This is a genomic window from Yinghuangia sp. YIM S09857 (assembly GCF_051388915.1).
Classification (GTDB): Bacteria; Actinomycetota; Actinomycetes; order Streptomycetales; family Streptomycetaceae; genus Yinghuangia.
This window is the reverse complement of record NZ_JBPKBH010000003.1, coordinates 189,411-238,244: the sequence shown is the minus strand read 5'-3', so window position 1 is coordinate 238,244 and position 48,834 is coordinate 189,411. Positions and strand designations below refer to the sequence as shown.

Annotated in this window: 36 protein-coding genes and 1 pseudogene; 20 read left to right on the top strand and 17 right to left on the bottom strand. The window is 71.4% G+C overall.

Going from position 1 to position 48,834, the window contains the following annotated elements; all coding sequences use genetic code 11:
• Positions 1-187 precede the first annotated feature (187 nt).
• On the bottom strand, positions 188-1,891 hold the full coding sequence (locus ACRX5S_RS07020) for an N-acyl-D-amino-acid deacylase family protein (RefSeq protein ID WP_436771898.1): 1,704 nt from the start codon (positions 1,889-1,891) through the stop codon (positions 188-190).
• A 120-nt stretch (positions 1,892-2,011) separates the two neighbouring features.
• Between ACRX5S_RS07020 and ACRX5S_RS07015 the strand changes: the two genes are divergently transcribed.
• Positions 2,012-2,647 (top strand): TetR/AcrR family transcriptional regulator, encoded by a 636-nt coding sequence (locus ACRX5S_RS07015; RefSeq protein ID WP_436771897.1) that lies wholly within the window; start codon positions 2,012-2,014, stop codon positions 2,645-2,647.
• A gap of 274 nt (positions 2,648-2,921) precedes the next feature.
• Here the strand turns inward: ACRX5S_RS07015 and eda are convergent, their stop codons facing one another.
• From eda to edd, 3 genes are read right to left on the bottom strand one after another with little or no spacing between them, the layout of a single operon-like run.
• Positions 2,922-3,581 carry a bifunctional 4-hydroxy-2-oxoglutarate aldolase/2-dehydro-3-deoxy-phosphogluconate aldolase gene (eda, locus tag ACRX5S_RS07010; protein ID WP_436771896.1) on the bottom strand — a complete coding sequence of 220 codons (660 nt, stop codon included), beginning with the start codon at positions 3,579-3,581 and terminating at the stop codon, positions 2,922-2,924.
• The gene (glk, locus tag ACRX5S_RS07005; RefSeq protein ID WP_436771895.1) at positions 3,578-4,600 is read right to left on the bottom strand and encodes a glucokinase; all 1,023 of its coding nucleotides are present in this window, start codon (positions 4,598-4,600) and stop codon (positions 3,578-3,580) included. The genes eda and glk overlap by 4 nt, the downstream gene beginning before the upstream one ends.
• Positions 4,597-6,501 carry a phosphogluconate dehydratase gene (edd, locus tag ACRX5S_RS07000; RefSeq protein WP_436771894.1) on the bottom strand — a complete coding sequence of 635 codons (1,905 nt, stop codon included), beginning with the start codon at positions 6,499-6,501 and terminating at the stop codon, positions 4,597-4,599. The genes glk and edd overlap by 4 nt, the downstream gene beginning before the upstream one ends.
• Before the next feature lie 144 nt (positions 6,502-6,645).
• Here edd and ACRX5S_RS06995 point away from each other — a divergent pair, with 144 nt between their 5' ends.
• From ACRX5S_RS06995 to ACRX5S_RS06975, 5 genes are all read left to right on the top strand, one after another.
• Positions 6,646-7,866: an ROK family protein gene (locus tag ACRX5S_RS06995; protein ID WP_436771893.1), complete on the top strand. Its 1,221-nt coding sequence runs from the start codon at positions 6,646-6,648 to the stop codon at positions 7,864-7,866.
• A 354-nt stretch (positions 7,867-8,220) separates the two neighbouring features.
• Complete coding sequence (locus tag ACRX5S_RS06990) at positions 8,221-9,177, top strand: pirin family protein (RefSeq protein WP_436771892.1); 957 nt, start codon at positions 8,221-8,223, stop codon at positions 9,175-9,177.
• Positions 9,178-9,621: 444 nt separating this feature from the next.
• Complete coding sequence (locus ACRX5S_RS06985; protein WP_436771891.1) at positions 9,622-9,903, top strand: hypothetical protein; 282 nt, start codon at positions 9,622-9,624, stop codon at positions 9,901-9,903.
• Complete coding sequence (locus ACRX5S_RS06980) at positions 9,900-10,565, top strand: hypothetical protein (protein ID WP_436771890.1); 666 nt, start codon at positions 9,900-9,902, stop codon at positions 10,563-10,565. Before ACRX5S_RS06985 ends, ACRX5S_RS06980 begins: the two co-directional genes overlap by 4 nt.
• Before the next feature lie 111 nt (positions 10,566-10,676).
• The gene (locus ACRX5S_RS06975) at positions 10,677-10,940 is read left to right on the top strand and encodes a hypothetical protein (protein WP_358347006.1); all 264 of its coding nucleotides are present in this window, start codon (positions 10,677-10,679) and stop codon (positions 10,938-10,940) included.
• A 20-nt stretch (positions 10,941-10,960) separates the two neighbouring features.
• On the opposite strand, the gene ACRX5S_RS06970 is transcribed toward ACRX5S_RS06975, so the two are convergent.
• Positions 10,961-11,410 (bottom strand): GNAT family N-acetyltransferase, encoded by a 450-nt coding sequence (locus ACRX5S_RS06970; RefSeq protein WP_436771889.1) that lies wholly within the window; start codon positions 11,408-11,410, stop codon positions 10,961-10,963.
• 91 nt (positions 11,411-11,501) lie between these two features.
• Between ACRX5S_RS06970 and ACRX5S_RS06965 the strand changes: the two genes are divergently transcribed.
• The gene (locus ACRX5S_RS06965; RefSeq protein ID WP_436771888.1) at positions 11,502-12,317 is read left to right on the top strand and encodes an endonuclease/exonuclease/phosphatase family protein; all 816 of its coding nucleotides are present in this window, start codon (positions 11,502-11,504) and stop codon (positions 12,315-12,317) included.
• Between the two features lie 112 nt (positions 12,318-12,429).
• Here the strand turns inward: ACRX5S_RS06965 and ACRX5S_RS06960 are convergent.
• Positions 12,430-12,771: pseudogene (locus tag ACRX5S_RS06960) on the bottom strand (hypothetical protein); the annotation flags it as partial.
• Between the two features lie 229 nt (positions 12,772-13,000).
• Between ACRX5S_RS06960 and ACRX5S_RS06955 the strand changes: the two are divergent.
• Complete coding sequence (locus ACRX5S_RS06955; protein WP_436771887.1) at positions 13,001-13,507, top strand: GtrA family protein; 507 nt, start codon at positions 13,001-13,003, stop codon at positions 13,505-13,507.
• Between the two features lie 20 nt (positions 13,508-13,527).
• Here ACRX5S_RS06955 and ACRX5S_RS06950 read toward each other — a convergent pair whose 3' ends face one another.
• A complete protein-coding gene (locus tag ACRX5S_RS06950; protein ID WP_436771886.1) occupies positions 13,528-15,438 on the bottom strand; it encodes a flavin-containing monooxygenase in 1,911 nt (636 codons plus the stop codon).
• 342 nt (positions 15,439-15,780) lie between these two features.
• Here ACRX5S_RS06950 and ACRX5S_RS06945 point away from each other — a divergent pair, with 342 nt between their 5' ends.
• Positions 15,781-15,981 carry a helix-turn-helix transcriptional regulator gene (locus ACRX5S_RS06945; protein ID WP_436771885.1) on the top strand — a complete coding sequence of 67 codons (201 nt, stop codon included), beginning with the start codon at positions 15,781-15,783 and terminating at the stop codon, positions 15,979-15,981.
• Positions 15,962-16,363 carry a hypothetical protein gene (locus ACRX5S_RS06940; RefSeq protein WP_436771884.1) on the top strand — a complete coding sequence of 134 codons (402 nt, stop codon included), beginning with the start codon at positions 15,962-15,964 and terminating at the stop codon, positions 16,361-16,363. Before ACRX5S_RS06945 ends, ACRX5S_RS06940 begins: the two co-directional genes overlap by 20 nt.
• Before the next feature lie 24 nt (positions 16,364-16,387).
• Here the strand turns inward: ACRX5S_RS06940 and ACRX5S_RS06935 are convergent, their stop codons facing one another.
• The 3 genes from ACRX5S_RS06935 to ACRX5S_RS06925 all read right to left on the bottom strand — a co-directional run bounded on the left by ACRX5S_RS06935 (position 16,388) and on the right by ACRX5S_RS06925 (position 19,909).
• Complete coding sequence (locus ACRX5S_RS06935; RefSeq protein WP_436771883.1) at positions 16,388-17,134, bottom strand: succinate dehydrogenase/fumarate reductase iron-sulfur subunit; 747 nt, start codon at positions 17,132-17,134, stop codon at positions 16,388-16,390.
• A complete protein-coding gene (locus tag ACRX5S_RS06930; RefSeq protein WP_436772229.1) occupies positions 17,131-19,062 on the bottom strand; it encodes a fumarate reductase/succinate dehydrogenase flavoprotein subunit in 1,932 nt (643 codons plus the stop codon). Before ACRX5S_RS06930 ends, ACRX5S_RS06935 begins: the two co-directional genes overlap by 4 nt.
• Positions 19,063-19,207: 145 nt before the next feature.
• Positions 19,208-19,909 carry a succinate dehydrogenase cytochrome b subunit gene (locus tag ACRX5S_RS06925; RefSeq protein WP_436771882.1) on the bottom strand — a complete coding sequence of 234 codons (702 nt, stop codon included), beginning with the start codon at positions 19,907-19,909 and terminating at the stop codon, positions 19,208-19,210.
• Positions 19,910-20,000: 91 nt separating this feature from the next.
• Between ACRX5S_RS06925 and ACRX5S_RS06920 the strand changes: the two genes are divergently transcribed.
• On the top strand, positions 20,001-20,924 hold the full coding sequence (locus tag ACRX5S_RS06920) for a LysR family transcriptional regulator (RefSeq protein ID WP_436771881.1): 924 nt from the start codon (positions 20,001-20,003) through the stop codon (positions 20,922-20,924).
• On the opposite strand, the gene dnaE is transcribed toward ACRX5S_RS06920, so the two are convergent.
• The gene (gene dnaE / locus ACRX5S_RS06915; RefSeq protein ID WP_436771880.1) at positions 20,887-24,510 is read right to left on the bottom strand and encodes a DNA polymerase III subunit alpha; all 3,624 of its coding nucleotides are present in this window, start codon (positions 24,508-24,510) and stop codon (positions 20,887-20,889) included. The two genes, ACRX5S_RS06920 and dnaE, sit on opposite strands and share 38 nt — an antisense overlap.
• Before the next feature lie 132 nt (positions 24,511-24,642).
• Between dnaE and ACRX5S_RS06910 the strand changes: the two genes are divergently transcribed.
• Complete coding sequence (locus tag ACRX5S_RS06910) at positions 24,643-25,587, top strand: LysR family transcriptional regulator (protein WP_436771879.1); 945 nt, start codon at positions 24,643-24,645, stop codon at positions 25,585-25,587.
• Between the two features lie 28 nt (positions 25,588-25,615).
• Here the strand turns inward: ACRX5S_RS06910 and ACRX5S_RS06905 are convergent, their stop codons facing one another.
• Positions 25,616-26,020 (bottom strand): SHOCT domain-containing protein, encoded by a 405-nt coding sequence (locus ACRX5S_RS06905; protein WP_436771878.1) that lies wholly within the window; start codon positions 26,018-26,020, stop codon positions 25,616-25,618.
• Between the two features lie 292 nt (positions 26,021-26,312).
• On the opposite strand from ACRX5S_RS06905, the gene ACRX5S_RS06900 reads away from it, so the two are divergent.
• The 3 genes from ACRX5S_RS06900 (at position 26,313) to ACRX5S_RS06890 (ending at position 35,170) form a co-directional block, all read left to right on the top strand.
• Positions 26,313-28,046: a SulP family inorganic anion transporter gene (locus ACRX5S_RS06900; protein ID WP_436771877.1), complete on the top strand. Its 1,734-nt coding sequence runs from the start codon at positions 26,313-26,315 to the stop codon at positions 28,044-28,046.
• 103 nt (positions 28,047-28,149) lie between these two features.
• The gene (locus tag ACRX5S_RS06895) at positions 28,150-33,228 is read left to right on the top strand and encodes a DUF5979 domain-containing protein (RefSeq protein WP_436771876.1); all 5,079 of its coding nucleotides are present in this window, start codon (positions 28,150-28,152) and stop codon (positions 33,226-33,228) included.
• A 49-nt stretch (positions 33,229-33,277) separates the two neighbouring features.
• Positions 33,278-35,170, top strand: a complete 1,893-nt coding sequence (locus ACRX5S_RS06890; RefSeq protein ID WP_436771875.1) for an alkyl/aryl-sulfatase — start codon at positions 33,278-33,280, stop codon at positions 35,168-35,170.
• 55 nt (positions 35,171-35,225) lie between these two features.
• Here the strand turns inward: ACRX5S_RS06890 and ACRX5S_RS06885 are convergent, their stop codons facing one another.
• From ACRX5S_RS06885 to car, 3 genes are all read right to left on the bottom strand, one after another.
• Positions 35,226-36,263 (bottom strand): Gfo/Idh/MocA family protein, encoded by a 1,038-nt coding sequence (locus tag ACRX5S_RS06885; RefSeq protein ID WP_436771874.1) that lies wholly within the window; start codon positions 36,261-36,263, stop codon positions 35,226-35,228.
• Positions 36,264-37,028: 765 nt separating this feature from the next.
• The gene (locus ACRX5S_RS06880) at positions 37,029-37,937 is read right to left on the bottom strand and encodes an aromatic prenyltransferase (RefSeq protein ID WP_436771873.1); all 909 of its coding nucleotides are present in this window, start codon (positions 37,935-37,937) and stop codon (positions 37,029-37,031) included.
• A gap of 314 nt (positions 37,938-38,251) precedes the next feature.
• Positions 38,252-41,812, bottom strand: coding sequence for a carboxylic acid reductase (gene car / locus ACRX5S_RS06875; RefSeq protein ID WP_436771872.1), 3,561 nt, complete (start codon positions 41,810-41,812; stop codon positions 38,252-38,254).
• 297 nt (positions 41,813-42,109) lie between these two features.
• Between car and ACRX5S_RS06870 the strand changes: the two genes are divergently transcribed.
• Together ACRX5S_RS06870 and ACRX5S_RS06865 are read left to right on the top strand one after the other, a co-directional pair.
• Complete coding sequence (locus tag ACRX5S_RS06870; RefSeq protein WP_436771871.1) at positions 42,110-42,889, top strand: TauD/TfdA dioxygenase family protein; 780 nt, start codon at positions 42,110-42,112, stop codon at positions 42,887-42,889.
• 70 nt (positions 42,890-42,959) lie between these two features.
• Complete coding sequence (locus ACRX5S_RS06865) at positions 42,960-43,631, top strand: TetR/AcrR family transcriptional regulator (RefSeq protein ID WP_436771870.1); 672 nt, start codon at positions 42,960-42,962, stop codon at positions 43,629-43,631.
• A gap of 63 nt (positions 43,632-43,694) precedes the next feature.
• On the opposite strand, the gene ACRX5S_RS06860 is transcribed toward ACRX5S_RS06865, so the two are convergent.
• Positions 43,695-44,570, bottom strand: a complete 876-nt coding sequence (locus tag ACRX5S_RS06860) for a LysR family transcriptional regulator (protein WP_436771869.1) — start codon at positions 44,568-44,570, stop codon at positions 43,695-43,697.
• A gap of 423 nt (positions 44,571-44,993) precedes the next feature.
• On the opposite strand from ACRX5S_RS06860, the gene ACRX5S_RS06855 reads away from it, so the two are divergent.
• Both ACRX5S_RS06855 and ACRX5S_RS06850 read left to right on the top strand, forming a co-directional pair.
• Complete coding sequence (locus tag ACRX5S_RS06855; protein ID WP_436772228.1) at positions 44,994-46,022, top strand: EamA family transporter; 1,029 nt, start codon at positions 44,994-44,996, stop codon at positions 46,020-46,022.
• 1 nt (position 46,023) lies between these two features.
• A complete protein-coding gene (locus ACRX5S_RS06850) occupies positions 46,024-47,235 on the top strand; it encodes an MFS transporter (RefSeq protein WP_436771868.1) in 1,212 nt (403 codons plus the stop codon).
• A gap of 15 nt (positions 47,236-47,250) precedes the next feature.
• On the opposite strand, the gene ACRX5S_RS06845 is transcribed toward ACRX5S_RS06850, so the two are convergent.
• On the bottom strand, positions 47,251-47,826 hold the full coding sequence (locus tag ACRX5S_RS06845; RefSeq protein ID WP_436771867.1) for a TetR/AcrR family transcriptional regulator: 576 nt from the start codon (positions 47,824-47,826) through the stop codon (positions 47,251-47,253).
• Between the two features lie 182 nt (positions 47,827-48,008).
• Here ACRX5S_RS06845 and ACRX5S_RS06840 point away from each other — a divergent pair, with 182 nt between their 5' ends.
• Entirely contained in the window at positions 48,009-48,803 is a 795-nt protein-coding gene (locus ACRX5S_RS06840; protein ID WP_436771866.1) for an SDR family NAD(P)-dependent oxidoreductase, read from the top strand.
• Positions 48,804-48,834 lie beyond the last annotated feature (31 nt).

Below are 48,834 nucleotides of genomic sequence, written 5' to 3'. Positions count from 1 at the left end.
CCCCCCCCCCCCCCCCCCCCCCCCCCCCCCCCCCCCCCCCCCCCCCCCCCCCCCCCCCCCCCCCCCCCCCCCCCCCCCCCCCCCCCCCCCCCCCCGCCGCGGTTGTGCGGAGACGCTTGTGCACAAAACGGCGGTGCGCAAACGGTTGGTATGTAAACGGCTGTGCGCAAACGGTGGTGACGCGGCGTCAGGCGCCGGTGCTCGCGCCGTGCCGGAGGAGGGCGCCGGAGTGCACGCCCAGTTCCTTGTCGTCCTCGACCGTCACCTGGCCGTTGACCAGGATGTAGCGGTAGCCGGTGGCGGAGATGACGGTGCGGAGTTGCTCGGCGGGCAGGTCGTGGCGGAACTCCGGGTCGCTGTACGCGAGGCGGTCGTAGTCGTACACGATGATGTCCGCCGCCGCGCCCTCGCGCAGGATGCCGCGGTCGGCGAACCCCGCGCAGTGCGCCGGGAGCGCGGAGAGGCGCCAGTGGGCGCGCTCCAGGCTGGTCCAGCCGTGCTTGCGGACGTACTCGACGATGTACTCGGTGCCGTACATGCCCGCGCTGAGCGTCTTCAGGTGCGCGCCGCCGTCGGACAGGCCGGGGATGAGGTACTCGTAGTCGACGAGTTCCTTGAGGCCTTCGAGCGACGCGTTGAACTGGCCCGTGTGCACCTCGGTGCGCAGGCCGTCCGCGACGGTGACGTCGCACAGGATGTCGATGGGGTCCTGCCCGGTGCGCTCGGCGATCTCCTTGAAGCGCAAGCCTTCGTACTGCTTGTACTCGTCGGTGAACGTCCTGTGCAGCCGCATGTCCGGGTACGCGTGGTACACGATCGGGTCGAACTCCTTGAGCTCCGCCCGAATCTGAGGGTCGTTCAGAAGCGCGATCTTCTCCTCGACGGTCTCGGCCTCGAACACGGTGGAGACCGGCGGGCGGACGCTGAGGCCGCCGTACAGCCAGCTGAACGGGACAGGCACGTCCGTCGTCATCGCCTGCCCGTAGATCGGCAGGCCCTTCTCCTGGCACTTCTTGAGCCACTCGATCTTGCGCCGGTAGAGGCCGCCGCTGCGCGTGTTGGCGATGAGGGCGTTCCAGATGAGCGGGCGGCCGCTGATCTCGACCAGGCTCTCGAACTCCTCCTCGGTTATGGAGGTGCCGGAGAGCTGCATGAAGCCGCGGCCGAGCCGGGCGAGGGCCTCGGCGACGGCTACGCGCGTCTCCGGCCACATCACGTCGGTGGGCATGGGCGTGCCGTCGAAGTCGCCTTGCATCAGCCGGTCTTCGGGGTGGCCGGGGCGCCCCAGACACTGCGCGGACCAGCCGCCGGCGCCGGCCTCCATGGCCTCGGTGAGGATGCGCGCGATCTCGGCGTTCTCCTCGGGCGTCGGCTTGTCGCCGGCCTTGGCGCGGTCCAGGCCGAGGACCCAGACGAGGAGGGGGTTGAGGGGCACGTAAGGCAGTACGTTCACGGCCTTGGGCGTGCGCTCCAGGCTGTCCAGGTACTCCGGGAACGAGACCCAGTCCCACGGCAGCCCCTGGCGCAGGGTCTCGGTGGGGATGTCCTCGACGGCGGTCATCGACAGCATCGCGCGCTCGCGCTCGTCGGGCCGCACGGGGGCGAAACCGAAGCCGCAGTTGCCGGTGACGACGGAGGTGACGCCGTGCCAGCCGGACGTCGTCACGTACGGGTCCCAGAAGACCTGCGCGTCGTAGTGGGTGTGCAGGTCGATGAATCCGGGGGCGACGATCAGGCCGGTCGCGTCGATGACGCGGGCGCCTTCCTCGGCGGGGATGCGGCCGATGCGGGCGATCCGGCCGCCGTTGACCGCGATGTCGCCGCGGAAGCGCGGGGCGCCGGAGCCGTCGACGACGATGCCGTTCTTGATCACGATCTCGTAGCTGGGCATGCCTGGGGACCTCCTCGTTTTAAAGAATGTGTTTAATACGAGGAGCCGACGAGGTCAAGGCACACGGCCGCACGACATCGCGGTGCCGGACGCCCGGAACCGCGTCGCTATCCTCCGGACATGCCACGCGATTCCGGACCGACGCGCCGGTTGCTGATCGACGCCGCCGAGCTGCTCTTCGTCGAGAAGGGGCTCGACGTGCCGCTGGGCGAGATCACCCGGGCCGCGGGGCAGCGCAACACCGGCGCCGTGCACTACCACTTCGGCGGGCGCGACGGCCTGCTGCGGGCGATCCTCGACCGCCACGTCCCGGTCATCGCGGCGCGCCGGGCCGAGCTGCTGGACGAGGCCGGACGTACCCCCCTCGACCCGTCCGGCTACGCGCGCGCCCTCGTGCTCCCCATCACCGAACTCCTGTACGGCGCCCCGGCGGACCGCGCCTACCTCCAGATCTCGGTACGCCTCGTCGGCGACCCCACCTCGGCGGTCGCCCCGTACCTCGGCGGCGACGACGTCCTCGCCGTCGTGGACACCGCGATCGCCGCCCTGCACCCGCCGTCACCCGACGCCTACCGCGAACGCGCCTTCCTGGCGGTGCAAATGGTCGGCCTCCTCTGCGCCCAACGCGCCGCCCGCGGCGAGGTCACCCCCCGCCCCGACGCCATCGTCCGCACCGGCGAACTCACCCGCGCCGAATTCGAATCCCACCTCACCACCATCATCACGGGCACCCTGGTCCCCCCTGAGCACCCCTGACCGACCAGGACCTGAGGCGCGGGGTTGTACCTCCAAAGCCTTCACCGAGGACACCGCAGACGCCGACGCGCACATGCCCCCCGTGCCGCCCAGCCCACAACTACCCCAAAAAACGGAGAGGCCCGCTCTCCTCGCCGAAGAGCGGGCCGATCGCGGTGTCGGTAGGCCGAACCCTCATACGGCCTACCAGGGGGAGTCGAACCCTCATACGACTCGTTCCGCGGTCCGTACCCCTGGCGCACCTCAGGGCAGAGCGCGCCAGGGGACGTTTTTGTCAGGCGGGGGTGCCTCCCGCCGTCTTGTCGCGCAGCCGGGAGGCTTCCCGGGCGAGCGCTTGCACTGTGGGCCAGTCGCGGGAGGCGACGGCGTCGGAGGGGAGCATCCAGGAGCCGCCCACGCATGCCACGTTCGGCAGGGCGAGGTAGGCCGGGGCGCTCGCGGGGGTGATGCCGCCGGTCGGGCAGAACCGTACGTCGGGCACCGGTGAGGCCAGTGACTTCAGGTACGGGGCGCCGCCCGAGGCTTCCGCCGGGAAGAACTTCATGTCGCGTACGCCCAGTTCGCGCAGGCGCAGGACCTCGGAGACCGTCGAGGTGCCCGGGAGGAAGTCGAGGCCGGTGTCGCGCAGCGCGGCGTACAGGGTCTCGGTGCAGCCCGGGGTGACGAGGAAGGTCGCGCCGGCGTCGGCCGCGGCCTTGGCCTGGTCCGGGGTGAGCACGGTGCCGGCGCCCACGCGCGCGCCCTCGACCTCGGCGGCGATGCGCTCGATGGCACCGAGGGCGGCGGGGGTGCGCAGCGTGACCTCGACGGCGGGGAGGCCGCCGGCGACGAGGGCGCGGGCCAGGGGGACCGCCGACTCGACGTCGTCGATGATGACGACGGGGATGACGGGGGCCAGGTCCAGCGGGCCGGGAGCCGAGCCGGGGGAGGTCATACGGTCACCGCCTCTCGGACGTCGCTGTGCGCTTCGAGCCAGGCGCGGGCGCCCAGGAGCGCCGGGTAGGGCGCGGTCACCAGCACCGTCGAGATGCGGTGCAGGTACGCCGCCATCGTCGGGTTGGTCTCGAAGCCCTCGCGGAACTCGCTCTTGACCAGCAGCTCGGCGATCCGCGGGAGCACTCCGCCGGCCAGGAAGACGCCGCCGCGCGCGCCGAGCGTGAGGGCGACGCCGCCCGCGAAGGTGCCGAGCAGGCGGCAGAAGGCCTCGATGGTCGACGTGCACAGGTGGTCCGTGCCCGCCAACGCGCGGCTGGAGATGTCGGCGGGGGACAGCGCCTCGGCGTGCTCGCCCTGCGAGCGGGCGACGTACCGGTACAGGCGCGTGAGGCCGGGGCCGGACAGCACGTGTTCGGCGGTGACCATGCCGAGGCCGCCGCGTTCGCCGCGCAGTACGTCGATGGCCTCGGCGTCCTCGCCGTGCCCCGGACGCAGCAATACGTGGCCGCCCTCGCCGGGCAGCGGCACCCAGCCGCCGCCGGGGATCGGGACCAGGCCGGCGACACCGAGCCCGGTGCCGGGGCCGAGCACCGCCATCGGCAGCGACGTGTCGGGGCGGCGGTCGCCGATCACCAGCACGTCGTCTTCGCGCAGGTGCGGCAGCGACAGCGCCAGTGCCTCGAAGTCGTTGATCAGGGCCAGTTCCTCGACCCCGATGCGCGCGCGGGTCTCGGAGACGGAGAGCGACCAGGTGCCGTTGGTGAAGCGGAAGCGGTCGCCGGTGACGGGCCCCGCGACGGCGGCGCACATCGCGCTCGGGCGGCCGGTGACGCCGACCGCGGAGAGGTACTGCGCGACGGCCGATTCGAGGTCCGGGTGCTCGGCGGCGCGCAGCACGAGGATGCGTTCGGCGCGTCCGCCGGGGCGGGTGATGAGGCCGAAGCGGGCGTTGGTGCCGCCGATGTCGGCGACGAGCCAGGGGCGTTCGGCGGAGGGGGCGGGGACGTCGTACGTCATCGCGCACCTCCCGCCACGGCCGCGGCCACGTGGTGCAGCGGGCTGCCGAGCGTCCCGGCGCCGGTCTCGGCCGCGCCGACGCCCGCGCGCAGGGCGGCGAACAGCTCGCGCCCGGTGCCGACCCACTCGGCGTCCGACGGCGCGCCGCCGGTCGCCTCGCGGGCCGCGAACTCGTCCTCGGGGACGGCGAGGGCGAGCGAACCGGTGACCGCGTCCACGGTCATGACGTCCCCGTCGCGCACGCGGGCGAGCGGACCGCCCGCGGCGGCCTCGGGCGTGCAGTGGATCGCGGCCGGGATCTTGCCGGACGCGCCGGACAGCCGCCCGTCCGTGACCAGCGCGACCGCGTGGCCGCGGTCCTGGAGGACGCCGAGGGCCGGGATGAGCTTGTGCAGTTCGGGCATGCCGTTCGCGCGCGGGCCCTGGTAGCGCAGCACCGCGACCATGTCGCGGTCGAGTTCCCCGGCCTCGAACGCCGCCGTGAACTCGGCCTGTCCGTCGAACACGCGCGCGGGGGCGGTGACGGTGTGGTGGTCGGACGAGACCGCCGAGACCTTGATCACCGCGCGGCCGAGGTTGCCGTCGAGCATGCGGAGGCCGCCGTCGGGGGCGAAGGGGTCGTCGTACGCCCGCAGCACCTCGGTGTCGAGGCTCTTCTCCGGGCCGTCGCGCCAGGCGAGGCGGCCGTCGTCGAGGAACGGCTCCTGCCGGTAGCGGTCCAGGCCCGGCCCCGCGACGGTCTTGACGTCGCGGTGCAGCAGGCCGCCGTCCAGCAGCGTGCGGATGAGGAACGCGGTGCCGCCCGCGGCGTGGAAGTGGTTGATGTCCGCCGGACCGTTCGGGTACATGCGGGCCAGCAGCGGGACCGCGGTCGACAGCTCGGCGAAGTCGTCCCACGTGAGCTCGATGCCCGCCGCCGCGGCGATCGCGACGAGGTGCAGCGTGAGGTTCGTCGAACCGCCGGTCGCGAGCAGCGCGACGACGGCGTTGACGAGCGCCTTCTCGTCGATGATCTCGGCGATCGGCGTGTGGTCGCGCACCAGGGTCGCGGGGTCGCCGAGCGCGGTGGTCGCCGCGACGCGCGCACCGGCGGCGTCGGTCAGCGCGGCGCGCAGCGGCTGGTCGGGGTGCACGAAGCTGGCCCCCGGCAGATGCAGGCCCAGCACCTCCATGAGGAGCTGGTTGGTGTTCGCGGTCCCGTAGAAGGTGCAGGTGCCGATGCCGTGGTACGCCTTGGCCTCGGCGTCGAGCAGCTCCTCGCGGGTGGCCTTGCCCTCGGCGAAGCGCTGGCGTACGCGCGCCTTCTCCTTGTTGGGCAGGCCCGACGACATCGGCCCGGCCGGGACGAACACCGTCGGCAGGTGGCCGAAGGACAGCGCGCCGATGACCAGGCCCGGCACGATCTTGTCGCAGACGCCGAGCATGAGCGCGCCGTCGAACATGTCGTGCGCGAGGGCGACCGCGGCCGACATGGCCACGACGTCGCGGGAGAACAGGGAGAGCTCCATGCCCGCGCGGCCCTGCGTGATGCCGTCGCACATGGCGGGCACGCCGCCCGCGAACTGGGCGACGCCGCCGGCCGCGGCGACCGCGGCCTTGAGCTGTTCGGGGTAGTCGCGCAGCGGCTGGTGCGCGGAGAGCATGTCGTTGTACGCCGAGACGATCGCCACGTTGGGGCGGACCGGGCCCTGCGGGCCGCTGCCGCGCAGCGTCAGCTTCTCGTCGGCGGAGCAGGCGGCGAATCCGTGCGCGAAGTTGGCGCAGCCGAGCTGGGTTCGGGCGGGGCGCCGGGACGCGGCGGCGGCCACCCTCTCCAGGTACGCCGACCGCGCGGCGGCACTGCGGCGGGCTATGCGCTCCGTCACCGCGGCCACCGTCGGGTGGGTCGTCTGCTCGTTCACGATCTCGCTGCCCCTCAAGGAAACTTTCGAGGATCAAACTAGGGGTACTTTTGCCGCTTGGCAAGCAAAAGAATGACGCCCGGGCGTAGAAGAGATGAACTTCGGTCTTTGACCGGGGTAAAAGGGTCCTGGTTCACTGTCTGTATGGCCCGACGCGCGAACCCCCTGCCGCACAGCAGTGCGGGGGAAGTCCTCCAGCTTGTGCGGGACGGTGATGCCGAGACGCGGGCCGATGTCGCCCGTCTGACCGGACTGTCCCGTTCCGCCGTCGCCGCGCGCGTCGACGACCTCGTCGCGGCCGGGCTCCTCGCGGAGCGGGCGGACCGCGTGTCCACCGGTGGTCGGCCGCCGATGCGCCTCGAACTCAACGCGGCGGGCGGCCTCGTCCTGGCCGCGTCGCTGGGCAGCAGCCGCGGGCAGCTCGCGGTGTGCGACCTGACCGGCACCGTGCTGGCGATCCGCGAGACGGCGATGGCGGCGGGCAGCGGGCCCGAGGCGGTGCTGTCACGGCTCCCGGCGTGGTTCGACGCGCTGCTGGAGGAGGAGGGGTACGACCCGGACACCGTGCGCGGCATCGGCGTCGCCGTCCCCGGCACCGTGGAACAGGCCACCGGCCGGGCGGTCGGCCCGCCGAGCCTTCCGGGCTGGGACGGGGTCGCCATCGCCCCTGCGCTGCAACGCCGTTGGCCGGTTCCGGTGTACGTGGACAACGACGTGAACGTCATGGCGCTGGGCGAGTACCGGACGCGCGGCGACGCGGGCGACCTGGTGTTCGTCAAGGTCTCCACCGGAATCGGTGCGGGCATCGTCTCGGACGGCCGGGTCTACCGCGGGGCGCTCGGCGCGGCCGGGGAGATCGGGCACATTCCGGTCGCGGGCGGCAACGGCGTGCGGTGCTGGTGCGGCAACGTCGACTGCCTCGAAGTGCTGGCGAGCGGACGCCACCTCGTCGAGACCCTGGCCGCGCACGGCGCCTCGGTGTCCGGCGTACGCGACGTCGTCGCGCTTGCGGGCTCGGGCCACCCCGAAGCCGTACGCCTCGTCCGCGAGTCGGGCCGCCTCCTGGGCGAGGTCCTGGCGAGCGTCGTCAACGTGCTGAATCCCGCCGTCGTCGTCCTGGGCGGCGACCTCGCGGATGCGGGCGACCCCCTGCTGGCGGGCGTACGCGAAGTCGTCTACCGCCGCTCCACCGCGGTCGCGACCCGCGAACTCAAGATCGTCGCCAGCCGCCTCGGCGAACAGGCCGGCCTCGCCGGCTGCGGCTTCATGGCCCTAGACCGCATCCTCGCCCCCGAGTCGGTGGACGCCACCCTCGCCCGCCACGCCGCCGCCCGCGGCGCGGTGGACGACGCCGTCGCCGTCTGACCGATCGCAAGGAGCCGGACCCCGCGAACGCCGGGTTGAACCGCTGCGGGCTGCCCGCATTCCTGGGCGCCCGCGCGCACACCGCCACCACCCTGTGACGCCGCCTCCTCGGAGTGAAGCCGCCAGGAGCGGGTGGCCGGGAGTGAACGCGCACGGGGCGGGGCCGGGCGAGCCGGCTATGTCGGGTGTGGCAGATGCAGCAGATGCGATGGATGCGACAGACGCGGCTCGTGCGGCTTGTGCGCGGCGGCTGGGAAGTTGAAGGATCAACTAGCGGAATGTTGAGGGTTCAACTACTGTTGGGGATGGCAGACCCGGGACGAGGCCGGGGAGATCTAGACCTAGGAGGTCGTCATGCCCGCCGTGACGGTGGAGAACCCGTTGACGCTGCCGCGCCTGCACAAGCCCGCCGCCGGGAGCCGTGCGCGCAAGGTCGTGCAGGTGGCGACCGCGCCGAGTGGGCTCGAAGGGGAGGGCTTCCCGGTCCGCCGCGCGTTCGCGGGGGTGGACCATGCGCGCCTCGACCCGTTCATCATGATGGACCAGATGGGCGAGGTGGAGTACGCGCCGGGTGAGCCCAAGGGCACGCCGTGGCACCCGCACCGCGGCTTCGAGACGGTTACGTACCTCATCGACGGAACCTTCCGCCACCAGGACTCCGCGGGCGGCGGCGGGCTGATCACCGACGGCGACACGCAGTGGATGACCGCCGGGTCGGGGCTGCTGCACATCGAGGCGCCGCCGGAGGAACTGGTGGTGAGCGGCGGTCTGTTCCACGGCATCCAGTTGTGGGTCAACCTGCCGTCCGGGAAGAAGATGAGCGACCCGCGTTATCAGGACATCCGCTCCGGCCAGGTGAAGCTGCTGACGACCGAGGACGGCGGCGCGCTGGTGCGCCTCATCGCCGGGTCGGTGGCGGGCTTCGGCGGGCCCGGCGTGACGCATACCCCGATCACCCTGATCCACGCGTCGGTGAACCCGGGCGCGCGCCTCGAACTCCCGTGGCAGCCGGACTACAACGCCCTCGTCTACAGCCTCGCCGGCAACGGCACCGCCGGTGCCGAGCAGCGGCCGCTGCGCCGCGGGCAGACGGCGGTGTTCGGGGACGGCGACAGCATCGAGCTGCGCGCCGACGAGAAGCAGGACGGGAACACGCCCAACCTGGAGGTCGTGATCCTCGGCGGCCTGCCGATCCGGGAGGAAATCGCCTGGTACGGACCGTTCGTCATGAACACCCATGCCGAACTCGCCCAGGCGTTCGACGATTTCAGGTCCGGAAGGATGGGAAGCATCCCGGCGGAGAGGGCCTGACCCGAAGGGGTCGGACCAACTCCGGGGGAGCCGCCGCCAAGGCAGCCGTACTCGACGGGGCCGCGGGCAACTCGCCCGCGGCCCCGTCCGCGTGTCCGGGTCCATGAGCCGAGGGGAAAGTGTCCGGAAGAAGGTGTGTGCCTTGTCGTTTGGTCGACACATGTATCTGACGATCCGTCAGGTGCCTTAGGCTGTCCGGGTGGTGCGCTGCGGCGCACGGGCAGGTCACGGAGTGCGCCGGTATGTGCACCCCTTGACGCTGCCTGGCGGGCTGGCCACACTGAGCAAGGTCAACTGGAACATACCGGTTTGTGTGCAATATGCGTCCCATTCCACGGGGGGATGGGAGCGAGTGCCGAACTACCTACCGCGACAACCACCCGGGGGCGGAAGATGTCTCAGGTGAGGGACGAGTCGCGACACCGGGCGGGAGGCGGTGGCTGAATGGCCGACTCGCCGTGGCGGAAGACGATCCGCGAGAGCACCGTCAAAAACCGTGTGAGCACGGTCAACTGGGCCGCGAAGAGCATCATCCACTCGGAGTTGCTCACCGCCCTGATCCTCGGCGCCGCGTGTGTCGCCGCCGTGGTCCTGCACCTGCGCGGCAACGCGTCGAAGGGCGAGTGGGTCGGCATCGCCATAGCGCTGCCGTGGGTGCTCGCCGCCGTACGGCACCGCCGGATCTGCCGGCCCTGTCCGCACGGTGTGAAGGGCAGCGGGTCATGAGTTCCCCGGGGTCCGGGTCCCCGAAGCGGTCCGGGCGCCTCGGCCGACTGGGCCGCGGCCGTCCCAAGCCCGCGCCGGCCCCCGCGCCACCGCGCACCGGCTGGAAGCCCAAAGGTGTTCCGCAGAGCGGCGGTTCGGGAGGTGTCGGCGGTTCCGGAGGTGGTCGTCCGGCCTCCGACCGGCGGACCCCGCCCTCCCGCGGCGGCGGCGCGCGCACCACCGCGCGGCGTACCGGCCAGGGGGCGAACGGCCGGGCCCAGGACGGGCCGGACGCCAAGCAGGGCGCGAAGTCCAGCGAACGCAGGCGGCTGCCCCGGCAGTTGCTGCCCGGCGGAGCGTCCCGCAACGATGGTGCGGACGACGGCCAGAACACCGGCGGCCCCAGGCCGGACGTGCCCGCCGTACGCGGCGGCGGGTGGAATCCGGCCGGCTACACGGCCGTCGACTACTTCATGCTGATCCCCGGCTTCGCGGTCGCCTACTACGGCGGCCGACTGGTGCAGGAGTGCGCCGTCGAGGCGAGCGGCAGAGCGGCGTTCTTCCTGTGGCTGATGATCGGGTTCTGGATCACTGTCGCGACCGCGAAGTGGCCGACGTTCCGCGTCCTGCGGTGGTCCTGGGTCCTGGCGGGCGTCCTCGGCGCGGTCTGGACTCCCGGGTGAGCCAAGGGATATCGCGGACGCAGAATTCACCGTCCCACCAAGTACGCCGCCCCATCTGCCGGGGTAGGTCACCGCACACAGGGATCCACAGCGCTGGACCGGAGGGGAACCATGTTCACGCCACTCGCCGCCGTCGTCGCCGCACCCGAGGACACCACGCCGGTGGGTCAAGGGGTGACGATCGGCGTACCGATCATCATCATTTTCATCCTCTTCTACCTGGTCACCCACAAGGGTTACAAGATGGGCGGGCTCATCCTGGCCTTCGTGGCCGGTGTGATGCTCTCCGGCACCGCGGCGGCGGGCTCGCTGTCGCAGCTTGTGGAGTCCGTGGTCAACGCCGGGGTCAACGCGGTCACCGACGTCTTCCGCTGAGCACGTGCGCGCACCGGTGATCAACTGACGGACGGGCGGCGGGCGGCCTGGCCTCCGGGCCGCTCCAGGTACGTGCTGTCCGGCGCGGCGAAGCCGAACCGGGCGTACAGTCCGTGCGCGTCGTCGGTGTGCAGCATCCAGCGGAAGTCGCGGCCGTCGCCCTCCTCGACCATCACGCGCACCAACTCCTGTCCGAGCCCGTGCCCGCGCGCCTCCGGCAGCACGTAGACGTCCGCGAGGTACGCGAACGACACGCCGTCGGAGACCGCGCGTGCGAACCCGACCATGGCCCGGTCCGCGGTCCGGTACGCCCCCACGACACGCCACGACGCGTCCAACTGCTTGTCGAGATGTGGGCGTTCACGCCACTTGCCCCAATAGGCACCGGTGGACAGGAAGGCCCAGACGGCGTCCCTGTCGATCCGTGCCGGTGTGTCGTCGACCTCGTACTCCCCGCGGATGATCGGCATCCCCGGACCCTATGCGAACGCGGCGCGTCCGGCGGGAGTGCGGCGGCGATCGGTGTGAGGATCGTCGTCGACCGCCGAGAGGACTCCCGCCATGCCGTTCATCGGTCCCGCCGCGCCGGGCGGCCTGCACATCATGTCGCTCAACCTGCGCGGCCCCGAGGACCTGCCGCCGCACCGCTGGGCCGACCGGCGCCCGGCCGTCGAGCAACTGCTGCGCGACGAACAGCCCACGGTGCTCGGGACCCAGGAGGGCAGGTGGCACCACATCCGGGACCTCGGCGAGACGCTGCGGCCGACGTACGACTGGATCGGCCTCGGCCGCTCGGGCGGCAGCAAGTCCGAGTACACCGCGATCTTCTACGACTTCAAGCGTCTCGATGTGATCGAGTACGACCATCTCTGGCTGTCCACTGTTCCAAAACTGATCGGTTCCCGAACGTGGGGCAACATCCAGCATCCGCGCATGCTCACCTGGGCGGCGTTCCGCGACCGTACGTCCGACCGTGAATTCGCCGTCGTCAACACGCACTTCGACCACTTCTCGCCGCTCGCCCGGCTGCGCAGCGCGCACTTCGTGCGCAGGCTCACCACGCGCAGGCTGCACCGCGCCGGCAGGCCCGTGCTGGTGACCGGAGACTTCAACGCCGCCGCCCCCGGGGCACGGCCCTATCGGGTGCTCACCGGCGACGGGCTGTTCCGGGACGCCTGGACGACGGCCGGGGAGCGGCTGAGCGACGACGTGCGCACCTGGAACGGCTACACGGACCCGGTGCCGGGCCGCCGCATCGACTGGATCCTCGCGGACCGGCACTGGGACGTCGCCCGCGTCGGCGTGAACACCTTCCGGCACGACGGCCTGCACCCGTCCGACCACTGGCCGGTCCAGGCGGTCGTCAGTCTGCGGTGACGCCGGAAGCGGGGCCGGTGCCGTCCGCGCCGGTGCTGTCCGCGCCCGCGCTGTCCGTACCCGGGCTGTCCGCGCGGTTCGTGCCGACCGCGCGGTGCGTGCCGTCGCCGTGGAACTCGTGCACCACCTCGATGACCCCCACGATGTGGGTGTTGAACTCCGCCAACTCCTCAGCGGGCACCCACAGCTCAAGGATCGTCCGGCCGCCGGCCTGCCGGACCGGGTAGCGGCCGAGGAACGCCGAGTCGACCCGGAAGCGCGTGACGTAGCCCGATCCGCTCGCCGGGACGTTCCAGTCGCGGGCGATGCGGATCGCGTAGTCCTCGTTCAGCACCGGGTAGAAGATCGGCTGGTCCGGCAGCCTGGGCGGCCACGCACGCCAGTCGGACTCCGCGACGAGGGCCAGTTCGGCTGGGCCGGTCGGACGCCACAGGGTGGTCGTGGGGCGGGTCATCGCGTACTCCGGTCGTCGACGGACGAGGGGTGTCGGCCGCGGCGGCCGGGGACCTCCGGGAACACCCGTTGTTCTCATGATGAGAAGAAAGTGTCGCGCGCCCGACCTCCCCGCCGCGAACGGTTTTCGGCGGCTGCTGTCAGCACGCTGTCAGGGCCCCCGGGGTGCTGACAGAGGGGTGTCAGCGCACGGTACGCGCCCCGTCAGCGCCGTCCGAGAACGTCTTCCCATGACGAACGCATCCGCCGCCGCCAAGGCCGCCGCCACCGCCCGCGGCCCCGTCGCCGCCTTCATCCGCTTCGTCGTCTGCGGCGGGGGAGTCACCCTCGCCGCCAGTGGCCTCCTGGTCCTGATGACCGGCCTCATGCCGTTCTTCGCGGCCAATGCGGTGGTGACGGTCGTGTCCACCGTCGTCACCACCGAGCTCCACGCCCGCGTCACGTTCCGCAGCGCCGAGCGCGGCTGGGGCGTCCACCTCAAGTCGGCCGGGACGGTGGCGGTCGGTTTCCTGGTCACGACGGCCGCGATGGCGGTCCTGCACATGCTGGCCGCCACGCCGGGGATCCTGGTCGAGCAGGCGGTGTACCTGTCCGCCTGCGGCCTCGCCGGGATCGGGCGCTTCGTGGTGCTGCGCGTCGTGGTGTTCGCCGGGCGGAACGCCGTCGGGCCGACGCCGCGCGAAGCGGCGGTCATCGCCGCCGACCTGCCGCGCGCCTCGGTCGTGGTGGCCGCCTGACCGGTGTTGCCGTGCGTGGGTCAGGGCAGCAGCAGATGGGCGTCAGGGTCGGGCGTACGCAGCATGTGCCAGTAGTCGACGAGCCGCCACGGGCACGTCACCACCACACGCCCGCTGCTGTTGCGGTAGTAGCCGCGCACCGTCGGGTGGCTCCACACCAGCCCCTCCATCGCCGCGTCGACGGATCGGCTGTAAGCCTCGTGTGCCTCCGGGGTCGGCTCGATCGCCCGTGCGCCGCGCTCGCGCACCAGGTCGAGGCAGGCCAGGACATGGTGCAGTTGCACCTCGGAGATGAAGTTGTTGCCGGCACCGTGTCCAGGGCTGGAATTGGGGCCGGACATCACGAAGAAGTTGGGGAAGCCCGGCACGGTGACGCCGAGGTGCGCGCGCGGGTCCTCGTCCCCCCACACGTCCGCGAGGACGACGCCGTCGCGGCCGGTCACCGCGACGGAACGCAGCATCGGCAGCAGGTGGAACCCGGTGGCCAGCACCAGGACGTCCGCTTCGACGACGCTGCCGTCGGCGGTACGCACGCCTTCCGGCACGATCCGCTCGATCGGGTCCGTGCACAGCTCCACGTTGTCCCGCAGCAGCATGCGGTACCAGTCGACGTCCCGCAGGATGCGCTTGCCGAAGGGCGGGTACGCGGGCACCACCTTCGCGAACAGGTCCGGCCGGTCCGCCAGTTCCTCGCGGGCGTAGGCGATCATCACCTGCCGTAGGCGTTCGTTCGCCGCCGACACCGACACCTCGGGCGAGCCCCACTCCGGGTCGACCGCGACGTTGGCATAGTTGCCGTCCGACGCCATCCAGTACGTCATCGCGCGGAACCACTCGGTGTACGCCGGCACATGCCGCATCGCCCACAGCGCGCCGTCCGGCACCGCGAGGTCGGCGGCCCGGCGCGGCTGGATCCACGACGGCTGGCGCTGGAACACGGTCAGTTCGGCCACGTCACCGGCGATCGTGGGCGCCGTCTGCATCGCGCTGGCCCCGGTCCCGATGAGCGCGACGCGGCGCCCGGCGAGGTCCAGTTCCGGGTCCCACGCGGCCGTGTGCACCATGGTCCCGGCGAAGTCGCCGAGCCCGGGGATCTCCGGGTACATCGGATCCTGGAAGAAGCCGATCGCGCCGATCACCGCGTCGGCGGTCTCGACGGCGACCGTGCCGTCCGCGTGGCGTGTCGTCACCGTCCACTTGCGGGCGTCCTCGTCCCACGCGCACGCGAGCACCCGCGTCTCGAACGCGATGTGCTCGCGCACCCCGTACGCGTCGGCGCACTTGCGCAGGTAGTCGAGCACGATCGGGCCGGACGAGTAGAACGCGGGCCAGTCGGGGTTGACGGCGAACGAGTACGAGTAGAAGTGGCTGGGCGTGTCCACGCCGACGCCGGGATAGCGGTTGACCAGCCAGACCCCGCCCACGTCGGCGTGCCGCTCGTAGACGCGGTACGAGTGGCCCGCCTCGGCCAGCCGTACCGCCGCAGCGATCCCGGTCAGGCCGGCGCCGATCACCAGCACGTGCAGCCCGGTCGGCGTGGGCGGCTCCTCGCCCGGCGCGGCCTCCAGCGCGTCGAAGCCGCACTGGTCGCGCAGCACGGGCAGGAACTCCGGGCCGACGTCCTCGCGGGCGAACGCGGACACCATGGCGTGGAAGAGGTCGTCCGGCAGCGGCTTGCCGACCACGGCCGCGCCCCCGGTCAGGACGTCCGCGAGCCGTGCCGTCAGCGCCTCGACCAGATCGGGTACGTCGGCTCCGGGCTCGCACACCGCCGCGAACTCGCGCAGCGCCTCGGCGTCGTGCGTCGCGTGCACCAGCGACATGAGCAGCGCGCGCGGGTCCGCCCCGGCGAGCCGCGCCCGCACGGCCGCCGCGTCGAGTCCGGGCAGCGGCAGGTCGGCCGCGACGGTGCGGGGGTAGACGGTCGTCACAGGCGGCCTCCAGGAGGTGCGGACCCGAGAACATCTCGGAGAACTTCCCAATGGGAACATCCGGATCCTGGGGCCTGTGCCGTGCGAAGTAAAGAGGCACCGGCGAGGTCGCGAAATCGCCGCCACCTCGGCATGAGCCGGAACCCCGGCCGCAAGGCACGAGGAAGTGCCCGAACCTGCCGACTGATCGCCGCGGTGTGCCCGCATCTGATCAGGGCCCGCATCGACGGCGAGCACGCCGAGGACGACACCGCCCTCCCGGCCGCCCGCCTTCCCCGGGCGGCGGTTGGGTGGTGTAAAGCGTCCTTGACATGTCGAGGATGTAAAGCGTACTTTCCATGTGTGCGGAATGACGTCCGGCGGCTGCGGACCGCCCAGGAGCTCTCCCAACAGGCGCTCGGCGCCGCGCTGGGGGTCTCCCGGCAGACGGTGAACGCGATCGAGCAAGGCCGCTACGACCCCTCGCTGCCGCTGGCGATTCGTATCGCCCGGCACTTCGGGACAACGGTGGAGGAGGTCTTTCATGTCGACGACGACACGTAGTCCGGTGCACAGCCGGTGGTCCGTCCTGGCCACGGCCTGCCTCATCGGCGGCGCGATGTCGGTGGTCGCGGCGGTGAACGGCAGGGCGTTCCTGGCCGTCGCGATGCCGCTCATCGTGATCGGCTACGCCCTGGCCGTCACCGTCCTGGGGCGGCGCAGCGACATCGCCGCCCAGCTCGGCGGGCGCGAGGACGACGAGCGCCGCCGACTGATCAACCTCAAGGCGACCGCGGCCTCGGGAGGCGTGATGGTCATTGCGACCCTGGTCGGCTGCCTCGTCCAACTCGCCCGCGGCGACGTCGGCGGCCCGTTCACCTGGCTCGCAGCCGCGGGCGGTGTGTCCTACATGGCCGCCGCCGCGTATTACACGCGGCGCGGCTGACCCCGGAGACCTGCGGGCGGCGGCCTACCTCTTGACCTTGCGCGTGGCCCGCAGCCACTCCCTGTTCATCGCGGTGATCGACGGCAGCGGGATGCCCTTCGGGCAAGCCGTCGCGCATTCGCCCGTCAGGGTGCAGCCGCCGAAACCCTCGGCGTCCATCTGCGCCACCATGTCGAGGACGCGCGTCTCCCGCTCCGGCGCACCCTGCGGCAGGACGTTGAGGTGGTTGACCTTCGCCGAGGTGAACAGCGAAGCCGAGCCGTTCGGACAGGCCGCCACGCACGCCCCGCAGCCGATGCACTCCGCGTGCTCGAAGGCGAGGTCGGCGTCCGCCTTCGGCACCGGGGTCGCGTGCGCCTCGGGGGCCGAGCCGGTCGGGGCGGTGACGTAGCCGCCCGCCTGGATGATGCGGTCGAACGCCGAGCGGTCCACCACCAGGTCCCGGACCACCGTGAACGCCGCGGCCCGCCACGGCTCGACGTCGATCGTGTCGCCGTCCCGGAACGACCGCATGTGCAACTGGCAGGTGGTGGTGCGCTCCGGGCCGTGTGCGTCGCCGTTGATGACGAGGCTGCACGCGCCGCAGATGCCCTCGCGGCAGTCGTGGTCGAAGGCCACCGGGTCGTCGCCGCGCAGGATCAGGTCCTCGTTGAGGTCGTCGAGCATTTCGAGGAACGACATGTCCGGGGAGACGCCGTCGACCTGGTAGGTCTGCATCGCGCCGGGGGCGTCGGCGTTCTTCTGCCGCCAGACGCGCAGGGTGAGCTTCATGCGTAGCTCCGCTGGGTGGGGTGGACGTACTCGAAGACGAGGTCTTCCTTGTGCAGGGTCGGCGCGCGCCCGGTCCCGGCGAACTCCCAGGCAGCGGCGTACGCGAACTCCTCGTCCCCGCGGGCGGCCTCCCCGTCGGGGGTCTGCGACTCCTCGCGGAAGTGGCCGCCGCAGGACTCCGCGCGGTGCAGCGCGTCCAGGCACATCAGCTCGGCGAGTTCGAGGTAGTCGACGACGCGGTTCGCCTTCTCCAGGGACTGGTTGAACTCGGCGCCGGTGCCGGGCACCTTGATGCGGCGCCAGAACTCCTCGCGGATCCGCGGGATGCGGCCGAGCGCCTTGCGCAGCCCGGCCTCGTTGCGCGCCATGCCGCAGTGCTCCCACATCAGTTCGCCGATCTCGCGGTGGAAGGAGTCGGGGGTGCGGTCGCCGTCGACGGCGAGGAGGCGGTCCAGCCGGTCCGTCGTCTCGCGCAGCGCGGCGACGGCGGCCGGGTGGTTCTCGTCGGTGCGCCCCGCGTCCGCGGAGTGCCGGGCGTCGTGCGGGGTGCGCGCGAGGTAGTCGTTGACCGAGGCCGGCAGCACGAAGTAGCCGTCGGCGAGCCCCTGCATGAGCGCGGACGCGCCGAGCCGGTTGGCGCCGTGGTCGGAGAAGTTGGCCTCGCCGATCGCGAACAGGCCCGGCACGGTGGTCTGGAGGTCGTAGTCGACCCACAGGCCGCCCATCGTGTAGTGCACCGCGGGGTAGATGCGCATGGGCACCTGGTAGGGGTCCTCGGCGGTGATCCGCTCGTACATCTCGAAGAGGTTCCCGTACTGCTCGGCCACCTTGTCGCGGCCGAGGCGGGCGATCGCGTCGGCGAAGTCGAGGTAGACGCCCTGCCCGCCGGGCCCGACCCCGCGGCCCTCGTCGCACACGTTCTTCGCGGCGCGCGAGGCGATGTCGCGCGGCACGAGGTTCCCGAAGGAGGGGTACATGCGTTCGAGGTAGTAGTCGCGCTCCGCCTCCGGGATCTCCGCCGGCGGACGCCGGTCCCCGTGCGCCTTGGGCACCCAGATGCGGCCGTCGTTGCGCAGCGACTCGCTCATCAGCGTCAGCTTCGACTGGTGGTCGCCGGTGCGCGGGATGCAGGTCGGGTGGATCTGGGTGAAGCACGGGTTGGCGAAGTGCGCGCCGCGCCGGTGGGCCCGCCACACCGCCGTGGCGTTGGAGTTCATGGCGTTGGTCGACAGGTAGAAGACGTTGCCGTAGCCGCCGGACGCGAGGACCACGGCGTCCGCGAGGTGGGTCGTGGTCGCGCCGGTGACCAGGTCCCGCGCGACGATGCCGCGGGCCCGCCCGTCGATGACGACCAGGTCGAGCATCTCGGTGCGCGGGTGCATCTCGACGGTGCCCGCGGCGATCTGCCGGGACAGCGCCTGGTACGCGCCGAGCAGCAGTTGCTGGCCGGTCTGGCCGCGCGCGTAGAAGGTCCGGGAGACCTGGACGCCGCCGAACGACCGCGTGTCGAGCAGGCCGCCGTACTCGCGGGCGAACGGCACGCCCTGGGCGACGCACTGGTCGATGATCTCGACGGAGATCTCCGCGAGGCGGTGGACGTTCGACTCGCGCGCGCGGAAGTCGCCGCCCTTGACGGTGTCGTAGAACAGCCGGTGCACCGAGTCGCCGTCGTTGCGGTAGTTCTTCGCCGCGTTGATGCCGCCCTGCGCGGCGATCGAGTGCGCCCGCCGCGGCGAGTCCTGGTAGCAGAACTGGAGGACGCGGTAGCCCTGTTCGGCGAGCGTGGCGCCGGCCGACGCACCGGCGAGGCCGGTGCCGACGACGATGACGGCGTGCTTGCGCCGGTTGGCGGGGTTGACCAGTTTGGCCTCGAAGCGGCGGCGGCTCCAGCGTTCGGCGACCGGGCCGCCGGGGGCCTTGTCGTCCATGATCTGCGCGCCCACCACGTAGTCGGCGTAGTCGGTGTGGCCGGTCCGGTCGGCGGCGGTGCGGTCGGCGTCGGCGGTGCGGTCGTCGGCGGTCCGGTCGGCGTCGGCGGTGCGGTCGTGGGCGCGAGAGTCGATGGTGCTCATGTCAGTCCACCAGTCCGGTCATGACGGCGACGGGTACGGAGATGAAGCCGATGGTCAGCGTGGCCGCGAGGAGGTTGGCGGTCGTCTTCAGCACGCGGTCGCGGGTGGCGCTGCCGACCCCGAGCGTTTGTGCGGCACTCCAGAATCCGTGCCGGATGTGCAGGCCGACGGCGAGCACCGCCACGATGTAGATGGTGTTGCCGTACCAGGTGGAGAAGGTCGCCACGACGTTCTCGTACGGCCGCCCCGCCTCGGCGTTCTCGTTCACGGTCAGGGTGGTCAGGTCGAGGATGTGCCACACGACGAACAGCGCCACGATGACGCCGCCCCAGCGCATGGTCCGGGTGGCGTAGCTCGCGCGCGGGCGCGGGTGGGCGTACCGCACCGGGCGCGCCTTGAGGTCGCGGCGGCTGAGCTGGTACGCGCACACGGCGTGCAGGACCACCGAGGCGAGCAGCCCGACGCGGACGATCCACAGGCCCCAGTGGCTGTGCAGCACCGGCTCGCCCATGTGCCGCAGCCAGTGCGCATAGCCGTTGAAGTCGCCGGGACCGAAGAAGATCTTGAGGTTGCCCGCCATGTGGGCCACCAGGTACCCGAGCATGACCAGGCCGGTGGCTGCCATGACCGTCTTCTTGCCGACGGTGGAGTCCCACAGCGTGCGTGCGGTGGGAGGCCGCCGGTCCCTGGTTGCGAGAGCCATGAGCCGAAGGTAGGCCGGTATTCATCAGAGGTCCAAGACATGATTCCGCTTGTCTTGATAGCCCTTGTCTATGGACGAGTACGCTGGAGTCATGCAGTTCCAGCAACTGGCGTACTTCGTCGCCGTCGCCGAGACCCGGCATTTCACCCGGGCCGCGGAGCGTGTGCACGTGTCGCAGCCCTCGCTCTCCCAGCAGATCCGGGCGCTGGAGACCGAGCTCGGCGCCGAGCTGTTCAGCCGGGCGCGCGGCAACATCGCGCTCACCGAGGCCGGTGAAGCCCTGCTGCCGCTCGCGCAGCGCATCCTCGCGGACGCCGACACCGCCCGCCTGGAGGTGCAGGAGCTCGCCCGGCTCCGCCGCGGGCGGGTGCGCCTCGGGGCCACCCCGAGCCTGTGCACCGGGCTGCTGCCGGACATCCTGCGCACCTTCCACGACATGCACCCGGGCATCCAGCTGCTCATCGAGGAGAGCGGTTCGCACGGCCTGGTCCGCGAACTGGCCCGCGGCGCGCTGGACCTCGCCCTCGTGGTCCTGCCGCTGCCGCGCCCCTCGCCGGTGCTCAGCACGGTGGAACTGCTGCGCGAGGACCTGGTGGTGGTCTCGTCGGCCGCCGGTCCCGCCCCCGGCCACGGCGGCACGGTCGCCGTCGCAGACCTGCGCGACGAGCCGCTGGTGATGTTCCGGCACGGCTACGACCTGCGCGAACTCACCGTCGCCGCATGCCGTGCCGTCGGATTCGAGCCGTCCTTCGCGGTCGAGGGCGGCGAGATGGACGCGGTGCTCGGCTTCGTCCGGGCGGGTCTCGGCGTCGCCGTCGTCCCGAGCATGGTCGCCTCGCGCGCCGGACGGGACCTGCGGGTCACGCCCTTCGCGCCGCGGAGCCGCATGCAGCGCACCGTCGCGCTGGCCCACCGCGCCGACGTCGCCCCGTCCCGGGCGGCCCGGGAGTTCCAGAAGGTGCTGCTCGCCTCCGACCTCAGACCTGCCATGCCTCCGCCCCCAACAGCGCCTTGATCTCCGAGGCGAACGCCGTGGTGTTGGCGACCGCCGGGGCCAGCCGCATCAGTGTGGTGCCGCCGCCGCGGTTCGTCAGGCGCAGGCGCACCTCGGTGTCGCCGGGGTGGCCCAGCAGGACCGCCTTGAGGCGGGCCACCAGGTCGGGTGTGACGCGGCGTTCGTGCAGCGCGAGCACGACCGGCGGGTGGCCGCCGCGCGCCGCTGCGGAGATGTCGAGCGGGGTGAGGGTTTCGCCGAAGACCGAGACGGTACCGTCGCGTTCGTTGACGCGGCCGCGGACCGCGACGGCGTTGTCCTCGACGAACTCCGGCGCGTACAACGCGTAGCTCTTCGGGAAGAAGAGCACCTCGACCGATGCGTCGTGGTCGGCGAGCGTGAGGATCGCCCACGGGTTCCCGGCCTTGTTGACACGGCGGTCGACGGACGTGACCAGGCCGGCGAGTTGGACGAATCCCTCGGAGCGGCCGGAGGCGAGCAGGTCCGCGACCGCCATGTCGCTGTTGCGGGCGAGGATGTGCTCGGCGCCGTCGAGCGGGTGGCCGGAGACGTACATGCCGAGCATCTCCCGTTCCGTGGCGAGGAGTTGCGCACGCGGCCACTCGTCATCGCCGAGGTCCGCGCCGAGGCCGAGACCGACAACGTGCCGCTCGCCGTCGTCACCGCCGGGCGCACCGCCGCTTTCGGGTGTGCCGCCGAAGAGGTCGAACTGCCCGTGTTCCTCCCGCCGTTTGACCCCGATGACGGCGTCGACGGCGGCCTCGTGCACGGCGTTCAGCGCCTTGCGGGTGTGGCCGAGCGAGTCGAACGCCCCGGCCTTGACGAGCGAGTCGACGGCCCGCTTGTTGCAGACGACCACCTCGGCCTTGCCGAGGAAGTCGGCGAAGGACGTGTACTTGCCCCGCTTCCGGCGGCCCCTGATGACCGCCTCGGCGACCGGCACGCCCACGTTGCGCACCGCGGTCAGACCGAACCGCACGTCGTCGCCGACCGCGGTGAACTCGACGTCGGACTCGTTGACATCGGGCGACAGGACCCTGACCCCCATGCGCCTGGCGTCGGCCAGGTAGACGCCCATCTTGTCCTTGTCGTCGCCGACCGAGGTGAGCAGCGCGGCCATGTACTCGGCCGGGTAGTTCGCCTTCAGGTAGGCCGTCCAGTACGACACGAGGCCGTAGCCCGCGGTGTGCGACTTGTTGAACGCGTACCCGGAGAACGGCAGCATGACGTCCCACAGCGCCCGGACCGCCGCTTCGGAGAAGCCGTTCGCCCGCATGCCGCCGCTGAACTTCTCCCATTCCGCGGCCAGCACCTCCGGCTTCTTCTTGCCCATCGCGCGGCGCAGCATGTCCGCCCCACCGAGCGTGTACCCGGCCAACTGCCGGGCGATCGCTATGATCTGCTCCTGGTAGACCAGCAAGTGGTGGGTGGATCCCAGGATCGGTTCGAGCGCGTCGCGCAACTCCGGGTGGATGGGCGCCGGTTCCTGCTTGCCGTTCTGCCGCAGCGCGTAGTTGGTGTGCGCGTTGGCGGCCATCGGGCCGGGCCGGTAGAGGGCGTTCGCGGCGGCGATGTCCTCGAACCGGGTGGGTTCCATCAGCTTGAGCAGGGCGCGCATGCCGCCGCTGTCTAGCTGGAACACGCCGAGGGTCCTGCCGTCGGCGAGCAGGCGGTACGTCCGGGCGTCGTCCAGGGGGATCACGCGCGTGCCGGGGTCGGGCACCGGCGGCGCCACGGTGGCCAGGCGCACGCCGCGGTTCTCCCGGATGTTGCCGATGGCCTGGTCGATGACGCCGAGGTTGCGCAGCCCCAGGAAGTCCATCTTGACCAGCCCCATCGCCTCGCACGAGGGGTAGTCGAAGCCGGTGATCCGCGCCCCGTCCGAGGCGCGCATGTGCAGTGGGATGCGGTCGGTGAGCCGGGTCTTGGACAGCACGACGGCGGCGGCGTGCACCCCGGTCCCGCGGGTCAGCCCCTCCACACCGCGGGCGGTGTCGACCACCCTGCGCACGTCGGGGTCGGCGTCGTACAGCCGCCGGATCTCCGCGGCCTCCGCGTGGCGCGGGTGGGCGGGGTCGAAGACGGCGTCCAGCGGGGCGGACTTGCCGTTCTGGTCGGGCGGCAGCGCCTTGGTGATGCGCTCGCCGTGCGCGTACGGGTAGCCCAGCACGCGAGCCGAGTCCTTGATCGCGTTCTTGGCCTTGATCCGGCCGAACGTGTTGACCAGCGCGGTGTATTCGTCGCCGTACTTCTCGGTGACGTAGCGGACCATGCGGTCGCGCTTGCGGTCGTCGAAGTCGAGGTCGACGTCCGGCGGGTTGATGCGCTCCGGGTTCAGGAAGCGCTCGAACAGCAGGCCGTGCTCCAGCGGGCACAGCTCGGTGATGCGCGTGGCGTAGGCGACGATCGAGCCGGTGGCCGAGCCGCGGCCGGGGCCGACCGGGATGCCGTTCTCCCGGGCGTGCCGGCAGATGTCCGCGACGACCAGGAAGTACGCGCTGAAGCCCATCGGGCCGATGACCGCCATCTCGGTCTCGAAGCGGTCCAGGACGTGCCGGGGCAGCGGGTCGCCGTAACGCATCAGGAGGCCCCGGATCGCCTCGGCGCGCAGCCACGACTCCTGCGTCTCGCCCGCGGGGACGTCGGGGAACAGCGGCATCTCGTCGACGTGGTCGAAGACTTCGTCGTACGGCCCGACGCGCTCGGCGATCAGCAGCGTGTTGTCGCACGCCTGTGGCAGGTCGGCGAACAGCTCACGCATCTGCGGCGCGGTCTTGAGGTAGTAGCCGGACCCGTCGAAGCGGAAGCGTTTCGGATCGTCCTTGTTCTTGCCCACGCCGATGCACAGCAGGTTGTCGTGGGCGTCGGCCTGGTCCTCGGTGACGTAATGCGCGTCGTTGGTGGCCAGCAGGGGCAGGTCCAGGTCCCGGGCGAGGCGGAGCAGGCCGTCCCGGACGGCGCGCTCGATCTCCAGGCCGTGGTCCATGAGTTCGAGGAAGTAGTTGTCCGGGCCGAAGATGTCGCGGTACGCCGCCGCGGCCGCCCTCGCCTCGTCGTACTGGCCCAGCCGCAGCCGGGTCTGCACCTCGCCGGACGGGCAGCCCGTGGTGGCGATGACGCCTTCCGGGCACTCGGCGATCAGCTCGCGGTCCATGCGCGGCTTCCCGGCCGGGAACTGCCCTTCGTAGCTGGCCCGGGTGGCGAGCCGGAAGAGGTTCCGCAGGCCGCGCGCGTCGTGTGCCCACATGGTCATGTGGGTGAAGCGGCCGCCGCCGGAGACGTCCTTGGACCCCTCGCCGTCGTCGCCCACCGCGCGGCGCCCGCCGGGCCCCCAGAACTCCCGGGTGCGGGAGAGACGGGAGGACGGGGCCACGTACGCCTCGATCCCGATGACCGGCTTGACGTCGGGGAAGTCCCGGGCGACGCGGAAGAACTCGTACGCGCCGAACATGTTGCCGTGGTCGCTCATCGCGATGGCCGGCATGCCCTGCCGGGCCACCTCGGCGAACATCGGCGCGAGGCGCTGGGCGCCGTCCAGCATCGAGTACTCGGTGTGGTTGTGCAGATGGACGAACGAATCGGGCACGGCGTCATCTCCGGAAGGCGACCGCTCAACCAAGCGTTGACTCGTGCCATCAAAACCGGCCGCAAATCCCGGAATCAAACAACCGAAAGACCGCCATCTGACAACCTTTGGTTGTGCCTCTACGCTGTCGGCGTGGATCTCTCAGCCGTGCGCACCTTCGTCGCCGCCGCGGACGCGGGGCAGTTCCAGGAGGCCGCCGCCGTCCTCGCGGTCACCCAGCAGGCCGTCTCCAAGCGCATCGCCGCCCTTGAGGACGACCTCGGGGTCCGGCTGTTCACCCGCACGCCGCGCGGCGCCCGGCTCACCGTCGACGGGCAGGCCTTCCTGCCGCACGCCCGCGCCCTGCTGCTGGCCGAGGAGCGCGCCGCGGCGTCGGTACGCCCGGGCAGTCGCCCGCTGCGCGTCGACGTGATCGGCCGCCGGACCGCGGTCGCCGGGCTGCTGCGCGAGTTCCACCGCACCCACCCCGCGGTCGCACTCGACGTCGTGACGCTCTTCCACGTCGACGAGGCGGTCGAGGCGCTGCGCTCCGGCGCCATCGACGCGACCTTCCGGGCGGTCGCCGCCCCCGGGTGCCGCCTGCCCGACGACGTCGCGGCCATGCCCGTCCTCGACGAGCCGCTGCAACTGATCACCGGTCCCGCGCACGAGTTCGCGGGTGCCCGCGTCGTGGCACCCGCGCAGCTCGCCGGGCACCGCATCTGGATCCCGGGTGCGGTGCCGGGCACCGAGTGGACCGCCTACTACGACGAACTCGCCGCCACCTTCGGGCTGTCCATCGACGCCATCGGCCCCGACTTCGGGGTGGAGAGCCTGCTCGACACGGTCGCGGACTCCCCGGTGGTGGCCACCCTGCTCAGCGACCGGACGCCGCTGGTGTGGCCCGCCGGGTACGACCTGCGGCGCATCCCGCTGCGCGACCCGAGCCCGGTGTACCCGCACTTCCTGCTGTGGCACACCGCCAACCGCCACCCCGGCCTGGCCGCACTGCGGGCGCATCTGGAGGCCACCCGGCCGCACCTCGTCGAGGGCGAGGCGTGGAAGCCGACCTGGGCGAGGGCGGCGGAGCGGCGGTAGGCGTACGCCCTCGCCGCCCCGCGCGCGGTCAGGCCAGCAGCTTGGTCTTCGCCGCCTGGAACTCCTCCTCGGACAGCGTGCCGTTGGCGCGCAGTTCGGCGAGCTTGGACAGTTCGTCGGCGGACCAGGTGACGGTCGGCCGGCTGTCGCTCCCGGCCGCCTGGCGGATGTACTCCTGCATCGCGGCATCGGCCCGCTTCGCCTGGGCCGCGTCGCGTTCGCCCATGCCCCGGCCGCGGACGATGACGTACGCCAGGACGCCCGCGAAAGGCAGCACGATCACGCCGATGATCCAGGCGGCCTTGCCCCAGCCGCCCAGGTCGTCGCTGCGGAAGATGTCCGAGACGATCCGGAAGAGCAGGAAGAACCACATGATCCAGAGGAAGAAGATCAGCATGGTCCAGAACAGGTTGAGCAGCGGGTAGTCGTCCACGGGCATTCCTTCGCGCCGCCCTCCCGGTGTGGGAGGGAATGAAGCGGAGCAAAAACAGACAATTACTAGAATTGTCCTATTTATTCGTCAGTCAAACGCCCGCACCGGATCGCGGCATGCCGCCCGAAGGGCGAGATCCCCACGGCCCGCCTGCGCGGCGGCCGTGCGCGGCGTCGCGGTTGTTTGGACCGCCCCGTTTCGGGGTTGATTCCCAGGCGGTGTCACGGAGACGTCCGATGGGAGCGCCGTCGGCGGCCCGTCGCCCCGAACGGTCTGCCGAAGGGAAGTGCGGATGGCGGAGGGCGGGTCCGCCCCGGCCGTGCGGCGGTCGTGGCCGGTCGCGGACTGGCTGCGGACGTACCGCCGGGACCGGTTCGGCCCCGACGCGGTCGGCGCGCTGACCGCGTGGGCGCTGATCGTGCCCGAGTGCGTGGCGTACGCGCAGATCGCCGGGGTGCCGCCGCAGAACGCGTTCTACGGGGCGCCGGTCGCGCTGCTGGCGTACGTGCTGTTCGGGACGTCGCGCTTCCTCGTCGTCGGGGCGACCTCGGCCGCGGCGGTGCTGTCCGCGGCCACGGTCGCGGACGTCTCCGGGGACCCGCGGCTCGCCGTGGCGCTGTCCGCGGCGCTGGCGATGCTGGCCGGTGCGGTGCTGGTGGTAGCGGGCCTGGCCAAGCTCGGGTTCCTGGCGAACTTCCTGTCCGAACCGGCGCTCCTGGGCTTCCTGTTCGGCATGGCGCTGACCATCATCGTCCGGCAGTGCGGCAAGATCCTCGGCGTCTCCGGCGGGGAGGGCGACTTCTTCGAGCGCGCCTGGACGCTGCTCCGCCACGCCGGGGACTGGCACGGGCCGACGATCGCGGTCGGTGCCGCGGCGCTGGCCGCCCTGCTCCTGCTGGAGCGGTGGCTGCCCAAGCTGCCGGCGTCCCTGGTCGTGCTCGCCGCCGGGATCGCGGTGTCGGCCGCCGTCGACCTGGACGACCACGGCGTCGACATCGTCGGCAAGATCCCGCGCGCGGTCCCGGTGCCGGCGTGGCCGGACATCTCGGCCGCGGACTGGCTCGCCCTGCTGGCCGGGGCGTTCGGCCTGGCGCTCGTGGTGTTCGCGGAGAGCTATTCGATCGCCGGACGGTTCGCGCGCGAGCACGGCGACGAGGTGGACGCCGACCGCGAGATGGCGGCCATGGGTGCGGCCAACATCGCCGCCGGGCTGTTCAAGGGCTTCGCGGTCTCCGGCAGCGCGTCCCGCTCGGCGGCCGCGGAGGCCTCCGGCGGCTCCAGCCCGATGGTGTCCGCGGTCGCGGCCGTCCTCGTCCTGGTCACCGGCGCGTTCCTGACCCCGGTGTTCACCGATCTGCCCGAACCGGTCCTCGGCGCCATCGTCGTCGTCGCGGTGCGCGGCTTCCTGCGGGTCGCCGAGATGCGCCGCTACTGGCGCCGCGACAAGCCGAACTTCGCAGTCGCGGCCACGGCCCTGCTCGGCGTCCTGGTCTTCGACCTGCTGCCCGGCCTGCTGATCGCGGTCGGCCTGTCGCTGGTCCTGTTCATCGCGCACGCCTCCCGCCCCCGCACCGCCGTGCTCGGCCGCATCCCCGGCACCGACCGGTTCGGCGACGTGGCCGACCAGCCGGGGGCCACGACCGTGCCGGGCCTTCTGCTGGTACGCCCGGACGGGCCGCTCTACTTCGGCAACGTCGCCCGCCTCAAACTCGCCGTCCACGACCTCGTCGCGGCGGCCGACCCGGCACCCGAGCGCGTCGTGCTCAACCTGGTGTCCGACTTCCGCCTCGGCATCCCGGTCCTGGACACGCTGGACGAACTGCGGCTCGAACTGGCCCGCAAGCACTGCGCGTTGCACCTCGCGCACGTGCACCCGGAGGTCCGGCCCGCGCTCGACGACAGCGCCGTCGGCCGGGCACTCGGACCCGCGGGCGTGCACGATTCGGTCGGCGACGCAGTGCGCGCCTACCAGCGGGACAGCACGGCAGGTGACGGCACCGGCCCTTCGGGCCGCGCGGACGGGTGAAGCCCGGCAGCCGACGGCCCGCACGGCGTGGCGCGTCCTCTGTGAACATATTTGCGCCTTAGCTTTTGATCCGATTTGTCATTCAATGATGAGGATCAGGCTCATGCGCTTGCCGGGATACCGAGGCTCACGGTCACGCAGGGGAATCGCGGCCGCGCTCATCCTGGTCCTGGGACTGCTGGCGGCGCCGCTCGCCCCGGCGTCGGCCGCCGAGGACCCGCGCAGCAGCGTCGGCCTCACCAAGACGAACGACACCGGCGGCCAACCGCTCAAGCCCGGCGACGCGTTCATCTACACCCTCAGCGGGCAGTGCTCCGGGCTGACGGTGGACTGCGTGGACCTCACGGTCACCGACACGCTGCCCGAGGGGCTGGAGGTGACGAGCCTCCCGAAGAGCACCTCGATCCGGGACGTCACTTACGACGAGGCGACGCGCAAGCTCACCATCGTCTACAAGGAACCGCTCCAGAACCCCGCCGGGAAGACCGGCGTGCGGGCGGGCCAGGCGGCGAGCGTCGAGATCGGCATGCGGGTGCCCGCCGACACGCAGCTCGCCGACGGCACGGTCCTGACCAACTCGGCGACGGTGAGCGCGGACAACGCGGACCCGGTGACCGACTCCACCGACGTGACCGTGACCATCCCGCGCGTCGTGAAGCCGGTGGCGACCAAGACCTGGCAGGACGGCTCGGCGGTCGCGGGCTCGGGGGAGGAGAGCACGCTGACCCTGGGCGTACGCAACAACTCCTCCTCGTCGGCGCAGGTCGGCGAACTGACCATCGGCGAGACGAACCAACAGACCTTCGAGTACTTCGACTTCGTCTCGGCGAACGTCACCGCCTTCCCGGCCGGCGCCGACCGGGCGCGCCTGGTGGTCACCACCGCGGACGGCACCACGCGCACCGGCGTGCCGATCTCCTCGCCCGGTCCGCTGCCGCTGCCCGCCCCGGTCGAACCCGGCCAGGTCGTCGGCTTCCAGATCGTCTTCACCAACAGCAACGGCGACCCGCTCCCGTACGACCCGAACGGCGGCTCGGTCGACGTCGAGCTGAAGCTGCGCGACACCACGCGGTCGGACGACCGGCCGCTGCGGCCCACCGACAAGATCACCGTGAGCAACTGCGCCACGCCGTCGGCCAAGGACCCCGTCGCCGGCGCGGTGAACGGCACCGCGGCGTGCGCGCCGTACGACATCCTGCCCGACACGCTGGTGCTCACCACCGACAAGAAGTTCTTCCCGGACACCAACGGCGACTTCACACAGCAGAGCGGCGAACATGCGGTCGTGGGGGAGAACTCGCCGGTCAGCGGCCTGGTCGACGTCACCAACAACTCGCCGTTCCCGGTCAGGAACATCACCGTCACCGAGCCCGCCCCCGGCGAGCCCAACGACCTGGACAAGGTCGACGTCGAGAAGGTGCGGCTGCGCTTCCCCGCGGGCGCCACCGGGGCGAAGCTGACCGTCACGTACGCGGACGGCACCAGCACCACGACGGACTACACCTCCGACACCACCGTCGACGTCGCCAAGGCCGGGACCACCGTCACCAAGGTCGAGGTCGTGTACACCGGCGTCGACGACAGCGGCAACCCGACGATCCAGCCGGGCGCCGACGCGGGCCTCGACATCCACGGCACCCTGGTCGACGGCGTGACTGCGGGCGCCCTCACCAACTGCGCGCGCTTCACCGGCGACGCGGGCCGCACCGACGGCAGCGGCACCGCGACCGGGCACGTCTGCAAGGACCTGGTGGTCGAGAACCCCAACACCTCGGGCGGCGGCGACAAGTCCACCGACCAGACCGACATCCCGGTCGGCCAGCCGATCCCGATGCACCTGGTGATCACCAACAACGGCAACACCCCGCTGGTGAACCCGGTGCTGACCGACCCGCCCGCAAAGCCGGACGGCACGCCGGACTTCGCACAGGGCACGCCGTTCGCGTACCTGAAGATCGACTCGATCACGCTGGACCCGTCGTCCACCCCGGCCACGATCCAGGTCTGGGACCCGACCGCGGGCGGCGGAAGCGGCGCGTGGGTGGCCTACGACGCCGCCGACACCGCGCTGCTCGACCGGGCGACCGCCATCCGCGTCGCCTACCAGGGCGAACTGCCGCCCGAGGGACGGTTCACCGTCAACGTCGTCGCCGAGCGGCGGCCCGGCACGCCGGACGGCGTGACCTTCTCCAACTGCTTCGCCATCACCGCCGACGGCGGTTACACCGGCACGCCGAACTGCTCGGCGTCGATGTCCACCGGTCCGGCCGCGGACTCCGCCTCGCTCAACAAGTCCATCAGCCCCGGCCAACTCCCGCGGTACGTACCGGGCCTGCCCCGGCAGCACGCCGACGTCGGCCTCACGATCCTCAACACCGGCAACATGTCCGCGAAGTTCCTGGAGATGACCGACCGGGACGAGGACTTCTTCGACGCGGTCGACCTGGTCTCGATCAAGTCCAACCAGATGCCGGCGGGCGCCGACCGCGTGCGCATCGACGCGTACGTCAACGGCGCCTGGGTGGACGGCACCCCGTCCGCCTCGGCGGCGCTGCCCGCGGGGGTGAACGCCGCCGACGTCACCGGCATCCGCGCGACGTACTCCTCGACCAGCACGTTCAACGACGGCTACACCATCACGCCCTGCGCCGGGAACAGTTGCGCCGGCATCCTGCACCTCGACGTCAGCCCGCGCCCCGCGCTGCGCGGCACCGGCGGGCCGGTGCCCGCGCACTTGGAGGACACCGTCGGCGGACGGTTCCTCACCAAGCTGGAGGACCCGAGCCGTCCGGCGGTCATCGCGCCGGTCACCGCAACGCTCGACCTGGTGAAGGGCTCACCCGGGCTGGCCGTGTCGAAGACCCCGGACACCGTGCTCGCCCCCGGCGAGGACGCGCCGTTCTACCTCAAGGTGGCCAACACCGGCACCGCCGACATCCCGAACCTGGTGGTCAAGGACGCGCTGCCGCCCGGCATCGCCTTCCTCGCCTCCTTCCAGGGCGACAACGGCATGCCGTACCGGATCGTCGACGCCCAGGTGCCGGACGGCACCCCGCCGGTGCCCGCCCCGGTCTTCACCACGACCAACGACGGCAGTCGGATCAGCGGGCTCACCTGGGACTTCTCCAAGGACGCCGGGGGCGACGCGTGGGTGCTCGCGCCCGGAGCCACCTTCACCATCGAAATCCACGTCACGCTTGAAGCGGGCATCAACGCCGGTGACGTCGTCACCAACACCATGGGGGCCACGTCCACCGACCCGGACTTCGCGTGCGACGGCGCCGCGCAGGACGACGGGCCGTTCGGGCCCGGCCGCTACTGCGTGGACGACGCCACGCTGACCGCGAAGGCGGGCGCCGCGTTCACCGCCCGCAAATGGGTGTCCGGCAACGACAGCCTGGGCTGGTACAACGTGCTGACCGGCAAGACCGTCGCGGTCGGCGACACCGCGTGCCTCTCGGCCGCCGACGGCACCGGGCGCCGCTACACGACGGCCCCGTGCGTCGCCCTGGTCAACCCGGGCGACCGCTACCACTACCTGATGCGCATTCAGAATGCCGGAACCGAGGCCGGCACCGCGATGCGCATCGTGGACCGGCTGCCCGTGCAGGGCGACAAGGGCGTGCTCCTCGACCAGAACCGCGGCACCGCGTGGGACAAGCGCCCGACGCTGGCCACGCCGCCGGTGCTCACCGGTCCGGGCACGATGAGCACGGCGTACGAGAACACCGAGCCGCTGTGCACCGACGACCTGAACATGGGCGGCGCGGGCTCGAACGCCCCGCAGTGCCCGGCCTCCACCTGGAACGACGCCTTCGGCCCGGATGCGGCCGGGCTGCGGCTGATGCTGAGCTTCAGCCCGAGCCTGGCTCCCGGTGGCACCGTGGACGTCACGTACGCGATGGACACGCCGCTCGACGTCGCGCACAACGGCGACCCGACGATCGCGTGGAACTCCTTCGCGCACAACGAGACCACCGACCGCGCCGGGACGCCGCGCGTGCTCCAGCCGAACGAGCCGATCCAGGTCGGTGTGGCGCTGGCGTACGGCAGCCTCAAGCTGGTCAAGGCGTTCGGGTCGGTGCCCGACGTGCTCGCGGACGGGCTGCGGAACGTGCCCTTCCCGTTCCACGTGACCTGCACGATCCGGCCGCAGGGTAACCCCGAGCGGACCGTCCTCGACGCGGACTACCGGGTCACCGCGAACAAGCCGGTCACGATCGACGGCCTGCCCGCGGGTGCGGTCTGCAAGGTCTGGGAGACCGCCGCACACGGCGGCAGCGCCGACCACACCGCGGCCGATCCGGCCGTGGTGACGATCAAGGCGGGGCTCGGCGCGGTCGCGGTCGAGACGGCGACGGTGACCAACAACTTCGAGTTCGGTGCGCTGGAGCTGGTCAAGAAGCTCGACGGCGAGGGCGCGGCGTTCGCCGCCGACCGGGCGTTCCGGGTCAGGGTGTCCTGCGCCCTGCCGGACGCCGCGGGCAAGCCGACGCACCACGTGCTGAACCGGACGTACGAGGTCACCGCCGCGGAACCGGTGGTGATCCGGCCGCTGCCGGTGAACGCGCGGTGCTGGGCCGAGGAGGTCGACACCGGCAGCGCGGCCGAGGCGGTCGTCGACCACGGGTCGGCGGACGACCCCGTGGTGATCACCGCGGGCGACACCGGGACCATCACCGTCACCAACACGTTCCCGGCGGCCGAACTCGTGATCACCAAGCACGTGGTGAACGGCGGGGCCGGGCCGTACGGCTTCACGCTGGTCTGCACGACCGCCTACGGCGCGGTGCCGCTCCCGGCCGCCGACCGCGCGTTCGCGCTGAAGGACGGCGAGTCGCGCACCGTCGCGGTGCCGGAGGGCGCGGTGTGCACGGTGACCGAGCAGGACGTCCCCGACGGTGACACCGTCACCTACCGCGCGTCGACCGGGAACACGGACGGCGCGGTCACCGTGCGCGGCAAGGCGTCGGTCGACGTGACCAACACCTTTGTGGTCCCGCCGAGTCCGCGGCCGGACGTGAAGCCGGACGTGAAGCCGGACGGCACCGAGCCGGGTGGCGGCCTCCCGATCACCGGCGCGGGCGGCTGGTACCTGCTCCTCTCCGTGGTCGGCGGGCTCGCCCTGGTCGGCGGAACTGCGGCGCTGCTGATCGTGCGCCGACGGCCGGACGAGGTGTAACCGGGATGGCCGTCAGGAAAAATACGACAAAAGGTGCGAATCTCTCATCATGACTTCGACGCCCAAGCAAGCGCAGCCGTCCGTCGCCCGGCAACAGGCGGGCGTACGCGACCGCCTGCCGTTCTCCGACACGCAGGACTTCGAGGACGCCAGGCGCGGCCTGATCGCCCGCCGCGAGCCGAGTGCCGTCACCGGCCAGGACGGTACCGTCGTGTGGGACAACGACACGTACGCGTTCCTCGCGGGGGACGCCCCGGCCACCGTCAATCCGAGCCTGTGGCGCCAGTCCCAACTGGTCGCGGAACAGGGCCTGTTCGAGGTGGTCGAGGGCATCTACCAGGTGCGCGGCTTCGACCTGTCGAACGTCACGTTCGTCGAGGGCGACACCGGCGTGGTCGTCATCGACCCGCTGCTGTGCCAGGAGACCGCCGAGGCCGCCATCGCCCTCTACCGGCAGCACCGCGGCGAGCGGCCGGTCACCGGCGTCGTCTACACCCACTCGCACGTCGACCACTTCGGCGGCGTCAAGGGCGTCACCACGCTGGAGGACGTCGAGGCCGGGCGCGTGCCGGTGCTCGCGCCTGTCGGCTTCCTCGAACACGCGGTGTCCGAGAACGTGTACGCGGGGACCGCGATGGGCCGGCGCGCCGCGTACATGTACGGCGCGGCCCTCGCACGCGGGCCGGAGGGCCAGGTCGGCGCCGGCCTGGGCCAGACCACCTCCACCGGCACCATCACCCTCATCACCCCCACGCTGGACGTCACCACGACCGGCCAGGAGGAGGTGGTCGACGGCGTCCGCATGGTCTTCCAGATGGCCCCGGACACCGAGGCGCCCGCGGAAATGCTCATCCATTTCCCGGACTTCCGCGCCCTGTGCACCGCCGAGGACGCCACGCACACGCTGCACAACCTGCTCACGCTGCGCGGCGCGGTGGTCCGCGACCCGCACGGCTGGGCCAAGTACCTCACCGAGGCGATCGACCTGTTCGGCGACAAGACCGACGTCGCGTTCGCCTCGCACCACTGGCCCACCTGGGGCCGCGAACGCGTCGTGCACTTCCTCGGCATCCAGCGCGACCTGTACGCATACCTGCACGACCAGACCCTGCGCCTGATCAACAAGGGCTGGACGGGCCGCGAGATCGCCGAGGACCTGCAACTTCCGCCCGCGCTGGAGAACGCCTGGAGCACGCACGGCTACTACGGCTCGGTCAGCCACAACCTGAAGGCGATCTACCAGCGCTACATGGGCTGGTTCGACGGCAATCCGGCGAACCTGTGGCAGCACACGCCGGTCGAATCCGGCAGGCGCTACGTCGAGTTCATGGGCGGGGCGGACACGGTCGTGGCGAAGGCACGCGGCTCGTTCGAGGCGGGTGACTTCCGCTGGGTAGCCGAGGTGCTGGGGCACGTCGTGTTCGCGCAGCCCGACCACGCGGAGGCCCGCGCGCTGCTGGCGGACACGTACGAACAGCTCGGCTACGGCGCGGAGAACGGCACCTGGCGCAACTTCTACCTGTCCGGCGCCACCGAACTGCGAGACGGGCCTTTCGGCACGCCGACTGTGACGGCGTCGGCGGACATCGTCGGCCACCTCAGCCCGACGATGCTCTTCGACGCGATCGCCGTGCAGATCGACGGGCCGAAGGCGTGGAACGAATCGCTCAGCATCGACGTCGTGCTCTCCGACACCGGCGACCGCTACCGGCTGCGGCTCTCCAACGGCGCGCTCACCTACAGTGCGGCGCCGCAGAAGGGCGAGGCCGACGTCAGGCTGACGGCCACCGTGAAGTCGCTGCCCGCGCTCGCGCTCGGGAAGCTCACACCGGACGGGCTCGCGGGCGTGGGCATCCAGGTCGAGGGGGACGCCTCCGTCCTCGAAGTCCTCGGGTCCGTGCTCGACCCGGGGGACCAGGACTTCGCCATCGTCACCCCGTAGCAGGGGACTCCGGCCGGGCGGCCCGTTGCCGTCGTGCGGGTCGCCCGACCGGAGTTCAGGTGAAGTCCACCGCGCCCAGGGACTTCCGGGCGTCCTCCAGCAGGCGCAGCACCGCGAGCGTGTCGTCGAGCGGCACGACGGGGGATTCGGTACGCCCCGCGCGGACGAGGTCCCGTACTTCGCGCAGCTCGGCGGCGAGGGCTTCCCGGGGGCCTTCGGCGGTGAACTCCTCGGTCTGCGTGTCGGCTTCGGCCTCGGTGTTCGTGTCGGTGCCCGTGCCGACGTGCACCGACAGCCGACTCGTGGCATGGAACGGCGGGTCGAAGTCGACGCGGCCGAGCGTCCCGGTGATCTGCCCGGCCATCGGCTGGAGGTTGAGCAGCGAGGTCTCCAGCGTCGCCCGTACCCCGCCCGGCCACGACATCGACAGCTCGGCCTCCGCGTCGACGCCCGAGGACGCCAGGGAGCCGGTGACCTCCACCCGCTCGGGCGTGCCGAGGAACAGGTGCGCCAGCGCCACCGGGTAGATGCCGAGGTCGAGCAGCGCGCCGCCGCCCTGCGCCGGATCCCACAGCCGGTGCGCGGGGTCGAAGGGCGCCGGGAAGCCGAAGGAGGCGGTGATCGAGCGGACGTCGCCGATGGTGCCGGAAGCGACGATCTCCCGGGCGCGCCGGATCACCGGGTTGAAGCGCATCCACATGGCCTCCATGAGGAACAACCCGGCCGCGCGAGCTTGTTCGACGATGGCCTCGGCGTCCGCGCAGGTCGCCGCGAGCGGCTTCTCGCACAGCACGGCCTTGCCGGCCGCGAACGCGAGTTCCGCCACGTGGCGGTGCTGCGCGTGGGGCGTCGCGATGTACACGGCGTCCACGGCGGGGTCGTCGACGAGTTCGGCGTAGGAGCCGTACGCCTGCACGGCGCCGGTCCCCGCGCCCGACTCCGTTTCCGCGGCGAACGCGCGGGCGCGTTCCGGATCGCGTGACCCGACCGCCGCGACGCGCATCCCGGGCTCCGCCACGATGACGTCGGCAAGGGTGCGGGCCATCGACCCGGTGGCGGCTATGCCCCACCCGAACTCGCGGTCGTCGTTCATGTGGTCACCTTTCGAGGCGCGGGATCGGGCGGCGCCGGTTCGGACGTCGAGCCGGGTGCCGGGGGCTCGCTCGGTTCGGCCCCGGGCCCTCCGGTTCGGGACGGTCGGTCGACCGGCCGCTCCGAAGTCCCGGTGCACGATGTGCGAGCCGTTGTTCGAGTAGTTGCAGCCACGCAATGTACGCGCTGTCGGTGGGGTAGCCGTGCTCGCGTCGGGTCCGAGCGCCTTCTGCTGATCCGCGGGGATCGAATTCAGCATCCGTGCCGGCCGAACGCCTTCGTCACCAACAGCCACCGTGGCGGTCGTCCGCATGCACGCGTACGGTCCGGGCACCACCTCGCGCACCAGTGCACACCGCACCCGCCCTCACGCGTCTCCGCCGCCTCGCGGCCCGACCACGGGACACCGCAGCCGCAACGCCGTGCCCTCCGGGCCCGCAACTGCGCTGGTTCGCCGCCGTAGCCGCCTTCGCCGCCGACGTCGCCGGAGCGGTCACCCATGAACTCCTGCTCAGCGCCGATCCGGTCAGCCTCGGCGCGGCGGTGTTCCCCCTCAGCCCGCGGACTCGGCGGCCCCGCTCCGGACGCGCATACCCGCGTCAGTAGCGGCGGGGGCTCGACGGCGGATCTGCGGCATCTCCAATCGTGACGACGACGAATGCGGTGCCGCACGGTCCGGGGGGACACGCCGCCGGACGGCACTCGCAGGCCGTTTTCCTTCACATGATTGGCCGTTTTCGTCGTGCAGCCCGCTTGAAATCGCTGATCACATGTTTTGCGGTGCCGTCATGGGGCTGGCGCAGTCGCGCATCAGGGCGACTAGGCGGCCGCAGTAGCTGCGCTCCGCCCTCAGGTAGTGGCCGGTGCCGGAGCCGAACGACCAGGCGACGGCGTTCATCTCCTCCTCGTCATGGGAGGGGGCTTGGTCGAAGAAGGCGGCCAAGCGGTCGCCGATACGGGGGAACTGTCCGGCGGGGAGGCGGAGGGCGTAGAAGCCGACGCGTTCGATATTGCCGGTGTCGATGCGCAGCGTGACCGAGAACGTGAAGCCGTCGGGGGGCATGAAGGCGGCCATGTCCTGGTACGTCGCCTCGTCCGGCACGGCGCTCTCGGACAGGGTCAGCAGCCCCTCGGCCGCTTTCGGGCTGATGCCCTCGTGGGTGTGGAAGTACAGGTTCGCGGTGCCGTGCTGGTAGTCGACCGCCACGTTGCGCACGAGATCCAGGCCCAGTTCGTGGAAGTCGGCCTCGCGGCGGCGGATCGCGTCCGGGACCTCGGGCGGGGACAGGACCTCCGCCAGCGGCCGCTTGCCCTCCAGGTACACCCACGTCTTCACCAGGCCCGTCGCCGAGTCGAAGTCGCAGAGTTCGCGGGAGCCGTCGTACAGCGCGCTCCACGCGGAGATCAGGCGGGCGGCCGGGCTGGGGAGGGCGAGGAACCCGGCCCGTTCGGCGATGCGCATGGTGTCGACGGGAACGCGTTCGTAGAAGCGGTAGTTCAGCGCGCCGCCGGGCTTGTCCGTGGTGCGCCAGAGGACCGCGCCCCGGTGGAAGCTCTCCTCGAACGCATGCAGGACGCGGTGTGCCATGGGTTGCGAGTACGGGGCGCCCAGCAGGCCCGCGGTGTATTCGAGGTCGCGAAGGAACCGGGAGGAGGAGAATTCGACGGCGGACATGAGCGGGACGCACCCCTGTTCGTTTGCGCGAGACTTCGGAACGGCGGAACGGCGGAACGGCCATTCAGTCGCAAAACGGTCAAGCTGTGCAAGGTGCAATCGCGGGCATACCTCATGTTCAGGGCGCCTCGCGCGCAAAGTCGCCCGGATGGCGGGGTGGCGATCGGGAGGTTATCGGGGGAGCGGATATTGGGATGGTCCGCTTAGGTGATCCGGATTTCGGGACGGCTTCGCGGGCGTGGTCGTGCTCACTGGTGCTTGTCGTGCTTGTCGTGCGTGCTTCTCGTGCTCGGTGTGCTCGGCGATCGCGGGCGTCAGAGGAGGCCGAGGCGGGTCAGGTCGGCGGTGTACTTGGCGATGAGGTCTGCGGTCAGGTGGGGGATCTCACCGGTGTCTCCGGCGACGCGGATGGCCTGTGCGAACTCCCGGGCCGGAATCCGCGAGCCGTCCACGGGCTCGCCCGGCTGTCGGAAAGCGTCCAGCAGGGGCAACACCGAGTGCCCGCGCAGTGGTTCGGGCAGTTTCCGCAGCGCGGTCTCGAAGCGGGTGAGCCACGCGCCGTAAGGGGCGACGCGTTCGATGCGGTGCCCGGCGGCGGCGAGCCAGTCGACGAAGGTGTCCAGCGAGACGCCGTCGTCGTGCGGGTTGACCGCGTTGTACGTCCGGAAGCCGCCGCCGGCGCGGGCCCCGAGGCCGTTGACCGCCCGGGCGACGAAGTCGACTGGTAGGCCGTCGTAGTGGGCACGTCGGCGCGTACCGTCAACATCCGTTCGGTAGAAGGACGTTGGTGCGATGCCGGTGGCGACCAGGCTCAGCATCAGCCGGGTGAACTGGTCGGTGACGTTGAGCTGACCGGCGTGGCAGGGGTGCGCCAGGATCATGTCCGAGCGCAGGACGGTCACGGGAAGTCCGCACAGGTCGTGGGCCTCGCGCAGGATGACCTCCCCGGCCCACTTGGTGGCCGCGTAGCCGTTGGCGTAGGCGTCCGACAGCTCACGTTCGGGGCTCACCTCGCGGATGTCGGCGTGCTCGTCGAGGCGCGACGGGTCGAGGCCCGTGGCGACGCCGATGCTGGAGAGGTAGGTGACGGGCTTGGGCTTTGCGGTGAGCGCCAGCCTGACCACCTCGGCAGTGCCGACCACGTTGGGGCCGAAGAGCTGGCCGTACGGCAGGACGTGGTTGACCTGGGCGGCCGGGTGGACGACCAGGTCGGCGTCTTCGGCCAGTCGTCGCCAGCTGCCCTCGTCGAGTCCGAGCCGCGTCCGGCTGATGTCGCCGGCCACGACGGTGAGGTGCCGGGAGGCCAAGTCCCGGTAGCTGTTGGTAAGTTCCGCGTCGCAGTGGCCGAAGGCGGCGTCCAGGCGGAGCCGGGCGTCGGCGTCGTCCCGGCCTCGGACGATGCAGACGAGGCGGCCCCCGGCGGCGCCGGCGTCCAGGCGCTCCAGCCAGTCGAGGCACAGGAAGCGGCCCAGGTAGCCGTTGGCGCCGGTGAGCAGGATCGTTCCGGGCGTCGGTGGCGGGGTGGTCGGTGTCGTCGGTGTTGTCGGGGGACCGGCCGCCTTGAGGGTGTCCGCGTCGATGAACCGGTCGAGGGTGAGTTCGACGGCTCGCGCGACGCGGGCGCGGGGGCCGTGCACGGTGGCCGCCGAGAGCCGGGCCTCGCCGAAGTCACGTGCCTTCTCGATGTGTTCGGCGACCGCACGGAGCGAGTTCCCGGGGCTGGTGAGTACGTCGACCGGGACCTCGACCCCGAAGACGTCCCGGAGCAGGTTCGAAAGCGACAGTGCGGCCAGCGAGTCGGCGCCCAGATCCGTGAAGCGGGTCGCGGGCGACAGGTCGGCGGCCGGGCGGCCCAGCACGGCGGCCGCGGCGCGGCTGACGGCCGTGAGCAGAGGCTGCCGTGCCCCCGCCTCTCGCAGCGCTCGAAGCTCGTCCTGCCGACCGTCCGCCATCTGGTCGTAGAGGCGTTCGAGGTGCTCTCCGTAGCGCTCCTTCAACCGGGGGTGCAGGTTCTTGCGCAGCTCGGACAGCAGTCCGTTCTCCGTCGTGAACGGCTCGTCCTCGATCAGGAAGTCCCGGGGGATCTCGTACGGTTCAAGCCCCGCGTGCCGGGCGGCCTCGTGCAGCGCCTCGCCGAGTGCCCGCTTCAGCACGCTGCTCGGGAACCGTTCCGCCGCGTGCGCCGAGGGCACGACGACGGCCAGGAGAAAGGCGCGTTCGCTGCTGCCGTAGACGTAGATCTGCCGGACGAGCGGACTGGTCGAGAAGACGCTCTCCAGCCGCGAGAGCGCGACGAACTCCCCCTGGGCGAGCTTCAGGACGTTGTTACGGCGGTCCACGTAAGCGAGTTGGTCGGGGCCGGTCCGGGCCATGATGTCGCCGGTCCGGTAGAAGCCGTTCTCGTCGAGGAGTTGGGCGGTCGCCTCGGGTCGGTTGTGGTAGCCGGGCGTGACGAACTCCGACTTGATCAGCAACTCGCCGCGCGGATACGGGAGATCAGTGCTGAAGTAGCCCAACTCCGGAACATCGGCGAGCTTGTACTCGGTCACCGGAGGCATCTGCACGCGCGAGTCGACCATGACGTTTCCGGCCTCGGTCGACCCGTAGCTGTCGTGCAGGGGCAGGCGCAGGCAGGACTCCACGAACCGCTTCAACTCCGGTGACAAGGGCGCGCTCCCGCACAGCGCCCCGAGCACCCGGCCGCCGAGACGCCGTTCACGCAGGTCTGCGGTGACCACGTCGCGCAGCCCCTGAACCGACTCGAACTCTCCTGCCCGTGTGTCTAGTTCGTTCTGATACTCGTGGAAGAGCATGTCGCAGACGCGCGGCACCAGCATCAGCATGGTCGGGCGGACGAGTTCGGTGTCCGCGAAGAGCGTCGACACGTCGCTCTTCGCGGTGAAGTACGCGGTGCCGCCGCGACCGAGCGTGTGGTAGAGCGCGGTACGTCCCGCCACATGGCTCTGCGGCATGTACTGGACGGTGATCCACGGCAGTCCGCCGTCCGCCTCGACGCTCCCGGTCCACAGCCGTTTGAGCATCTTCTCCGTGTAGATCGCACCCTTCGGCGTGCCGGTGCTGCCGGACGTGTGGACCAGCAGCCTCGGCGTGCTCTCGTGGCCTTCCGCGTCGGTGCGCTGGTGCGGCGGGACGGGCGGGAGCGTACGGCCTCTCGCGATGACCGCGGTGAGGGTGTCGATCGCGGTGAGTCCGGCGGCGGCGAGGCGTGCCCGGGCGGCCTCGAATCGCTCGCGTTCGCCGTCGGCTTCCGGACGGAGGTCGAACACCACGAGCCTTGGATTCGACGCACTCGACAGCACCAATTCGACTGCCTGGTCGATGACTTCGGCGGAGGCTGCGAGGATGCGCGGCGCGGTGTCGTCGACGACGGGCAGCAGCCGCGCGGCGGGCGCGCCCGACGGCAGCGGTACGGACACCGCCCCCGACCGCAGGCATGCCAGGTCGAGCACCGTGTAGTCGGCGCTGGTGAAGCCGTACATCGCGACGAAGTCCCCGTCGCCGACCGGGTGTCCGGGGTCCCGCGCCCATTCGGCGGAGACCGCCCCCGCCTGCTCCCACATTTCGGCGTACGTGATCGTCTCGAAGCGCGGCAGCAACTCCAGCGTCGTACGCCCCGACGCCGGATCGGCGACCGCGCGCGTCGCGCGACGACCGAGGGCAGGGCGTTCGGCGTAGGCCTGCATCAGGAGTTGGACGCTCGCCGCCAGGCTGCCCGCCGAATCCCGGAAGGCGGCGGTGGCCGACTCCAGGGGCACCGCGTTCCGCAGTTGGGCGTCCTCGGACACGACCTCGGACGGCTTCCGGAACGCGGTCGCGTCGGACTGCGCAGAGCGCGAGGGCGAGGACAAGTCCACCGACCTTCCGAGAGACGAGGCGCCGGGCGCGGTGACCGGGCAGGCCGACAAGACCGGGTCGGTGTGCGATCCGGTCCGCGAGGGTTCAGCCGGAAGCCTGCCACCGACCGGTCGGTCGGCGCATCGCCGTGCGCCCAAGACCACCCGACCTGGCGAATCGGCGCCCGCGGTGGTCGGGGTCGCGCCTGCCTGGAAGGACGCCCGCCGGTGGTCCCGCCCGCGGCTCGGGGCTCTTGACTCGGTCAGGGGATTCGACAACCATCAACCTAAGGAAATTCCTTACGAGAGCAGGCTTCCGTGACCCTCAGCATCCGTCCCCTGCCCCAGGCCCTCGGCGCGGTCGTCACCGGCCTGCCCGAGAAGTTCGACGGCGTCCTCGCCGAGCAACTGCACGAGGCGTGGATGGAGCACCTCGTGCTCTTCTTTCCGCAGGCCGGGCTCGACGACGAACGCCTTGTCGAACTCGGCTCGCTGTTCGGCGACTTGGCGGCCACCACGCCGGGCAAGGCCAACGACGCACGCGACATGACCACCATGGGCGCGGGTGGCGAGATCCTGGAGTTGGACTCCGATGTCGACCGCGGTGCGAACGTCTGGCACACCGATCTGACCTTCGCCGAGACCCCCTCGATCGGTGCGCTGCTGTCGATGCGGGTCTGTCCCGAACGCGGCGGCGACACGATGTGGCTCAATCAGTACCGCGCGTACGAGACCCTCGCCGAACCGGTGCGCGCCCTGGTCGACACGTTGCAGGCCACGCACGGCCGCGCGCCCTATACGGGGACCACCGTCCACCCGGCGGTCATCACCCACCCGGTCACCGGACGCCGCACGCTGTTCGTCAACCGCGGCTGGACGGCCGGGTTCCAGGGGCTGTCGTCCATCGAGAGCAACGCCATCCTTCGCATGCTGTGCGAGCACGCCGAACGCCCGGAGAACACCGTCCGCTGGAACTGGCAGGCCGGTGACGCGGCCCTGTGGGACAACCGCTGCACCCAGCACTACGCGATCAACGACTACGGCGACGCCAAGCGCGTGCTGCACCGCGTCGCCATCTATCCGCCCGCCGCGGCCTGACCACGCCATCCGACACCGCGTCCCCGCCCCGGCACGTTTGGCGGCGGCTTCGGTCGGATTAACTGTCTCCATGCCCCGCACCCCACGCCCCGAGCAGGCCTCCGGTCCGCGCGCCGACACGGCGGTCACCCGCGAGGCCCTGCTTCGCGCGGGCGCCCGGCTCATCTCCCGGCACGGCCTCGGCGTCCCGGTGTCGCGCATCCAGCAGGAGGCAGACCAGCGCAACAAGTCGGCCGTGCAATACCACTTCGGCTCGGTGCCCGGGCTCGCCGCCGCCGTCCTGCGCTCCCATCGGACGGACGTCGACGGCCGCCGCGCGCAGGCCCTGGACGCCCTCGGGCCAGCTCCGGCGGACGCCGACCTCCGCACCCTGGTCGGCCTGCTGCTGCGTCCGGCAGCCGAGGAGTTGCGTACCGCGTCCGGGCGCGACTACCTGCGCCTGCTGCCGCAGGTCGCCCACCTCGCCCAGATCCGCTCCGGTCACCCGGACGCCCCGCCCGCACAGGTCCGCGCGCTCACCCTTCTCCGCAACCACCTCGAAGGCGCGGGGGTACGGGACGCGGACGAGCGCCTTGCCCTCGTCGTCCAGATGCAGACCGCCGCCCTCGCCGACCGGGCCCGCCGCATCGACGAAGACGAACCGGACGACGGTCGTGAGATCGAGCCGGGCCACGAGCGGTTCGTGGACCTCGTGACGGACATGCTGACCGCGGCCCTCACGGCGTCTTTCGACGGGAACTGATCTCCGCACCCCGGGCAGGCCCCCTCCGACGCGCCGCGCCCGCAGTCGGGTGGGACGCCGGCGTCACTCTTCGCCGATGCCCAGTAGTTTCAGGAACGCGGTGGCGGCCGGGGAGCGGCTCTCGCGGCTCCAGATCAGGTACTCGGCTCGCGCCGGGGCGTCCGTCACCTCGATTGCGGTCATGCCGGTGAGGCCTGCGACGTACGCGGGCGGAAGCAGCGCCACGCCCATGCCGGCGACGACCAGGCGGACGAGGTAGTCCGCGTTCGTCACCTCGAAGGCCACCTCGCGCGTGAGCCCCGCGGCGGCGAAGGCCAGGTCCGACTGGGCGCGCCCGGCGGTCTTTGCGGGGAGGTCCACGAAGACCTCCGTGGACAACCGGCGCAGGTCGACGGAACTCTCCCGGGCCAGGGGGTGGTTCGGGGACACGACGGCGACCAGTCGTTCCCGGCTCAGTTCGTGCGCCGTCACGCCGCGAGGACGGGCCGTCACGGGGATGCCGAGGAAGGCCACCTCGGTCTCGCCGGCCCTGACCTGCTCGACGAGTTCGTCGCTCGCGCCCACGGTCAGGCTGATCCGGGCGTGCGGGTGGCGCTCGTGGAACTCCTTGAGGAGCGCGGGCACATCGACGGCGGCGACGGTGGGGATCAGCCCGACCGCGAGGCGCCCGCGTACCTCGCCGACGGCCGCGGCGACCTCGGCGGCCGCGCGCTCCGCCGCGTGGAGGCACTGGCGGGCCGCGGGGAGGAACGCCGCGCCTGCCGCGGTCAACCGGACGCGGCGACTGGTGCGTTCGAACAGCTTCGCTCCCAATTCCTTCTCCAACCGGGCGATTTGGTGGCTCAGTGCGGACTGCACGACCAGGCATCGCTGGGCGGCCCGGGTGAAGCTGTTCGTCTCGGCCACGGCGATCACGTACCGCATCTGCTGGAGCTCCATCGATCAATCGTGATACGCGATCAATCAGATGACAAGCATGTGTTGGACTCATTGATGGCCACGGACCGAGACTGGTCGTGAGCACAAGCGGCGGGAACGTCGTCCGGAACGGTGTCCGGGACGAACTCTCCTGGCAGGGCCCACGATCGGGGCCTTGTCGGATGCAGCCGCGCTGTCGTCGCCTTCCTTCGACCCCGACCACGTCGCCTGGGCGTGCCGCGCCGTGGCATGCCGGCGTGCGCCCCTCCACACACCCATCACCCCCCAGCCCGTGTGCCCGACAGGACGGGTCCGACAGGAGACGGCCCGACAGGACGGGCCCGACAGGAGACGGCCCGACAGGACGGGCCCGACAGGAGACGGCCCGACAGGACGGGCCCGACAGGCCAGGACAGGAGAGGACGAGTGACCGACATGACCACGATGCCTCCGCGTACCTCGACGACCGCCGCCGACGCGACCGCGGTGCAGGGCGGCGGGAACGTCCTGACGGCCGCCCTGACCGGCCTGGCTCCGGCGGTCTGGGGCAGCACGTACCTGGTCGCGACCGAACTGCTGCCGCCGGATCGGCCGCTGCTGGCGACGACCGTTCGGGCGCTGCCCGGCGGCCTGTTCCTGCTGGTGCTCGGTCGGCGGCTGCCGGCCGGGGTCTGGTGGTGGCGCGCGCTGGTGCTGGGCGTCCTGAACATCGGCGCCTTCAACTTCCTGCTGTTCGTCGCCGCGTACCGGCTCCCGGGCGGCATAGCCGCGGTGATCATGTCGGCGCAGCCCATGTTCGTCCTGGTGCTCGCCGCGCTCTTCCTCGGCGAACGGGTCAGAGCCGTCCACGTGTTGGCCTGCGCGATGGGCACCGGGGGCGTGGTCCTGCTCGTGGTCAAGGGCACGGTGTCCGCCGATCCCGTCGGCGTCCTGGCCGCGGCGGGCGGGGCCGTGTGCATGGCCTCCGGCATCACCCTCACCAAGCGGTGGGGACGTCCCGACGGCGTCGGCGTGCTCACCTTCACCGGGTGGCAACTCAGCGCCGGCGGACTGGTTTTGCTGCCGTTCTGGCTGACGCTTGAGGACCTTCCCGACGGGATCGGCGGAGCCGACGCGGCCGGGTTCGCGTACCTGGTCGTCTTCGGCGCGGTCCTGAGTTACGTCGTCTGGTTCCGCGGCATCGAGCGCCTGCCGGCCGTGGGGGTGTCCTTCCTTGCGCTGGGCAGCCCGGTCGTCGCGACGCTGCTGGGCTACCTCGTGAAGGACCAGACGCTGTCGGTCCTCCAACTCGTCGGCATGGCAGTGATCTTCGGCGCGGTCCTTCTGGGCCGGCCGCTTCCGCCCAAGAAGCCGGTGACAGACGCCGGTGCGTCTCCGCCTCGCACCGCGGCGCCGCATCTCCCGCACACCACGTACGACTTGCCGACCCCTGGCTCCCCATACGTCCCCGACCGGTCGAACCCGGAGAACTGACATGACTGTTCAGGAAGAGACCCACGCACCCGTCGAACCCGAATCGCAACTGACGCCCACCAGAGGATGGTTGGGCGTGGCCGCGATCACCGCCAGCCTGTTCGTCTTCCTCACCACCGAGCTGATGCCGATCGGCCTGCTCACCCCGCTCAGCGACAGCCTCGGCGTCTCGGTGGGCACGGCAGGGCTCATGGTCACCGCGCAGGGCGTCGCGGCCGGGCTCGGGGTGCCGTTCATCGTCGCCTGGACCCGCCGCGTCAACCGGCGGCGACTGCTGACCACCCTGCTGGCCGTCCTGGCGGTGGGCAACCTGGTGACCTCGATAGCCCCGAACTACCCGCTGATCCTCGGCACTCGGCTGCTGATGGGCTTCGTGAGCGGCGTCTTCTGGGCGATCGGCGTCAGCATGGCAATACGCATCGTCCCGGAGCGGCACGCCAACCGGGCCGCGGCCGTGGTGATGTCCGGCATCTCGATCGCCACCGTCGTCGGCATCCCGCTGGGCACGCTGCTCGAAGGGGCCACGGACTGGCGTACGACCTTCCTGATCTGGGCCGGGCTCAGTGCCCTCGCGCTCCTCGCCGTCGCCCTCACGATCCCGTCGCTGCCGTCCTCGAACGCGGTCTCCGTGCGCGAGGTCTTCGGACTGCCCGCCACCAACGTGCCGTTGCGCGTGGTCCTGGTGATGGTGGTGTTCTTCGTCCTCGGCCACTTCGGTGCGTACACCTTCGTACGCCCCTACCTGGAGGACACCGCGGACGCAGGCGTCGGCTTCGTCACCGTGGCACTCATCGTCTTCGGGGTCGGCGGCGCGATCGGTAACTTCGTCGGCGGCCAAACTGTCGGCCGGAGTCTGCGCGGCAGCTTCGTCCTCGGCGGTCTGCTCCTGGTGGCGGCACTGGTGATGCTGTTGGCACTGGGCACGAGCGACGTCGGCGTCATCGTGGCGATGGCCTTGTGGGGCATCGCCTTTGGCGTCGTCCAGCTCAGCCAGATCAACATGACGCTCGCGGCCGCGCCGCAGACGTTCGAGGCCGCGATGTCCCTCAACACCATGGCGTACAACACCTGCATCGCCTTGGGCGCGCTCGCCGGCGGCCTGTTCGCCGACCATGTGGGTGTCACCAGCGTCGTGTGGTTCGGCATCGTGCTGGTCGCCGCGTCCGTACTCCTGCGCGCCGCCACCGGACGCCGCACGGTGTCGGCGGGCTGACCGATCCTCCCGGGGTCAGCGCCGGGGGCCCGCGCCGTGCAGCAGAGTGTCGATGATGCGCGCGGCGAGGGTGTCCGGGTCGTCGTTGTCCGGGTTGCTGCGCAGGGATTCGCCGAGCAGCGCGTAGTAGACGCGGCGCACCCATTCGAGGTCGGCGCCCTCGTCGATGAGCTTGTCGTCCTGGGCCCGCTTCAGCAGGACGATGCAGCGCCGGGCGATGTCCTCGTGGAGCCGGGCGGCGTCGCTCCCGGCGTCGCCCGGCAGTTCCAGCGCGAACGTCCAAGCACCTTTGACCTGAAGGACGTTCGCGGTGATGCGGTGCATCGCGACCAGCGGGGGCGCGGTGTCCGGCCTGCCGTCGTCCACCGCGTCGGCGAGTTGGCGGGCCGCCGAGAGTGCCAGCGCTTCGATGAGTGCCTGCCGATTGGCGAACCGCCGGTGGATCGTGGTGCGGGCGACCCCGGCGGCGGCGGCGATCTGCTCCATGGACGCGCCGGGGTCGACGGCGAGGACGCGTTCGGCGGCCTCCAGGATCGTGCGGACGCTGCGCTCCGCGTCCGCCCGCAACGACCGTGCCGCGGTCTCACTCACTACGCCTCCCAGGCCGACCGTCTGTTCGGGATAAGCGTACACCTGCGATGCTGTCGTCATAATAACTGCGACATATCTGTTGCGGTTCGTGAAATTACTGCTACCTTCTCATCTCAGTTGATCGGTAACCCGCACCACGGGAAGCACCGGCAGCATCCGCATGACCGACAGAGGAGGCCCCCATGCCCAGCACCGCCCTCATCACCGGAGCGTCGTCCGGACTCGGCGCGGAGTTCGCCGCCCAACTCGCCGCCCAAGGGCACGACGTGGTCCTGGTCGCGCGCTCCGCCGACCGGCTCGCCGCGCTCGCCGAGCACCTGACCGCCGAGCACGGCGTCCGGGCGCATGTGCTGGTCCACGACCTCGCCGAGCCGGATGCGGGGCGCCGCATCGCCGAGGAGCTGGCGGACCGCGGGCTGAGCGTCGACGTCCTGGTCAACAACGCGGGATTCGGGACCTGCGGGCGCTTCGAGGAGATACCGGGGAAGCGCGACCACGAGCTGCTGATGGTCAACGTCGTCGCGCTCGTCGACCTCACCCACGAACTGCTGCCCGGCATGCTGGAACGGGGGCGCGGCTCAGTGGTCAACGTCGCGTCCAACGCCGGGTTCCAGCCCTCCCCGTATTTCGCGGTCTACGGCGCGGCCAAGGCGTTCGTCCTCAACTTCGGGCTTGCGCTGCGCCAGGAGTGCCGTGGTCGCGGCATCCGGGTGCTCACCGTGTGCCCGGGGCCGGTCGAGACCGCGTTCTTCGACACCATCGGCACGCGCAAGGCGGCCGTCACCGGCTCCTTCACCACCCCTGAGCCGGTCGTACGCGCGACGCTGCGCGCCCTCGAACGCGACCGCGGCTATGTCGTCCCCGGTTTCGGCAACGCCCTGGGAGCACACCTGACCCCCCGTCGCCCGCGAACTCTCGTGGCAGCCATGGCGGAACGCGTCACCCGCAAGGTCCTGACGCCGGAGCGCGCCGCGTGACGTCATCGGCTTTCGGCTGCGACCGGTAGAG

Bases quoted from the DNA above. Each gene is read 5' to 3' on its own strand.
- ACRX5S_RS07020 (WP_436771898.1), bottom strand. From the start codon at position 1,891: ATGCCCAGCTACGAGATCGTGATCAAGAACGGCATCGTCGTCGACGGC.
- ACRX5S_RS07015 (WP_436771897.1), top strand. From the start codon at position 2,012: ATGCCACGCGATTCCGGACCGACGCGCCGGTTGCTGATCGACGCCGCC.
- eda (WP_436771896.1), bottom strand. From the start codon at position 3,581: ATGACCTCCCCCGGCTCGGCTCCCGGCCCGCTGGACCTGGCCCCCGTC.
- glk (WP_436771895.1), bottom strand. From the start codon at position 4,600: ATGACGTACGACGTCCCCGCCCCCTCCGCCGAACGCCCCTGGCTCGTC.
- ACRX5S_RS06995 (WP_436771893.1), top strand. From the start codon at position 6,646: ATGGCCCGACGCGCGAACCCCCTGCCGCACAGCAGTGCGGGGGAAGTC.
- ACRX5S_RS06990 (WP_436771892.1), top strand. From the start codon at position 8,221: ATGCCCGCCGTGACGGTGGAGAACCCGTTGACGCTGCCGCGCCTGCAC.
- ACRX5S_RS06985 (WP_436771891.1), top strand. From the start codon at position 9,622: ATGGCCGACTCGCCGTGGCGGAAGACGATCCGCGAGAGCACCGTCAAA.
- ACRX5S_RS06980 (WP_436771890.1), top strand. From the start codon at position 9,900: ATGAGTTCCCCGGGGTCCGGGTCCCCGAAGCGGTCCGGGCGCCTCGGC.
- ACRX5S_RS06975 (WP_358347006.1), top strand. From the start codon at position 10,677: ATGTTCACGCCACTCGCCGCCGTCGTCGCCGCACCCGAGGACACCACG.
- ACRX5S_RS06970 (WP_436771889.1), bottom strand. From the start codon at position 11,410: ATGCCGATCATCCGCGGGGAGTACGAGGTCGACGACACACCGGCACGG.
- ACRX5S_RS06965 (WP_436771888.1), top strand. From the start codon at position 11,502: ATGCCGTTCATCGGTCCCGCCGCGCCGGGCGGCCTGCACATCATGTCG.
- ACRX5S_RS06955 (WP_436771887.1), top strand. From the start codon at position 13,001: ATGACGAACGCATCCGCCGCCGCCAAGGCCGCCGCCACCGCCCGCGGC.
- ACRX5S_RS06940 (WP_436771884.1), top strand. From the start codon at position 15,962: ATGTCGACGACGACACGTAGTCCGGTGCACAGCCGGTGGTCCGTCCTG.
- ACRX5S_RS06935 (WP_436771883.1), bottom strand. From the start codon at position 17,134: ATGAAGCTCACCCTGCGCGTCTGGCGGCAGAAGAACGCCGACGCCCCC.
- ACRX5S_RS06930 (WP_436772229.1), bottom strand. From the start codon at position 19,062: ATGGACGACAAGGCCCCCGGCGGCCCGGTCGCCGAACGCTGGAGCCGC.
- ACRX5S_RS06925 (WP_436771882.1), bottom strand. From the start codon at position 19,909: ATGGCTCTCGCAACCAGGGACCGGCGGCCTCCCACCGCACGCACGCTG.
- ACRX5S_RS06920 (WP_436771881.1), top strand. From the start codon at position 20,001: ATGCAGTTCCAGCAACTGGCGTACTTCGTCGCCGTCGCCGAGACCCGG.
- ACRX5S_RS06900 (WP_436771877.1), top strand. From the start codon at position 26,313: ATGGCGGAGGGCGGGTCCGCCCCGGCCGTGCGGCGGTCGTGGCCGGTC.
- ACRX5S_RS06895 (WP_436771876.1), top strand. From the start codon at position 28,150: ATGCGCTTGCCGGGATACCGAGGCTCACGGTCACGCAGGGGAATCGCG.
- ACRX5S_RS06890 (WP_436771875.1), top strand. From the start codon at position 33,278: ATGACTTCGACGCCCAAGCAAGCGCAGCCGTCCGTCGCCCGGCAACAG.
- ACRX5S_RS06885 (WP_436771874.1), bottom strand. From the start codon at position 36,263: ATGAACGACGACCGCGAGTTCGGGTGGGGCATAGCCGCCACCGGGTCG.
- ACRX5S_RS06880 (WP_436771873.1), bottom strand. From the start codon at position 37,937: ATGTCCGCCGTCGAATTCTCCTCCTCCCGGTTCCTTCGCGACCTCGAA.
- ACRX5S_RS06865 (WP_436771870.1), top strand. From the start codon at position 42,960: ATGCCCCGCACCCCACGCCCCGAGCAGGCCTCCGGTCCGCGCGCCGAC.
- ACRX5S_RS06860 (WP_436771869.1), bottom strand. From the start codon at position 44,570: ATGGAGCTCCAGCAGATGCGGTACGTGATCGCCGTGGCCGAGACGAAC.
- ACRX5S_RS06855 (WP_436772228.1), top strand. From the start codon at position 44,994: ATGCCTCCGCGTACCTCGACGACCGCCGCCGACGCGACCGCGGTGCAG.
- ACRX5S_RS06850 (WP_436771868.1), top strand. From the start codon at position 46,024: ATGACTGTTCAGGAAGAGACCCACGCACCCGTCGAACCCGAATCGCAA.
- ACRX5S_RS06840 (WP_436771866.1), top strand. From the start codon at position 48,009: ATGCCCAGCACCGCCCTCATCACCGGAGCGTCGTCCGGACTCGGCGCG.